Annotated in this window: 67 protein-coding genes and 1 pseudogene (1 of these 68 only partly in view); 55 read left to right on the forward strand and 13 right to left on the reverse strand. The window is 71.0% G+C overall.

Features of this window, described 5'->3' with window-relative positions; all coding sequences use genetic code 11:
- The 10 genes and pseudogenes from E4P42_RS00005 to E4P42_RS00050 all read left to right on the forward strand — a co-directional run.
- Window positions 1–338 (forward strand): annotated as a pseudogene (locus E4P42_RS00005) (ROK family protein); the annotation flags it as partial.
- A gap of 21 nt (window positions 339–359) precedes the next feature.
- Entirely contained in the window at window positions 360–1,679 is a 1,320-nt protein-coding gene (mshA, locus tag E4P42_RS00010) for a D-inositol-3-phosphate glycosyltransferase (protein ID WP_135122308.1), read from the forward strand.
- Window positions 1,676–2,245: a YbjN domain-containing protein gene (locus tag E4P42_RS00015; RefSeq protein ID WP_135122309.1), complete on the forward strand. Its 570-nt coding sequence runs from the start codon at window positions 1,676–1,678 to the stop codon at window positions 2,243–2,245. The genes mshA and E4P42_RS00015 overlap by 4 nt, the downstream gene beginning before the upstream one ends.
- Window positions 2,246–2,270: 25 nt before the next feature.
- Window positions 2,271–3,017 (forward strand): phosphoglyceromutase, encoded by a 747-nt coding sequence (locus E4P42_RS00020; RefSeq protein ID WP_135122310.1) that lies wholly within the window; start codon window positions 2,271–2,273, stop codon window positions 3,015–3,017.
- A gap of 117 nt (window positions 3,018–3,134) precedes the next feature.
- Window positions 3,135–4,334 (forward strand): cell wall metabolism sensor histidine kinase WalK, encoded by a 1,200-nt coding sequence (locus tag E4P42_RS00025; protein WP_135122311.1) that lies wholly within the window; start codon window positions 3,135–3,137, stop codon window positions 4,332–4,334.
- Window positions 4,331–5,017, forward strand: a complete 687-nt coding sequence (gene regX / locus E4P42_RS00030) for a two-component sensory transduction protein RegX (protein WP_135122312.1) — start codon at window positions 4,331–4,333, stop codon at window positions 5,015–5,017. The genes E4P42_RS00025 and regX overlap by 4 nt, the downstream gene beginning before the upstream one ends.
- Window positions 5,018–5,171: 154 nt before the next feature.
- On the forward strand, window positions 5,172–6,413 hold the full coding sequence (locus tag E4P42_RS00035) for a class I SAM-dependent methyltransferase (RefSeq protein WP_135122313.1): 1,242 nt from the start codon (window positions 5,172–5,174) through the stop codon (window positions 6,411–6,413).
- On the forward strand, window positions 6,410–7,213 hold the full coding sequence (locus tag E4P42_RS00040) for a glucose-1-phosphate cytidylyltransferase (RefSeq protein WP_135122314.1): 804 nt from the start codon (window positions 6,410–6,412) through the stop codon (window positions 7,211–7,213). The genes E4P42_RS00035 and E4P42_RS00040 overlap by 4 nt, the downstream gene beginning before the upstream one ends.
- On the forward strand, window positions 7,174–7,863 hold the full coding sequence (locus E4P42_RS00045; RefSeq protein ID WP_371286967.1) for a PIG-L deacetylase family protein: 690 nt from the start codon (window positions 7,174–7,176) through the stop codon (window positions 7,861–7,863). The genes E4P42_RS00040 and E4P42_RS00045 overlap by 40 nt, the downstream gene beginning before the upstream one ends.
- On the forward strand, window positions 7,860–8,906 hold the full coding sequence (locus E4P42_RS00050) for an NAD(P)-dependent oxidoreductase (protein WP_135122315.1): 1,047 nt from the start codon (window positions 7,860–7,862) through the stop codon (window positions 8,904–8,906). Before E4P42_RS00045 ends, E4P42_RS00050 begins: the two co-directional genes overlap by 4 nt.
- On the opposite strand, the gene E4P42_RS00055 is transcribed toward E4P42_RS00050, so the two are convergent.
- Complete coding sequence (locus tag E4P42_RS00055; RefSeq protein WP_135122316.1) at window positions 8,890–9,444, reverse strand: dTDP-4-dehydrorhamnose 3,5-epimerase family protein; 555 nt, start codon at window positions 9,442–9,444, stop codon at window positions 8,890–8,892. The genes E4P42_RS00050 and E4P42_RS00055 overlap by 17 nt on opposite strands.
- 14 nt (window positions 9,445–9,458) lie before the next feature.
- Here E4P42_RS00055 and E4P42_RS00060 point away from each other — a divergent pair, with 14 nt between their 5' ends.
- Window positions 9,459–10,571 carry a methyltransferase domain-containing protein gene (locus E4P42_RS00060; protein ID WP_135122317.1) on the forward strand — a complete coding sequence of 371 codons (1,113 nt, stop codon included), beginning with the start codon at window positions 9,459–9,461 and terminating at the stop codon, window positions 10,569–10,571.
- A gap of 6 nt (window positions 10,572–10,577) precedes the next feature.
- Complete coding sequence (locus tag E4P42_RS00065; protein ID WP_135122318.1) at window positions 10,578–11,918, forward strand: glutamate-1-semialdehyde 2,1-aminomutase; 1,341 nt, start codon at window positions 10,578–10,580, stop codon at window positions 11,916–11,918.
- A 7-nt stretch (window positions 11,919–11,925) separates the two neighbouring features.
- Here the strand turns inward: E4P42_RS00065 and E4P42_RS00070 are convergent, their stop codons facing one another.
- On the reverse strand, window positions 11,926–12,213 hold the full coding sequence (locus E4P42_RS00070; protein WP_135122576.1) for a YciI family protein: 288 nt from the start codon (window positions 12,211–12,213) through the stop codon (window positions 11,926–11,928).
- Between the two features lie 20 nt (window positions 12,214–12,233).
- Window positions 12,234–13,043, reverse strand: coding sequence for a hypothetical protein (locus E4P42_RS00075; protein ID WP_135122319.1), 810 nt, complete (start codon window positions 13,041–13,043; stop codon window positions 12,234–12,236).
- 97 nt (window positions 13,044–13,140) lie between these two features.
- Between E4P42_RS00075 and E4P42_RS00080 the strand changes: the two genes are divergently transcribed.
- The 9 genes from E4P42_RS00080 to E4P42_RS00120 all read left to right on the forward strand — a co-directional run bounded on the left by E4P42_RS00080 (window position 13,141) and on the right by E4P42_RS00120 (window position 20,769).
- Complete coding sequence (locus E4P42_RS00080) at window positions 13,141–14,169, forward strand: Ppx/GppA phosphatase family protein (protein ID WP_135122320.1); 1,029 nt, start codon at window positions 13,141–13,143, stop codon at window positions 14,167–14,169.
- Window positions 14,166–15,272, forward strand: a complete 1,107-nt coding sequence (locus E4P42_RS00085) for a hypothetical protein (RefSeq protein WP_135122321.1) — start codon at window positions 14,166–14,168, stop codon at window positions 15,270–15,272. The genes E4P42_RS00080 and E4P42_RS00085 overlap by 4 nt, the downstream gene beginning before the upstream one ends.
- Before the next feature lie 7 nt (window positions 15,273–15,279).
- Complete coding sequence (locus E4P42_RS00090) at window positions 15,280–16,125, forward strand: sugar phosphate isomerase/epimerase (RefSeq protein WP_135122322.1); 846 nt, start codon at window positions 15,280–15,282, stop codon at window positions 16,123–16,125.
- A gap of 27 nt (window positions 16,126–16,152) precedes the next feature.
- Entirely contained in the window at window positions 16,153–16,983 is an 831-nt protein-coding gene (locus E4P42_RS00095; RefSeq protein WP_135122323.1) for a thioesterase family protein, read from the forward strand.
- Window positions 16,984–17,038: 55 nt separating this feature from the next.
- Entirely contained in the window at window positions 17,039–17,911 is an 873-nt protein-coding gene (proC, locus tag E4P42_RS00100; protein ID WP_135122324.1) for a pyrroline-5-carboxylate reductase, read from the forward strand.
- Window positions 17,912–18,049: 138 nt separating this feature from the next.
- A complete protein-coding gene (locus E4P42_RS00105; RefSeq protein ID WP_135122325.1) occupies window positions 18,050–18,307 on the forward strand; it encodes a helix-turn-helix domain-containing protein in 258 nt (85 codons plus the stop codon).
- A 139-nt stretch (window positions 18,308–18,446) separates the two neighbouring features.
- Complete coding sequence (locus tag E4P42_RS00110) at window positions 18,447–18,548, forward strand: 30S ribosomal protein bS22 (RefSeq protein WP_003402602.1); 102 nt, start codon at window positions 18,447–18,449, stop codon at window positions 18,546–18,548.
- Between the two features lie 48 nt (window positions 18,549–18,596).
- The gene (locus E4P42_RS00115) at window positions 18,597–19,670 is read left to right on the forward strand and encodes an SDR family oxidoreductase (protein ID WP_167759292.1); all 1,074 of its coding nucleotides are present in this window, start codon (window positions 18,597–18,599) and stop codon (window positions 19,668–19,670) included.
- A gap of 31 nt (window positions 19,671–19,701) precedes the next feature.
- On the forward strand, window positions 19,702–20,769 hold the full coding sequence (locus E4P42_RS00120; protein ID WP_135122326.1) for a lysophospholipid acyltransferase family protein: 1,068 nt from the start codon (window positions 19,702–19,704) through the stop codon (window positions 20,767–20,769).
- Window positions 20,770–20,784: 15 nt separating this feature from the next.
- Here E4P42_RS00120 and E4P42_RS00125 read toward each other — a convergent pair whose 3' ends face one another.
- Complete coding sequence (locus tag E4P42_RS00125) at window positions 20,785–21,312, reverse strand: MaoC family dehydratase N-terminal domain-containing protein (protein ID WP_135122327.1); 528 nt, start codon at window positions 21,310–21,312, stop codon at window positions 20,785–20,787.
- Between the two features lie 58 nt (window positions 21,313–21,370).
- Window positions 21,371–22,261 carry an HAD family phosphatase gene (locus E4P42_RS00130; protein WP_135122328.1) on the reverse strand — a complete coding sequence of 297 codons (891 nt, stop codon included), beginning with the start codon at window positions 22,259–22,261 and terminating at the stop codon, window positions 21,371–21,373.
- A 38-nt stretch (window positions 22,262–22,299) separates the two neighbouring features.
- On the opposite strand from E4P42_RS00130, the gene E4P42_RS00135 reads away from it, so the two are divergent.
- From E4P42_RS00135 to E4P42_RS00235, 21 genes are all read left to right on the forward strand, one after another.
- Window positions 22,300–22,581, forward strand: coding sequence for a glutaredoxin family protein (locus E4P42_RS00135; protein ID WP_135122329.1), 282 nt, complete (start codon window positions 22,300–22,302; stop codon window positions 22,579–22,581).
- Window positions 22,582–22,668: 87 nt separating this feature from the next.
- Complete coding sequence (locus E4P42_RS00140) at window positions 22,669–24,039, forward strand: glutamyl-tRNA reductase (RefSeq protein WP_135122330.1); 1,371 nt, start codon at window positions 22,669–22,671, stop codon at window positions 24,037–24,039.
- An 18-nt stretch (window positions 24,040–24,057) separates the two neighbouring features.
- Window positions 24,058–24,981 (forward strand): hydroxymethylbilane synthase, encoded by a 924-nt coding sequence (gene hemC / locus E4P42_RS00145; protein ID WP_209305667.1) that lies wholly within the window; start codon window positions 24,058–24,060, stop codon window positions 24,979–24,981.
- A 25-nt stretch (window positions 24,982–25,006) separates the two neighbouring features.
- The gene (locus E4P42_RS00150; protein ID WP_135122332.1) at window positions 25,007–26,665 is read left to right on the forward strand and encodes a bifunctional uroporphyrinogen-III C-methyltransferase/uroporphyrinogen-III synthase; all 1,659 of its coding nucleotides are present in this window, start codon (window positions 25,007–25,009) and stop codon (window positions 26,663–26,665) included.
- Between the two features lie 58 nt (window positions 26,666–26,723).
- Entirely contained in the window at window positions 26,724–27,656 is a 933-nt protein-coding gene (gene hemB, locus E4P42_RS00155) for a porphobilinogen synthase (protein ID WP_245233839.1), read from the forward strand.
- Complete coding sequence (locus E4P42_RS00160) at window positions 27,653–28,084, forward strand: hypothetical protein (RefSeq protein ID WP_135122578.1); 432 nt, start codon at window positions 27,653–27,655, stop codon at window positions 28,082–28,084. Before hemB ends, E4P42_RS00160 begins: the two co-directional genes overlap by 4 nt.
- A gap of 21 nt (window positions 28,085–28,105) precedes the next feature.
- Entirely contained in the window at window positions 28,106–28,555 is a 450-nt protein-coding gene (locus E4P42_RS00165) for a hypothetical protein (protein ID WP_135122334.1), read from the forward strand.
- Window positions 28,552–29,028, forward strand: a complete 477-nt coding sequence (locus tag E4P42_RS00170) for a DUF3093 domain-containing protein (protein WP_135122335.1) — start codon at window positions 28,552–28,554, stop codon at window positions 29,026–29,028. The genes E4P42_RS00165 and E4P42_RS00170 overlap by 4 nt, the downstream gene beginning before the upstream one ends.
- Complete coding sequence (locus E4P42_RS00175; RefSeq protein WP_135122336.1) at window positions 29,025–29,261, forward strand: hypothetical protein; 237 nt, start codon at window positions 29,025–29,027, stop codon at window positions 29,259–29,261. The genes E4P42_RS00170 and E4P42_RS00175 overlap by 4 nt, the downstream gene beginning before the upstream one ends.
- Window positions 29,254–29,997, forward strand: coding sequence for an aminoglycoside 3'-phosphotransferase (locus E4P42_RS00180; RefSeq protein ID WP_135122337.1), 744 nt, complete (start codon window positions 29,254–29,256; stop codon window positions 29,995–29,997). Before E4P42_RS00175 ends, E4P42_RS00180 begins: the two co-directional genes overlap by 8 nt.
- Window positions 29,998–30,050: 53 nt before the next feature.
- Window positions 30,051–30,914 (forward strand): oxygenase MpaB family protein, encoded by an 864-nt coding sequence (locus E4P42_RS00185; RefSeq protein ID WP_135122338.1) that lies wholly within the window; start codon window positions 30,051–30,053, stop codon window positions 30,912–30,914.
- Window positions 30,901–31,494, forward strand: coding sequence for a TetR/AcrR family transcriptional regulator (locus tag E4P42_RS00190; protein ID WP_135122339.1), 594 nt, complete (start codon window positions 30,901–30,903; stop codon window positions 31,492–31,494). The genes E4P42_RS00185 and E4P42_RS00190 overlap by 14 nt, the downstream gene beginning before the upstream one ends.
- A gap of 47 nt (window positions 31,495–31,541) precedes the next feature.
- Window positions 31,542–31,859 carry a hypothetical protein gene (locus tag E4P42_RS00195; RefSeq protein WP_245233819.1) on the forward strand — a complete coding sequence of 106 codons (318 nt, stop codon included), beginning with the start codon at window positions 31,542–31,544 and terminating at the stop codon, window positions 31,857–31,859.
- Window positions 31,860–32,048: 189 nt separating this feature from the next.
- Complete coding sequence (locus E4P42_RS00200) at window positions 32,049–32,501, forward strand: pyridoxamine 5'-phosphate oxidase family protein (protein WP_135122579.1); 453 nt, start codon at window positions 32,049–32,051, stop codon at window positions 32,499–32,501.
- A gap of 148 nt (window positions 32,502–32,649) precedes the next feature.
- On the forward strand, window positions 32,650–33,966 hold the full coding sequence (hemL, locus tag E4P42_RS00205) for a glutamate-1-semialdehyde 2,1-aminomutase (protein ID WP_135122340.1): 1,317 nt from the start codon (window positions 32,650–32,652) through the stop codon (window positions 33,964–33,966).
- Window positions 33,963–34,598 (forward strand): histidine phosphatase family protein, encoded by a 636-nt coding sequence (locus E4P42_RS00210; RefSeq protein ID WP_135122341.1) that lies wholly within the window; start codon window positions 33,963–33,965, stop codon window positions 34,596–34,598. The genes hemL and E4P42_RS00210 overlap by 4 nt, the downstream gene beginning before the upstream one ends.
- 5 nt (window positions 34,599–34,603) lie before the next feature.
- Window positions 34,604–35,242 carry a TlpA disulfide reductase family protein gene (locus E4P42_RS00215; RefSeq protein ID WP_371286968.1) on the forward strand — a complete coding sequence of 213 codons (639 nt, stop codon included), beginning with the start codon at window positions 34,604–34,606 and terminating at the stop codon, window positions 35,240–35,242.
- On the forward strand, window positions 35,242–36,015 hold the full coding sequence (locus E4P42_RS00220; RefSeq protein ID WP_135122342.1) for a cytochrome c biogenesis CcdA family protein: 774 nt from the start codon (window positions 35,242–35,244) through the stop codon (window positions 36,013–36,015). Before E4P42_RS00215 ends, E4P42_RS00220 begins: the two co-directional genes overlap by 1 nt.
- Complete coding sequence (locus E4P42_RS00225) at window positions 36,015–37,631, forward strand: cytochrome c biogenesis protein ResB (protein ID WP_135122343.1); 1,617 nt, start codon at window positions 36,015–36,017, stop codon at window positions 37,629–37,631. Before E4P42_RS00220 ends, E4P42_RS00225 begins: the two co-directional genes overlap by 1 nt.
- A 22-nt stretch (window positions 37,632–37,653) precedes the next feature.
- The gene (gene ccsB / locus E4P42_RS00230) at window positions 37,654–38,625 is read left to right on the forward strand and encodes a c-type cytochrome biogenesis protein CcsB (protein ID WP_135122344.1); all 972 of its coding nucleotides are present in this window, start codon (window positions 37,654–37,656) and stop codon (window positions 38,623–38,625) included.
- Window positions 38,625–39,776, forward strand: a complete 1,152-nt coding sequence (locus E4P42_RS00235; protein WP_135122345.1) for a MinD/ParA family protein — start codon at window positions 38,625–38,627, stop codon at window positions 39,774–39,776. Before ccsB ends, E4P42_RS00235 begins: the two co-directional genes overlap by 1 nt.
- A 26-nt stretch (window positions 39,777–39,802) precedes the next feature.
- Here E4P42_RS00235 and E4P42_RS27640 read toward each other — a convergent pair whose 3' ends face one another.
- Window positions 39,803–39,964 (reverse strand): hypothetical protein, encoded by a 162-nt coding sequence (locus E4P42_RS27640; protein ID WP_371286966.1) that lies wholly within the window; start codon window positions 39,962–39,964, stop codon window positions 39,803–39,805.
- 48 nt (window positions 39,965–40,012) lie between these two features.
- On the opposite strand from E4P42_RS27640, the gene E4P42_RS00240 reads away from it, so the two are divergent.
- The 3 genes from E4P42_RS00240 (at window position 40,013) to E4P42_RS00250 (ending at window position 41,856) form a co-directional block, all read left to right on the forward strand.
- On the forward strand, window positions 40,013–40,333 hold the full coding sequence (locus E4P42_RS00240; protein ID WP_135122346.1) for a DUF4229 domain-containing protein: 321 nt from the start codon (window positions 40,013–40,015) through the stop codon (window positions 40,331–40,333).
- Entirely contained in the window at window positions 40,330–41,367 is a 1,038-nt protein-coding gene (locus E4P42_RS00245) for an aminotransferase class V-fold PLP-dependent enzyme (protein ID WP_135122347.1), read from the forward strand. The genes E4P42_RS00240 and E4P42_RS00245 overlap by 4 nt, the downstream gene beginning before the upstream one ends.
- A gap of 108 nt (window positions 41,368–41,475) precedes the next feature.
- Window positions 41,476–41,856 carry a response regulator gene (locus E4P42_RS00250; RefSeq protein WP_135122581.1) on the forward strand — a complete coding sequence of 127 codons (381 nt, stop codon included), beginning with the start codon at window positions 41,476–41,478 and terminating at the stop codon, window positions 41,854–41,856.
- Here the strand turns inward: E4P42_RS00250 and E4P42_RS00255 are convergent.
- A complete protein-coding gene (locus E4P42_RS00255) occupies window positions 41,834–42,487 on the reverse strand; it encodes a response regulator transcription factor (RefSeq protein ID WP_135122348.1) in 654 nt (217 codons plus the stop codon). The two genes, E4P42_RS00250 and E4P42_RS00255, sit on opposite strands and share 23 nt — an antisense overlap.
- A 44-nt stretch (window positions 42,488–42,531) precedes the next feature.
- Between E4P42_RS00255 and E4P42_RS00260 the strand changes: the two genes are divergently transcribed.
- The 3 genes from E4P42_RS00260 to E4P42_RS00270 are packed head-to-tail and all read left to right on the forward strand — an operon-like array spanning window position 42,532 to window position 43,691.
- Window positions 42,532–42,873 carry an ester cyclase gene (locus E4P42_RS00260; RefSeq protein WP_135122349.1) on the forward strand — a complete coding sequence of 114 codons (342 nt, stop codon included), beginning with the start codon at window positions 42,532–42,534 and terminating at the stop codon, window positions 42,871–42,873.
- 58 nt (window positions 42,874–42,931) lie between these two features.
- Window positions 42,932–43,150 (forward strand): helix-turn-helix domain-containing protein, encoded by a 219-nt coding sequence (locus E4P42_RS00265; RefSeq protein WP_209305668.1) that lies wholly within the window; start codon window positions 42,932–42,934, stop codon window positions 43,148–43,150.
- A 1-nt stretch (window position 43,151) separates the two neighbouring features.
- The gene (locus E4P42_RS00270; RefSeq protein ID WP_135122351.1) at window positions 43,152–43,691 is read left to right on the forward strand and encodes a Clp protease N-terminal domain-containing protein; all 540 of its coding nucleotides are present in this window, start codon (window positions 43,152–43,154) and stop codon (window positions 43,689–43,691) included.
- Between the two features lie 22 nt (window positions 43,692–43,713).
- Here the strand turns inward: E4P42_RS00270 and E4P42_RS00275 are convergent, their stop codons facing one another.
- The gene (locus tag E4P42_RS00275) at window positions 43,714–44,583 is read right to left on the reverse strand and encodes a 1,4-dihydroxy-2-naphthoate polyprenyltransferase (protein ID WP_135122352.1); all 870 of its coding nucleotides are present in this window, start codon (window positions 44,581–44,583) and stop codon (window positions 43,714–43,716) included.
- 80 nt (window positions 44,584–44,663) lie between these two features.
- Here E4P42_RS00275 and E4P42_RS00280 point away from each other — a divergent pair, with 80 nt between their 5' ends.
- Genes E4P42_RS00280 through E4P42_RS00295 form a run of 4 tightly spaced genes read left to right on the forward strand, consistent with a single transcriptional unit; the run spans window position 44,664 to window position 48,438 of the window.
- Entirely contained in the window at window positions 44,664–45,440 is a 777-nt protein-coding gene (locus tag E4P42_RS00280) for an S-methyl-5'-thioadenosine phosphorylase (RefSeq protein ID WP_135122353.1), read from the forward strand.
- Window positions 45,437–46,468, forward strand: a complete 1,032-nt coding sequence (locus E4P42_RS00285) for an NAD(P)-dependent oxidoreductase (RefSeq protein WP_135122354.1) — start codon at window positions 45,437–45,439, stop codon at window positions 46,466–46,468. The genes E4P42_RS00280 and E4P42_RS00285 overlap by 4 nt, the downstream gene beginning before the upstream one ends.
- Before the next feature lies 1 nt (window position 46,469).
- Window positions 46,470–47,294 (forward strand): alpha/beta hydrolase, encoded by an 825-nt coding sequence (locus tag E4P42_RS00290; RefSeq protein ID WP_135122355.1) that lies wholly within the window; start codon window positions 46,470–46,472, stop codon window positions 47,292–47,294.
- A gap of 28 nt (window positions 47,295–47,322) precedes the next feature.
- A complete protein-coding gene (locus E4P42_RS00295) occupies window positions 47,323–48,438 on the forward strand; it encodes a nitronate monooxygenase family protein (protein ID WP_135122356.1) in 1,116 nt (371 codons plus the stop codon).
- Window positions 48,439–48,508: 70 nt separating this feature from the next.
- Here E4P42_RS00295 and E4P42_RS00300 read toward each other — a convergent pair whose 3' ends face one another.
- A complete protein-coding gene (locus tag E4P42_RS00300; protein WP_135122357.1) occupies window positions 48,509–49,537 on the reverse strand; it encodes a cell wall metabolism sensor histidine kinase WalK in 1,029 nt (342 codons plus the stop codon).
- Window positions 49,524–50,240 carry a response regulator transcription factor gene (locus E4P42_RS00305; protein WP_135122358.1) on the reverse strand — a complete coding sequence of 239 codons (717 nt, stop codon included), beginning with the start codon at window positions 50,238–50,240 and terminating at the stop codon, window positions 49,524–49,526. Before E4P42_RS00305 ends, E4P42_RS00300 begins: the two co-directional genes overlap by 14 nt.
- A gap of 102 nt (window positions 50,241–50,342) precedes the next feature.
- Here E4P42_RS00305 and E4P42_RS00310 point away from each other — a divergent pair, with 102 nt between their 5' ends.
- The 3 genes from E4P42_RS00310 to E4P42_RS00320 are packed head-to-tail and all read left to right on the forward strand — an operon-like array spanning window position 50,343 to window position 52,297.
- Window positions 50,343–50,999 carry a glycosyltransferase family 2 protein gene (locus tag E4P42_RS00310; RefSeq protein WP_135122359.1) on the forward strand — a complete coding sequence of 219 codons (657 nt, stop codon included), beginning with the start codon at window positions 50,343–50,345 and terminating at the stop codon, window positions 50,997–50,999.
- On the forward strand, window positions 50,996–51,667 hold the full coding sequence (locus E4P42_RS00315; protein ID WP_135122360.1) for a DUF2064 domain-containing protein: 672 nt from the start codon (window positions 50,996–50,998) through the stop codon (window positions 51,665–51,667). Before E4P42_RS00310 ends, E4P42_RS00315 begins: the two co-directional genes overlap by 4 nt.
- Window positions 51,668–52,297 (forward strand): methyltransferase domain-containing protein, encoded by a 630-nt coding sequence (locus E4P42_RS00320; RefSeq protein WP_135122361.1) that lies wholly within the window; start codon window positions 51,668–51,670, stop codon window positions 52,295–52,297.
- Here the strand turns inward: E4P42_RS00320 and E4P42_RS00325 are convergent.
- From E4P42_RS00325 to E4P42_RS00335, 3 genes are all read right to left on the reverse strand, one after another.
- A complete protein-coding gene (locus E4P42_RS00325) occupies window positions 52,278–52,766 on the reverse strand; it encodes a hypothetical protein (protein ID WP_135122362.1) in 489 nt (162 codons plus the stop codon). The genes E4P42_RS00320 and E4P42_RS00325 overlap by 20 nt on opposite strands.
- Window position 52,767: 1 nt before the next feature.
- The gene (locus E4P42_RS00330) at window positions 52,768–54,030 is read right to left on the reverse strand and encodes a molybdopterin-dependent oxidoreductase (RefSeq protein ID WP_135122363.1); all 1,263 of its coding nucleotides are present in this window, start codon (window positions 54,028–54,030) and stop codon (window positions 52,768–52,770) included.
- A 73-nt stretch (window positions 54,031–54,103) separates the two neighbouring features.
- On the reverse strand, window positions 54,104–54,345 hold the final stretch of the coding sequence (locus E4P42_RS00335; RefSeq protein ID WP_135122364.1) for an SDR family oxidoreductase. The gene runs 544 nt beyond the window's last position; only the last 242 of its 786 coding nucleotides appear in the window; its start codon lies off the right edge, out of view; its stop codon occupies window positions 54,104–54,106.

Genomic DNA, 54,345 nt, shown 5'->3' on the forward strand with positions numbered 1-54,345 from the left:
CCCAGCACCAGCGTGAAGCGCGGGCCCCGCGCCACGGCGACCCGCGCGCGCGGGCGCTGCTCGACGAACGGGCCCGCGTGCTCGGCGAGACCGTTGCGCTGCTGCGCGACATCCTCAACCCCGACGATCTCGTGCTCGGCGGACAGGCCTTCACCGGCTACCCGGAGGCCATGCCGACCGTGGCGTCGGCGTTCGCGGGCCGCTCGGTCCTGCCGCCGCGCGACCTGCGGCTGACGTCGTTCGGCAACCGGGTGCAGGAGGCCGGCGCCGGGGTGGTGTCGCTGGCCGCCCTCTACGCCGACCCGATCGGGGCCATGCGGCGCGCGCTGCGCCCATGACGGAGGTGTAGACATGAGTGTGTGCGCCCAGCAACGGACCCGCTCGGTCGGCCGCCTCAGCGCGTAGCCGTGTTGTCGGTGCACACGTCACCGCTGGCCCAGCCCGGCACCGGCGACGCCGGCGGGATGAACGTCTACGTGCTGCAGAGTGCGCTGCACCTGGCGCGCCGCGGCGTCGAGGTGGAGATCTTCACCCGCGCCACCTCGTCGGCCGATCCGCCGGTGGTGCGGGTGGCGCCGGGCGTGCTGGTGCGCAACGTCGTCGCCGGGCCGTTCGAGGGCCTCGACAAGTACGACCTGCCCACCCAGCTGTGCGCGTTCACCGCGGGTGTGCTGCGCGCCGAGGCCACCCACGAAGCCGGCTACTACGACATCGTGCACAGCCACTACTGGCTGTCCGGCCAGGTCGGCTGGCTGGCCCGCGACCGCTGGGCGGTGCCGCTGGTGCACACCGCCCACACGCTGGCGGCGGTCAAGAACGCCGCGCTGGCCGAGGGTGACGCACCCGAACCGCCGCTGCGCGCCGTCGGCGAACAGCAGGTGGTCGACGAGGCCGACCGGTTGATCGTCAACACCGAACACGAGGCCCAGCAGCTGGTGTCGCTGCACCACGCCGACCGGTCCCGCATCGACGTCGTGCACCCCGGTGTCGACCTCGAGACCTTCACCCCCGGCGACCGCGCCGCGGCGAGGGCCGCCCTCGGGCTCGATCCGCACGAAACCGTGGTCGCGTTCGTCGGCCGCATCCAACCCCTCAAGGCGCCCGACATCCTGCTGCGCGCGGCGGCCAAATTGCCCGGCGTGCGGGTCGTGGTGGCCGGCGGTCCGTCGGGGAGCGGGCTGGCCGCCCCCGACACCCTGGTGGCGCTGGCCGACGACCTGGGCATCGCGGACCGGGTGACGTTCCTGCCGCCGCAGTCCCGCGAGAACCTGGTCACCGTGTACCGGGCCGCCGACGTGGTCGCGGTGCCGAGCTACTCCGAATCGTTCGGCCTGGTGGCGGTCGAGGCGCAGGCGTGCGGCACCCCGGTGGTGGCCGCGGCCGTCGGCGGACTGCCGGTGGCGGTGCGCGACGGGGTGACCGGCGCGCTGGTCGACGGTCACGACGTGGGGGACTGGGCGCACACGCTCGACGCGGTGCTCGCGCGCGACCCGGGGCCGATGCGCCGGGCCGCCGTCGAGCACGCGGCGGGGTTCTCCTGGGACCACACCGTGGACGCGCTGCTGGCCAGTTACGGCACCGCGATCGGTGACTACCGCACCCGGCATCCGCGTCGCGACGCCCCCACCGGTCGCCGCGCCGGGCGGCGGTTCTCGCGACGACGGGGGGTGCGGGCATGACCGGTCAGCGGTCCGATGAGACCGTGCAGCAGACCATTCTCGACACGATCACCGAACACGGCCTCGAGTACGCGATGCACGAGGGCGCGCACGGCGGCCTACCCGGCATCGTGGTCGCGCTGCCCGGGGAACGGCGCCTGAAGACCAACACGATCCTGTCGATCGGTGAACACTCCGTGCGCATCGAGGCGTTCGTGTGCCGCCAGCCCGACGAGAACCACGAAGGCGTCTACCGGTTCCTGCTCAAACGCAACCGCCGCCTGTACGGGATGGCCTACACACTCGACAACGTCGGCGACATCTACCTGGTCGGCCGCATGGCGCTGCACTCGGTGACCCCCGACGAGGTCGACCGGATCCTCGGGCAGGTGCTCGAGGCGGTCGACGCCGACTTCAACACGCTGCTCGAACTCGGCTTCAAATCGTCGATCCAGAAGGAATGGGAGTGGCGGGTCTCGCGCGGCGAGTCGCTCAAGAACCTGCGCGCGTTCCGGCATCTGATCGACGAGGACGGCGACGACGGCGACGGTCCGTCCCGGGCGCGCCGCAACGGCTCAACCCCCTGACCGGGTCCGTGAGAGGATTCTGGGCATGGGAGATTCCACGCTGATCCTGCTCCGTCACGGCGAGAGTGAATGGAACGCGCTCAACCTGTTCACCGGGTGGGTCGACGTCGACCTGACCGACAAGGGGCGCGCCGAGGCGGCCCGCGCCGGTGAGCTGATGGCCGAGCTGGACCGGCTGCCCGACGTGCTCTACACCTCGCTACTGCGCCGGGCCATCACCACCGCGAACATCGCGCTGGACAAGGCCGACCGGCACTGGATCCCCGTGCACCGCGACTGGCGGCTCAACGAACGCCACTACGGGGCGCTGCAGGGCCTGAACAAGGCCGAGACCAAGGAGAAGTACGGCGAGGAACAGTTCATGGCGTGGCGCCGCAGCTACGACACCCCGCCGCCGGAGATCGAGAAGGGCAGCGAGTTCAGTCAGGACAGCGATCCCCGCTACGCCGACATCGACGGCGGACCGCTGACCGAATGCCTCGCCGACGTGGTCGCCCGCTTCGTGCCGTACTTCGAGCAGACCATCGTGCCCGACCTGCGCGCAGGTAAGACGGTGCTGATCGCCGCCCACGGGAACTCACTGCGCGCGCTGGTGAAGTACCTCGACGGTATGTCCGACGAGGACGTGGTCGGGCTGAACATCCCGACCGGCATCCCGCTGCGCTACGACCTGGACTCCGATCTGAAGCCCACCGTGGTCGGCGGCACCTATCTCGACCCCGAGGCCGCCGCCGCCGGTGCGGCCGCGGTGGCCTCGCAGGGCGCGAAGTAGCGCCTGAGGCAAACGCCCGGTGAACTGCGGCAGAACTCCTGCATTTCGATCTGTGACTTGTCTCGTTTTGGCCGCACGCTGCTGGGATGACGTTCACCGGGTGCGTACGATTTTCGCGTGAGTGTGGTTTCCGCGCTGCTGATGACAGCAGTCGTGGCCCTACTCGCGCTGGCGGTCGGCGTGGGGGTGGGCGTGCTCGTCACGCCCCGGGTGATCAAGCGCAGGCAGCGCCGGGCCACCGAGACGGCCGGCATCACCGTGTCGCAGATGCTGTCTTACGTCCTGAACGCCTCGCCGGTCGGGATCGTGGTCGTCGACAACTTCCGTGACGTGGTCTACAGCAACCCACGCGCGGTGGAACTCGGCCTGGTCAAGGAGCGTCAGCTCGACGAACGGGCCTGGGAGGCCGCGCAGCGCACGCTGGTCGACGGCGAGGACTACGACGTCGACCTGTCGCCGCGCAAGGTCGCAAGGCCCGGCCGGTCGGGGCTGTCGGTGCGCGGCACCGTGCGGCGGCTGACCGCCGAGGATCACCGCTTCGCGGTCGTGTACGCCGACGACCAGTCCGAGTACGCGCGGATGGAGGCCACCCGCCGCGACTTCGTGGCCAACGTCAGCCACGAGCTCAAGACCCCGGTCGGTGCGATGGGCGTGCTGGCCGAAGCGCTGCTGGCCTCGGCGGACGACGCCGAGACGGTCGTGCACTTCGCCGAGAAGATGGTCGCCGAGAACCACCGGCTCGCCAACATGGTCGGGGAACTGATCGAGCTGTCGCGGCTGCAGGGCGCCGAACGGCTGCCCGACCTCGGCGCCGTCGACGTCGACACCGTGGTGTCCGAGGCGTTGTCGCGGCACAAGGTGGCCGCCGACAACGCCGACATCGCGATCACCACCGACGCCCCGACGGGCTTCCAGGTCCTCGGCGACCAGCCCCTGCTGGTGACCGCGGTGGCGAACCTGATCTCCAATGCGATCGCCTACTCCCCGAAGGGCACCCCGGTGTCGGTGAGCCGGCGGCGCCGCGGCGACCACATCGAGATCTCGGTGACCGACCGCGGAATCGGCATCGAGAAGGCCGATCAGGAACGCGTCTTCGAGCGGTTCTTCCGCGTCGACAAGGCCCGCTCGCGCGCCACCGGCGGCACCGGCCTCGGCCTGGCGATCGTCAAGCACGTCGCCGCCAATCACAACGGAGCCATCCGGCTGTGGAGTCAGCCGGGCACCGGGTCGACCTTCACCCTGTCGATTCCGGCCTACCCCTGCCACCGGAACCCCCGGCAGGAACCCAGCGACCGAGAGGACTGGCAAGAACGATGACCAGCGTGCTGATCGTGGAGGACGAGGAGTCCTTGGCCGATCCCCTGGCCTTCCTGCTGCGCAAGGAGGGCTTCGAGGCCACCGTGGTGGCCGACGGCCCCTCGGCGCTGGCCGAATTCGACCGCTCCGGCGCCGACATCGTGCTGTTGGATCTGATGCTGCCCGGAATGAGTGGCACGGACGTGTGCAAGCAACTGCGCGCCCGCTCCAGCGTGCCGGTGATCATGGTCACCGCCCGCGACAGCGAGATCGACAAGGTGGTCGGCCTGGAACTCGGCGCCGACGACTACGTCACCAAGCCCTACTCGGCGCGCGAACTCATCGCCCGGATCCGGGCGGTGCTGCGTCGCGGGTCGGACACCGACGACGCCGGCATCGACGACGGCGTCTTGGAGGCCGGCCCGGTCCGGATGGACGTCGAGCGGCACGTGGTGAGCGTCAACGGTGAATCGATCACGTTGCCGCTCAAGGAGTTCGACCTCCTCGAGTACCTGATGCGCAACAGCGGCCGGGTGCTCACCCGCGGGCAGCTCATCGACCGCGTGTGGGGTGCGGACTACGTCGGCGACACCAAGACGCTCGACGTCCACGTCAAGCGACTGCGCTCCAAGATCGAATCCGATCCGGCCAACCCGGTGCACCTGGTCACCGTGCGCGGTCTGGGTTACAAGCTCGAGGGCTGACCGCCGGAGGGGCCACCTGCCCCGTCACGCTGGAACGTGTCGTCGATCGGCAATTTCAGCAACTATCGCGTGGTTAGCTCGATGCTGTTATGCTCCCCCCGGGCCGTTCGGTTGAGGCCCGTCCGAAAACCTCGGGGGAAGCGAGAGCCCATCCGTGCTGTGCCGCCTGTGTGCCTCTGATCGTCTGATCAGCGTCCTGGATCTCGGCGCGACGCCGCCGTGCGAGAACTTCCTCGCCGAGTCGTCGCTCGACGCGCCGGAAGTCACGTACCCGCTTCACCTGCGGCTATGTGCGGACTGCCTGCTGCTGCAGATCCCCGCGCTGATCACGCCGGAGGACACCTTCACCGAGTACGCGTACTTCTCGTCGTACTCCGACTCCTGGGTCGACCACGCCCGTCGCTTCGTCACCAACAGCGTCGAGCGCCTGTCGCTGGACGAAAAGTCGTTTGTCATCGAAGTCGCCAGCAACGACGGGTACCTACTGCAGCACGTGCTCGATGCCGGCGTCCGGTGCCTGGGCATCGAGCCGTCGGTGAACGTCGGTGCCGCGGCCGTCGCGCGCGGCGTGCCGACGACGACCGCGTTCCTGGACACCGCGACCGCCACCGCGGTACGCGAAGAGCACGGGGCGGCCGACCTCGTGGTGGCCAACAACGTCTACGCGCACATCCCCGACCTGCTCGGGTTCACCGCGGCCCTGCGCACGCTGATGGCCGACGACGGCTGGCTGTCGATCGAGGTGCACCACGCGCTGCACCTGGTGGAATCCGCCCAGTTCGACACGATCTACCACGAGCACTTCCAGTACTACACGGTGCTGTCGGCCATCAGGGCGCTGGCCACGGCCGGGCTGACCGTCGTCGACGTCGAGACCATCCCCACCCACGGCGGCTCGATTCGGCTGTGGGCGCGTCCGGCCGGGGTCATGGAGCCGGGCCCGCGGGTGGCCGACGTGCTGGCCGCCGAGGAGCGCGCCGGCCTGCACGACGTCACCGGCTACGTGACGCTGCGGCCGCGCGTCGAACAGTTCCGCCACGACCTGCTGCGCTACCTGCTCGACTGCCGCGCCGCGAGGAAGCGGGTGGTCGGCTACGGCGCGCCCGGTAAGGGCAACACGCTTCTCAACTACTGCGGCATCCGCGCGGACCTGCTCGAGTACACCGTCGACCGCAACCCGTACAAGCACGGCCGGTTCACCCCCGGCACCCGCATCCCGATCCACCCGGTCGAGCGGCTCGACAAGGACCGCCCCGACGTCATCGTGGTGCTGCCGTGGAACCTCGCGGTGGAGATCACCGAACAACTCGCCCACACCGCCGAATGGGGAGCGGAGCTGGTCATCCCGCTGCCCGCCCTGCAGATCCTCGAACCAGGAAAGGTCGTCACCCCATGAAGGTCGTGCTGTTCTGCGGCGGATACGGCATGCGCATGCGCAACGCCGCCGACGACACCATCCCCAAGCCGATGCAGATGATCGGGCCGCGGCCGCTGATCTGGCACGTCATGCGTTACTACGCCCACTTCGGCCACAAGGACTTCATCCTGTGCCTGGGCTACGGCGCCAACCACATCAAAGACTTCTTCCTGACCTATCAGGAGTCGGTGTCCAACGACTTCGTGATCCGCGACGGCCAGGTCGAGCTGTTGCACTCCGACATCAGCGACTGGTCGATCACCTTCGTCGACACCGGGCCCGAATCGCCGATCGGCGAGCGCCTGCGTCGCGTCCGGCACTTCCTCGACGACGAGGAGTACTTCCTGGCCAACTACGCCGACGTGCTCACCGACGCCCCGCTGGACACGATCATCGACGAGGTGAAGGCCTCCGGGGCGGGCGCCTCGATGCTGATCGTGCCGCCGCAGTCGTCGTTCCACTGCGTCGACATCACCGACGGCGGGGAGATCACCGGCATCACGCCGGTGGCGCGGCTGCCGATCTGGGAGAACGGCGGCTACTTCGTGCTGAAGTCAGCCGAGGTGCTCGACCTGCTGACCGAGAACTGCGATCTCGTCGAGGATGTGTGCGGGGCGCTCGCCGCCGAAGGAAAGCTCTACGGGCACAAGCATCTCGGCTTCTGGAAACCCGCCGACACCTTCAAGGAACGCGCCGACCTGGAATCCGGGTATCAGCGCGGAGACCGCCCGTGGATGCTCTGGGAGCACGCCAAGGAACCGGTCGCCGCGACATCGTGATCGGGTTCGACGCGGGCCGCATCCGTGAGATCGCGGTCCTGGGAGCGCATTGCGACGACATCGCGATCGGGATGGGCGGCACGCTGCTCACCCTGACCCGGGCGAACCCGGGGCTGCGGGTGCACGCGCTGGTGCTGAGCGGATCCGGTACCGACCGGGAGGCCGAGGAGCGCGCCGCGCTGGCCGCGTTCTGCCCGGGCGCCGACCTCGCGGTCACCGTGTACGACTTCCCCGACGGCCGGCTGCCCGCCCGCTGGGAGCGGGTCAAACACGCGCTGGCCGGCTTCCGCGCGTCCTGCGAACCGGATCTGGTGTTCTGCACCCAGCGCGACGACGCCCATCAGGACCACCGCACGCTGGCCGAACTGGTGCCCACCGAGTTCCGCGGCCACCTGATCCTGGGCTACGAGATCCTCAAGTGGGAGACCGACACCCCCCGCGTCAACGCGTTCCAGCCGCTGGACACCGCCACCGCGGAGGAGAAGGTGCGGCTGCTGCACAAGCACTATCCCTCGCAGGTCGCGCGGGACTGGTTCGACGAGATGTCCTTCCTGGGACTGTCCCGGCTGCGCGGTGTGCAGTGCCGGGCCCGCCACGCCGAGGCGTTCGTGGTGGACAAACTCGTCATCGACTTCGGAAGGACGGCATGACGACCGCCACGACACAACGGGTTCTGGTCACCGGCCACCAGGGCTACCTCGGCACCGTGATGGTGCCGGTCCTGCGCGCGGCGGGCCACGACGTCGTCGGCCTGGACAACGGCTACTTCCGCGACTGCGTGCTGGGCGACGCCCCGACCGACCCGCCAGGCCTCGACACCGACCTGCGCGACGTCACGGTCGAGCAGTTGCGCGGCTTCGACGCGGTGATCCACCTGGCCGCGCTGTCCAACGATCCGCTCGGAGCGCTGGAACCGCAGATCACCTACGACATCAACCACTGGGCGTCGGTGCGGCTGGCCCGGCTGGCCAAAGAGGCGGGCGTGCACCGGTTCCTGTACGCCTCGACGTGTTCGGTGTACGGCTCGGCCGGTGACGGGCTGGTGGCGGAGGACGCGCCGCTGCGCCCACTGACGCCGTACGCGATCAGCAAGGTCCGGGTGGAGGACGACGTCGCCGCGCTGGCCGACGACGACTTCACGCCGGTATTCCTGCGCAACGCCACTGCGTTCGGGTTCTCGCCCCGGTTGCGCGCCGACATCGTGCTCAACAACCTGGTCGGCCACGCCGTGCTGACCGGGGTGGTGCGGGTGCTCTCGGACGGGACACCGTGGCGGCCGCTGGTGCACGCGCTCGACATCGCCGACGCGTTCCTGCGCTGCCTGTCCGCGCGAAAAGACGTGATCGCCTGCCGCGCCTACAACGTCGGCGGCGAGGTCAACAACGTCACCGTCGCGCAGATCGCCGAGGAGGTGGTGGCCGCGGTCCCCGGCTCGTCGCTGCTGATCACCGGGGAGACCGGCGCTGACCCGCGGTCCTACCGGGTCGACTTCCGGCGGGCGCGCGCGGAACTGGGTTTCGAGGTGGCCTGGACGATCGCCGACGGGGCCGCCGAACTGTTCACCGCCTACACCGCACACCCGTTGCAGCGCAGCGATTTCGAGAAGACCTTCACCCGGTTGGCGCGGCTGCAGGAGCTGCGCGAGCGCGGCGCCGTCGACGACACCATGCGACGTGTCAGTGCAGCTGTGTGACCAGGTCGGCCCAGCTGCCCGCGGCGGCGTCGCGCGCGGAGACCACGCCCACCGGCAGCGGCCACGCGATCGCCAGATAGGGGTCGGCGTGGTGCACCGCGAGGTCCTCGGCGGGGTCGTGCGGGCGGTTGATGCGGTAGCACACGTCGGCGGTCCCGGTCAGCGCCTGGAAGCCGTGCAGGAAGCCGGGTGGTACGTACAGGTGCCGGAACTCGTTGTCGTCGAGCAGGAACGACTCCTGCATGCCGAACGTGGGGGACGATGGGCGGGCGTCGACCAGGACGTCGTGCACGGCGCCGTGCGCGCAACGCACCAGCTTGGCCTCGCCGCGGCCGCCGCGACCGTGCATCCCGCGGATCACGCCGCGCGACGACCGCGACTGCGAATCCTGCACGAAGCCGGCCGCCGTACCCGGCGCGCCCGACCAGTCGTCGAACACGTCGGCGTCGAACGTCCGGGTGAACAGTCCGCGAGCGTCGTGGTGGGGCTGCGGCACCAGCACCGCGACGCCGGACAGCCGGGCAGGTTCGATGCGCACAGGGCCATGCTGCCATGACCGGGAGTCGCTGCCGCGGCTGTGGCGAACGCACGCTGCGCCGTGTTCTCGACCTGGGGACCGTGCCCGCCGCCGACCACTTCCCGCCCGCGGACACCCCGGTCGGTGGCGACGAGGCGGCGCATCCACTGGCCATGGATCTGTGCCTGCTGTGCGGGCTCGCCCAGCTGGCCGACGACGACACGGTCACCGACGAGCCGCGCGGGGTGGAACCGCAGGCACTGCGCGATCAGGCGGCCCAGGCCGTCGCGCGGGTCGCGGCGGCCGGGTTGCTGACCGGGGCGACGGTCCGCGAGTTCGGCAGCCCGCACGGCGGCACCTGGGTGCCGCTGCTCACCGAGCGGGGCTTCACCCCGACCGACGGCCCGGCCGACGTCGTCCTCGACAGCTTCGGCATCATGCACGACCCCGATCAGCGCGCGGCGTTCGCGCAGCGGGCCACGGCGACCGCACCCGGCGGTGTGCTGCTGCTGCAGTACCACTCGCTGTCGGCGATCGTCGGGCAGGGACAGTGGAACGCGTTGCGCCACGGCCACTTCGCCTATTACTCGATGCCCGCGCTGATCGGTCTGCTGGCCGGCGCGGGGATGCGCGCGCTGACCGCGTGGACGTTCGACCTGTACGGCGGCACGGTGCTGGTGGCCGCCGTGCACGCCGCGAGCGGCGCAACCGAATCGGACGCGGTGGTGCAGCGCCTGTTGTCCGCGGACGCCGCATTGACGAATCCGGACACCGTCGGCGCCCTGCAACTGCGCGCCGACCGGCATGCGTTCGCGCTGCGCGAATGGCTCGAAGACCAGATGCTGGCCGGACGGCGGGTGTACGCCTACGGGGCGGCGTCGCGAGCGGTGGCGCTGTTCGCGCGCGCCGGGCTCAGCCGCGAGCACCTGGGCGCGGTGGCCGACGCGTCGGAGGCCAAGCACGGCAGGCGGATGCCGGGCACCGACATCCCGATCATCTCCCCGCAGGAGCTGGTCGGCGAGGATCCCGACGCCGTGGTGCTCACGCTGCCCGACCTGCTGCCCGAGGTGACCGCACAGCTGCCGGAGCTGGCCGGCCGATGGGTCAGCGATGACCGCTTCGCCGAGCCGCGGCCCGAGAGGAGTTGACGCACGATGTCATTCGACCGTTCAGCGGCCCTGCAGGACCGGCTGCACCAGCTGGTGCCCGGCGGTGCGCACACCTACGCCCGCGGTTCGGACCAGTATCCCGAGCACATGACACCGGTGCTGACGCGCGGCGCGGGCTGCCGCGTCTGGGACGCCGACGGCAACTCCTACGTCGAGTACGGCATGGGGCTGCGGTCGGTGACGCTGGGACACGGTTACCGGCCGGTGGTCGACGCGGTGTGCCGCACCATCGCCGACGGCGTGAACTTCAGCAGGCCCACAGTGCTCGAGGTGTCGGCTGCCGAGGCGTTCCTCGACCTGGTGCCCGGTGCCGACATGGTGAAATTCGCCAAGAACGGCTCCGACGCCACCACGGCGGCGGTCCGGTTGGCCCGTGCGGTCACCGGCCGGGTCAAGGTCGCGGTGTGCGGGCAGCCGTTCTTCTCCACCGACGACTGGTTCATCGGCACCACACCGATGAACACCGGCATCCCCACCGCCCATGTCGAGTCCACCGTGCGGTTCGGCTACAACGACCTCGAATCGGTGGCCGCGGCGCTGGCGGCCGGGGACGTCGCCTGCGTGATCCTCGAGGCGGCGACCGCCACCGCCGAACCGCAGCCCGGCTTCCTCGAAGGTGTGCGCGCGCTGTGCGACCGGCACGGCACGCTGCTGGTGTTCGACGAGATGATCACCGGGTTCCGCTGGGCGACGGGCGGTGCCCAGGCGGTGTACGGCGTCCGGCCGGACCTGTCGTGCTGGGGTAAGGCGATGGCCAACGGGTTCCCGCTCTCGGCGCTGGCCGGCCGGCGCGAGTACATGGAGCTGGGCGGTCTGCGCACCGAGGGCGACCGGGTGTTCCTGCTGTCCACCACGCACGGGCCCGAAACCGCCTCGCTCGCCGCCTATCTCGCGGTGGTCGAGGCGTACCGCACCGAGGATCCGGTGGGCCGGATGGAGGAGGCCGGCCGGCGGCTCGCCGCCGGGGTGAGCGCCGCGGCCGCAGAGTTCGGCCTCGCCGACCACCTGCAGGTGATCGGCCGCCCGTCGTGCCTGGTGTTCATCACCCGCGACGCCGGCGGTGCGCCGTCGCAGGCCTACCGCACGCTGTTCCTGCAGGAGCTGTTGCGCCGCGGCGTGCTCGGCCAGTCGTTCGTCACCTCCGCCGCGCACGGCGCCGCCGACATCGACCACACGGTCGCCGCGGTGCGCGGCGCACTGCCGGTGTACCGCCGGGCGATCGACGCCGGCTCCGTCGACGGGCTGCTCGAGGGCCGCCCGGTGGCGCCGGCGCTGCGCCGCACCGCCGCGCCGCGGTTCATCGCGCCGGTGGGCGCCGACGCCTGACGCGGCGCTAACCCGTTGTGCCGCCGAGAATCTCGAACACCTCGAACGTGTTCACCCCGGCCAGCACCGACGGGTCGCGGCGGCCGATCTCGAGCACCTCGGCCCGGTCGGCGGCGCGCAGCACACCCAGGCCCCACACGCCCTCCGGGTCGGCGACCGGACCGTAGACCACCACCTGGCCGCGCTCGAGCAGGTCGCGCCAGTAGTCCTGGTGCCCGGCCATCGCCTGCTGCTCGTCCGGGGTCATGGTCTGCGCGAAATCGGCCCGCGGCGGGACGAGCTTGAACAGGAACAGCGCTCGGGCGTCCGGCGCGGTCACTGCGCGGCCCGCGTCGCCGGATGCACCGCGATCAGCCCGAGGCCGCTGCGCCGCTTGCACATCGCCGCGAGCTCGGCGTAGGCCTTCTCGCCGAGCAGCTCGGTCAGCTCAGGGCCGTACGACTCGTAGACCGGCCGCGCGCCGACGTGCGCGGCCGGGTCGCCGGTGCAGTACCAGTGCAGGTCGGCGCCGCCCTCACCCCACCCGCGGCGGTCGTACTCGGTGATCCAGGTCTTGAGGATCTCGGTGCCGTCGGGCCGCGTCACCCACTCCTGGCTGCGGCGGATCGGCAGCTGCCAGCACACGTCCGGCTTCATCGTGAGCGGTTCGACGCCGATCTTGAGCGCCTTGCTGTGCAGTGCGCAGCCGATGCCCGCCTTGAAACCGGGCCGGTTGAGGAAGATGCACGCGCCCTTGTACTTGCGCGTCCGCAGGTTCGGCTTGTCGTCGTACTCGTCCATCTCCAGGTAGCCCTTCTTGCCCAGGCCCTTGTCGCGGAACTGCCAGTCGTCGTCGGTGAGCTGGCTGACCGCGTCGTCGAGGCGGGCGCGATCGTCGTCGTCGGACAGGAACGCCCCGTGCGAACAGCAACCGTCATCGGGCCTGCCCTCGACCGTGCCCTGACAGGCCGGCGTGCCGAACACGCACGTCCACCGCGACAGCAACCAGGTCATGTCCGCGGCGATCAGGTGCTCGGGATTGTCGGGGTCGAAGAACTCGACCCACTCCCGGGCGAAGTCCGGTTCGACCTCCCCGGGATGGTCGGGGTCGCGCTTGACGCCAGCGCGGAACGCCGTCTCAGTCACGGGAATCCACGCTACTCCGCGACGCACCCACCCCGCGGCTGATGGCGAAGGGGTGTCGGCGCGCGGCTGAGCAGGGGGGACGGGCTAGGTTGGAGGTGTGCGACTGGGTGTGCTCGACGTGGGCAGCAATACCGTCCACCTGCTGGTGGTCGATGCGCGGCGTGGCGGTCACCCGACCCCGATGAGTTCGACGAAGGCCTCGCTGCGGCTGGCCGAGGCGATCGACGACTCCGGCAAGCTGACCCGCAAGGGCGCCGACCGGTTGATCGACACCGTCGACGAATTCGCCAAGATCGCCGCGAGTTCGGGCTGCGCGGAGATGATGGCGTTCGCCACATCGGCGGTCCGCGACGCCACGAACTCCGAGGATGTGCTGGCCCGGGTGCTCGCCGAGACCGGCGTGCGGCTGCGGGTGCTCAGCGGTGTCAACGAATCCCGGCTGACGTTCCTGGCGGTCCGCCGCTGGTACGGCTGGAGTGCGGGCCGCATCATCAACATCGACATCGGCGGCGGCTCCCTGGAACTGTCCAGCGGCGTCGACGAGGAACCCGACGTCGCGCTGTCGCTCCCGCTGGGGGCGGGCCGGCTCACCCGCGAGTGGCTGCCCGACGACCCGCCGGGCCGGCGCCGGGTGGCGATGCTGCGCGACTGGCTGGCCACCGAACTGTCCGAGGCCAGCGCCGAGGTCCTCGACGCGGGCAGCCCGGACCTCACGGTCGCGACGTCGAAGACCTTCCGCAGCCTGGCCCGGCTGACCGGCGCGGCGCCGTCGGGTGCCGGACCGCGGGTGAAGCGGACCCTGACGGCCACCGGGTTGCGGCAGCTCATCGCGTTCATCTCTAGGATGACCGCGGCCGACCGAGCGGAATTGGAAGGGGTGAGTGCCGATCGCGCGCCGCAGATCGTGGCCGGGGCCCTGGTGGCCGAGGCCAGTATGCGGGCGCTCGGAATCGAGTCCGTGGACATCTGTCCGTGGGCGTTGCGGGAGGGATTGATTCTGCGCAAACTCGACAGTGAGGCCGACGGGAGTCCGTTCGTCGGCGGCGCGGACGATCTCACCGCGATGCAGACGCCCACGCGAGATGCTGGACGAGAGGTTCTCCGGCCGAAAGGCAGCACACGATGACAGAACCAGACAACAGCTCCAGCAACACCCGGCCCATCTCGGTGGCCGAGTTGCTCGCCAAGAACGGCACCATCGGCGCGCCGCCCGTCGGCGGCAGGCGCCGCAGGCGGCGCGGTAACAGCGACGCCGTGACCGTCGCCGAACTCACCGGTGAGATCCCCATCGTCACCGACCGCCCGCGCGACGCCCATGCCGACGACGAGACGGGCCGCATCCCGGTCAACGGTTCGGCCCCGACGGCGACCGCCGAGCCCGCCGCGGCCCCCGAGCCAGAGCACACCGACGCCCCCGACGAGGCCGTCGACACCGCCGAGGCGCCCGACACCGCCGACGCGGTGGCCGAGCCGCCCGCCGACAGCGCTGACACCGCCGAGGCGCCGGAGTCCGCCGAGGCCGAGCTCGCCGACGAGGCCGACCGCGCCGACGCCGCCGAGGCCGACTACGCCGCCCACCTCGAGGCGCGCGCGTCGGACCCCGAGCCGCTGGACTTCACGCCGGCCCCGCGCCGGCCGCGGGCACCGAAGGACGACGACGGTGACCGCGGCGCCGAGGAGATGAGCCCCGATCCGCTCCTCGACGACTCGGCCGACGAACTCGACGAGCCCGCGACGCTGGAGCGCTCCGACACCGACGACGACGAGCTGCCGTCCTATCTGCGCTCGACCGCCGGACCGCTGTTCGGCGGGCAGACCGTCGCCGACGACCTCGCCCGCCGCGGTGACACCACGGCCGACGACCTCGACACCGCCGATGCCGACGACCTCGACCGAGACCTCGACCCGGCCCTGGATGCGGATGCCGAGCGGGAGGACCGCGCGTCCGCCGCGGCCGACGGCCGCGGGTCGGCGTTCCTGCGCGGCGCGTGGATCGTCGGCCAGTGCGTGATCGCGGTCGCGTTCGGCGCGGGTCTGTTCATCGCCTTCGACCAGCTGTGGAAGTGGAACAACATCGTCGCGCTGGTGCTGTCGGTGTTGGTCATCCTCGGCCTGGTGGTCGGGGTGCGGGTGGTGCGCAAGACCGAGGACATCGGCAGCACGCTGATCGCCGTGGCCGTCGGGGCACTGGTCACCCTCGGGCCGCTGGCGCTGTTGCAGTCGGGCTAGCCGCCCGGTGCGCCCCGCCATCAAGGTCGGTCTGTCGACGGCCTCGGTCTATCCGCTGAGGACCGAGGCCGCTTTCGAGTACGCCGCCCGCCTCGGCTACGACGGGGTCGAGCTGATGGTGTGGGCCGAGGCGGTCAGCCAGGACGTCGATGCGGTGGCCAAGCTGTCCGAGCGCTACGGGGTGCCGGTGCTGTCCGTGCACGCGCCGTGCCTGCTGATCTCGCAGCGGGTCTGGGGTGCCAACCCGATCACCAAACTCGACCGCAGCGTCCGGGCGGCCGAACAGCTGGGCGCGCAGACCGTCGTCGTGCACCCGCCGTTCCGGTGGCAGCGGCGCTACGCCGAGGGCTTCACCGAACAGGTCGCCGAACTCGAGGCCGGCAGCGACGTGCTGGTCGCGGTCGAGAACATGTTCCCGTTCCGCGCGGACCGGTTCTTCGGCGCCGGGCAGACCTCGATCGAGCGGATGCGCAAACGCGGGGGCCGGCCCGGGCCGGGCATCTCGGCGTTCGCGCCGTCGTATGACCCGCTGGACGGCAACCACGCGCACTACACGCTGGATCTGTCCCATACCGCGACCGCGGGCACCGATGCGCTCGACATGGCGCGGCGGATGGGAGACGGCCTGGTGCACCTGCACCTGTGCGACGGCAGCGGCGCGTCGGCCGACGAGCACCTGGTGCCGGGCCGCGGCACCCAGCCGACCGTCGAGGTGTGCGAGATGCTGGCTGCGAGCGACTTCGCCGGCCATGTGATCCTCGAGGTGACCACGTCGGGCGCCCGCACGGCCGGCGAACGCGAGGCGCTGCTGCGCGAGTCGCTGCAGTTCGCCCGCGCGCACCTGCTGCGCTGAGACGCGCCGAGGACACGAAGGAGTCCCATGTCCGGATCGATCCTGTTCACCGACGCGATGGCGCTCGAAGCCCGCGGTGACGGCGTCTACGCCGGGGTGCTCAACGAGCACTGGACCATCGGGCCGAAAGTGCACGGCGGGGCGATGCTCGCGCTGTGCGCGAACGCGGCCCGCACCGAACACGGCGGCTCGGGAGATCCGCACAGCGGTGTCGAGCCCATCGCGATCTCGGGCAACTTCCTGTGGGCGCCGGACCCGGGACCCATGGAGGTCGTCACCACGGTGCGCAAACGGGGCCGCCGGGTCAGCCTGATCGACGTGGAGCTCAACCAGGGCGACCGGACAGCCGTGCGGGTCGCGGTGACGCTCGCCGAACCCGAGCACGAGGCGCCGCCGCTGCTGTCGGCCAACCCCGTGGTGCCGCTGATGACGCCGGAGCCGCCGCCGGGGCTGGAGCCGATCGGGCCGGGGCATCACATGGCCGACATCGTCCACCTCGCCCACGGGTGTGACATTCGTCCCTCGCTGACCACGATGCGGCCGCGCTCCGACGGCGGTCCACCGGTGATCGAGTACTGGGTGCGGCCCCGCGGCGCCGCGCCGGACGTCCTCTTCGCCCTCCTGTGCGGCGATGTGTCGGCTCCGGTGACGTTCGGGGTGAACCGGTTCGGCTGGGCGCCCACCGTGCAGCTGACGGCCTATCTGCGGGCCCGTCCGGCCGACGGCTGGCTGCGGGTCATCTGCACCACCACCCAGATCGGCCAGCAGTGGTTCGACGAGGACCACGTCGTCGTCGACTGCGAGGGCCGCATCGTCGTGCAGAGCCGCCAGCTGGCGATGGTGCCCCCGGCCGGGTGAGCCCGGCGCCGCGCCGGATGAGTCGGCCCGGGCCGGACGTGCCATGCTTTGGCCCATGGCCAGAATCGCGATCATCGGTGGCGGAAGTATGGGTGAGGCACTGCTGTCCGGGCTGCTCCGGGCAGGCAGGCAGGTCAAGGATCTGGTGGTCGCCGAGAAGCACCCGGAGCGCGCGAAATTCCTCGCCGACAAGCACTCCGTGCTGGTCACCTCGGTGGTGGAGGCCACCGACAACGCCGACTTCGTCATCGTCGCGGTGAAGCCCGCCGACGTCGAGCACGTCATCGACGACATCGCCGAGGCCGCCGCCAACGCCGAGACCGACACCGCCGAACAGGTCTTCGTCACCGTCGCGGCCGGCGTCACCACCGCCTACTACGAGAACAAGCTGCCCGCGGGTGCTCCGGTGGTGCGCGCGATGCCCAACGCCCCCGTGGTGGTGGGCGGCGGCGTCAGCGCACTGGCCCCGGGCCGGTTCGCGACGCCCGAGCACCTCAAGCAGGTCTCGGCGATCTTCGACGCGGTCGGCGGGGTGCTGACGGTGCCGGAGAACCAGCTCGACGCCGTCACCGCGGTCTCGGGGTCCGGGCCGGCGTACTTCTTCCTGATGGTCGAGGCGTTGGTCGACGCGGCCGTCGCCAACGGGCTGTCCCGGTCGGTGGCCACCGATCTGGTGGTGCAGACGATGGCCGGCTCCGCGGCGATGTTGCTGGAGCGGCTCGACGAGGCCCAGCCGGCCGGCGATGCGGCGATGGGCACCGCAATGGACACCACCGCCGCACAGTTGCGCGCTACGGTTACCTCACCGGCCGGCACCACCGCGGCTGGTCTGCGCGAACTCGAGCGGGGTGGTCTGCGGGCGGCGGTGGCCAACGCCGTCGAGGCCGCGAAAAGCCGCTCTGAGCAGCTCGGAATTACATCCGAGTAGTTCGCCGATTTCGGACTGATTAGCCCACACCCGTCGCAGTAACCCCACCTGCCACGCTATTCTCCTCGTGTATGCACGGGTCGGTGCCAGCGGTGGGGAAGCCGCTGGGACTGCCCGGGCCTGATGGATTGGGTTGCGATGACGTCTATGAACGGGCCATCGGCACGTGATTCGGCTGGCGGTAAGCGGGACAGTGGCGCTTCCGACGGCCAACAGCCTCGAGCTCAATTCCTCACGGTCGCCGAAGTGGCGAGCCTGATGAGGGTCAGCAAGATGACGGTCTACCGACTGGTGCACAACGGCGAACTGCCCGCCGTGCGGGTGGGCCGCTCGTTCCGGGTGCACGCCAAAGCCGTTCACGACATGCTGGAGAGCTCGTACTTCGACGCCGGCTGAGACGGCGTCACCGGATGGACGTTTTCGCTTCACGTTCCTGCCTTGGGTAAGGTGTCCGGGTTAGACGTCACACCCGGGAACCGGGTACGGCTCGAGTCCCACCCGGGACGGACACAGGGAAACGTAGGTAGCGGAGTTCATGGGTTCAGTCATCAAGAAGCGGCGTAAGCGCATGTCGAAGAAGAAGCACCGCAAACTGCTTCGTCGGACGCGGGTGCAGCGCAGAAAACTCGGTAAGTAACCCCCAGCTGCTCGGCGGGTGGCTGACAGCCGCGAGCATTAGGCTGACGTGGTGGACTCGAGCGCCTCTGGTGACGCCGTCCAGCATCCGAAGGTGGTGCTGGTCACCGGTGCGTGCCGGTTCCTCGGCGGGTACCTGACCGCCCGGCTGGCGCAGAACCCGTCGATCGAGCAGGTGATCGCGGTCGACGCGGTCGCGCCGAGCAAGGATCTGCTGCGCCGGATGGGACGGGCGGAGTTCGTCCGCGCCGACATCCGGAATCCGTTCATCGCGAAGGTGATTCGCAACGGCGGTGTCGACACCGTGGTGCACGCCGCCGCGGCGTCGTACGCGCCGCGGGCCGGCGGCCGGGCGACGTTGAAGGAGATCAACGTCATGGGGGCCATCCAGCTGTTCGCCGCGTGCCAGAAGGCGCCATCGGTGCGCCGGGTGGTGCTCAAGTCGACGTCGGAGGTGTACGGGTCCAGCCCGCACGATCCGGTGATGTTCACCGAGGACTCCGACGCCCGCAGGCCACCGGGGGAGGGCTTCGCCCGCGACAGCATCGACATCGAGGGTTACGCCCGCGGTCTCGGTCGGCGCAGGCCCGACATCGCGGTCACCATCCTGCGGCTGGCCAACATGATCGGCCCGGCGATGGACACCGCGCTGTCGCGCTACCTGGCCGGGCCGGTGGTCCCCACGGTGCTGGGACGCGATCCGCGGCTGCAGCTGCTGCACGAACAGGACGCGCTGGGGGCGCTGGAGCGGGCGACCGTCGCCGGCAAGGCGGGCACGTTTAACATCGGCGGTGCGGGGATCATCTTGATGAGTCAGGCGATCCGGCGCTCCGGGCGGATCGCGCTGCCGGTGCCGCGATCGGCGCTCTCGGCGGTGGATTCGCTGCGGCGCGCCACCCGGTACACAGAGCTCGACCGCGAGCAGCTGAACTACCTGAGCTACGGCCGGGTGATGGACACGGCGCGGATGCGTGACGTGCTCGGTTATAGCCCAAAGTGGTCCACTACGGAGGCTTTTGACGATTACGTGCGCGGTCGTGGACTGACGCCGATCGTTGATCCAGGATGGGTACGCTCGCTGGAGGGTCGCGCGGTCGCGGCTGCCCAGCGGTGGGGACGTTAGAGACAACTGACGATCGGTGGGGTGAGAGTTCGTGTCGGGTGAGTCCAAAGCCAAAGTGATTCCGCTGCATGGGAATTCGGGGCGTAACGCCGCAGCGCGGCGGGCGGCCCAACGCTCGGACAGCGCGCGGCGGCACCCGTCCCTGCTGTCGGATCCCGGCGGCCGCGCCTCCGCCGAGCAGATCGCCGCGGTGGTGCGCGAGATCGACCAGCGCCGCGGCGGCCCGGCCGGTGCGCCGCCGGTCGAGGAGACGCCCACCGAACTCGCCAGGCGCATCGCCGCCGTGGCCGAATTCGTCCGCGCGCGGATGTCGGGCGACTACACCGTCGACGAGTTCGGCTTCGACCCGCACCTCAACAACGCGGTGTTCCTCCCGATGCTGCGGGTGCTGTTCAATTCCTGGTTCCGGGTCGAGGTCAGCGGTATTGAAAACCTCCCCGCCGAGGGGGCGGCGCTGGTGGTGGCCAACCACGCCGGCGTGCTGCCGTTCGACGGGCTGATGACATCGGTGGCGGTCAAGGACAAGCATCCGGCGCACCGCGACCTGCGGCTGCTGGCCGCCGACCTGGTGTTCGACATGCCGATGGTCGGGCAGGCCGCCCGCAAGGCCGGCCACACCATGGCCTGCACCTCCGATGCGCACCGGCTGCTGGCCGCCGGCGAGCTCACCGCGGTGTTCCCGGAGGGCTACAAGGGGCTGGGCAAGCCGTTCAAGGACCGCTACAAGCTGCAGCGGTTCGGCCGGGGCGGGTTCGTCTCCGCGGCCCTGCGCAGCAAGGCCCCGATCGTGCCGTGCTCGATCGTCGGGTCGGAGGAGATCTATCCGATGCTGGCCGACGTCAAGCTCGTCGCGCGGTTGCTCGGGCTGCCGTACTTCCCGGTGACGCCGCTGTTCCCGCTGGCCGGCCCACTGGGGGTGGTGCCGCTGCCGTCGAAGTGGCACATCCAGTTCGGGGCGCCGATCCCCACCGAGGAGTACGACGAGACCGCGGCCGACGACCCGATGGTGACGTTCGAACTCACCGACCAGGTGCGCGAGACCATCCAGCAGACGCTCTACCAGTTGCTGGCCGGCCGGCGGAACATGTTCTTCGGCTGACGCCGGACCGCCGCGCTACTTCTGTCCGGCGACCATCCGCGCGATCGCCTCGTCGCGGCGCGCCTTGATGGTGGCGCTGATCTCGTCGGCCTCGTTCTCGTGCGCGGCCTCGCCGATCACGGTCACGACGCTGGTCAGCACGGGTTCGCCGTGCTCGTCGCTGACCTCGCCGCGGATCTCGGTGACGACGGTGCCGTGCGCCTCGATCACCGAGTCCAGGTAGGAGTCGAAGAACAGCTTGTCCCCGGCCAGGACCGGGCGGTGAAACGTGATCTTCTGGTCGCGGTGCAGGACCCGCTCCATGTTGATCGGCACATCGAACTGATTGAAGATCTCCATCTGCACCTTGCGGCCGGCGACGGCCAGGAACGTCAGCGACGCGATCAGCACGTCGTGGCCGGACTCCTTCGCGCCTTCCTCGGTGTGGTGGGCGGGATGGTCGTCCTTGACGGCCCGCGCGAACTCGCGGATCTTCTCCCGGTCGACCTGGAAGTAGTCGGGATACCGGTAGTGGGTCCCGATGATGTCTTCGGCGATGGCCATGACTGCGCTCACTCCCCGCGTCGGCGTGCTTGGCGGCGCGAGCCTATCAGCGCGCCGCTCAGCGCCCGTCCTGCCGGCGCGACACCACCGCCGCCAACGCCCCGCCCAGCGCGCCCAGCGCCACCGCGGACGGCACCCCGATACGGGCCGCCTTGCGCGCGGTGCGGAAGTCGCGGATCTCCCACCCGCGTTCCCGGGCGACGCTGCGCAGCGCGGCGTCGGGGTTGATCGCCACCGCCGTCCCGACCAGCGACAGCATCGGCACGTCGTTGAAGCTGTCCGAATAGGCGGTGCAGCGGCGCAGGTTCAACCCCTCGCGGATGGCCAGCGACCGCACCGCGTGCGCCTTGCCGGTGCCGTGCAGGATGTCGCCGACCAGCCGGCCGGTGAAAATGCCGTCCACGGATTCGGCGACGGTGCCCAGCGCCCCGGTCAGACCCATCCGGCGGGCGATCGTGTTCGCCAGCTCGAACGGGGTGGCCGTCACCAGCCACACCTGCTGGCCGGCGTCGAGGTGCATCTGGGCCAGCGCGCGGGTGCCCGGCCAGATCTTGTCGGCGATGATCTCGTCGTAGATCTCCTCGCCGAGCGCCGCCAGATCCGCCGTCGAGCGGCCCTCGATGAACGACAGCGCCTTGGTCCGGCCTGCCGCCACGTCGTCGCTGTTCTCCCGGCCGGTGAGCTGGAACTTCGCCTGGGCGTACACGAAACCCAGCACGTCGCCATAGGTGAAGTACTTACGGGCGGCCAGCCCGCGGGCGAAGTGCACCAGCGAGGAGCCGTGCACCAGCGTGTTGTCCACGTCGAAGAACGCGGCGGCGGTCAGGTCGGGCGGCGGCGCCTGCGGGGCAGGCGTGGGCTCCTGCTCCAGCTCGGTGACGGCGACCTCGGCGCTGGCATCGCCGGCGACCTGCTGCCGCTCGGCGTGCGTACCCCCGGTTTCGGACACGGCCTAACCCTAAGACACCCACCCGCCATAATGGCGGCGTGGATCACGACGGGCCGGGGCGGGCGACGGGACGTTCGGTCGAGTTGCTGACGCGGGCCGGGTGCAGCCTGTGCGACCGCGCGGCCCAGCAGCTGGCCGCACTGGCCGGCGACTGGGGCTTCACGCTGGCGGTCACCGACGTCGACGCCGCGGCCGCCGCCGGGCACAGCGCGCTGCGCGTCGAATACGGTGACCGGCTGCCGGTGGTGCTGCTCGACGGCGCCGAGCACAGCTACTGGGAGGTCGACGAGCCGCGGCTGGTGGCCGACCTGGCGCGATGACCGGCCACGACCGTGACCAATCTGACCAAGTGAAATTTGGTCGCCACGCTCGTGAACGATTACCGTGGATGACGTGGTGATGAAGCCATGAGCGTGCTTTTGTTCGGGGTTTCGCACCGCAGCGCCCCGGTGTCGGTGCTCGAGCAGTTGAGCACCGACGAGTCCGACCAGGCCAAGATCGTCGACCGCGTGCTGCAGTCCTCCCTGGTGACCGAGGCCATGGTGCTGTCCACGTGCAACCGGGTCGAGGTCTACGCGGTCGTCGAGGCCTTCCACGGCGGCCTGTCCGTAATCGGTCAGGTGCTCGCCGAACACTGCGGCATGTCGCTGAACGATCTGACGAAGTACGCCTACGTGCGCTACGCCGAGGCGGCCGTCGAGCATCTGTTCGCCGTCGCCAGCGGTCTGGATTCCGCCGTCATCGGCGAACAGCAGGTGCTCGGCCAGGTGCGCCGCGCGTACGCGTCGGCCGAAGCCAACCGCACCGTCGGTCGCACCCTGCACGAACTGTCGCAGCGGGCGCTGTCGGTCGGCAAACGGGTGCACTCGGAGACCGACATCGACGCCGCGGGCGCCTCGGTGGTCTCGGTGGCGCTCGGCATCGCCGAGAACCGACTGGGGTCGCTGGCCGGCCGGTCGGCCGTCGTCATCGGCGCCGGGTCGATGGGCGCACTGTCGGCCAAGCATCTGCTGCGCGCGGGCGTCGAGCGGGTGCACGTGGTGAACCGGTCGCTGCCCCGTGCCCGCCGGCTCGCCGCGAACCTCACCGAACAGGGCGTCAGCGCCTTCGCCCACACCCTCGACGACATCGCCCACGCCCTGGCCGACGCCGATGTGGTGATCTCCTCCACCGGCGCGGTGCGTCCGGTGGTCACGCTGGCCGACGCGCACCGCGGGCTGGCCGGTCGCCCCGAACACCGCGAGCTGGTGATCTGCGATCTGGGCATGCCGCGCGACGTCGACCCGGCGATCACCGGACTGCCCGGCGTCCACGTCATCGACATGGACCGCATCCTGCGTGAGCCCTCGGCGCGCGCCGCGGCCACCGACGCCGACGCCGCCCGCGGCATCGTCGCCGCCGAGGTTGCCGAGTACCTGGCCGGCCAGCGGATGGCCGAGGTCACCCCGACCGTCACCGCGCTGCGGCAGCGGGCCGCCGACGTGGTCGAGGCGGAGTTGCTGCGCCTGGACAACCGGTTGCCCGGCCTGGAGGCCGCGCACCGCGACGAGGTCGCCAAGACGGTGCGCCGCGTCGTCGACAAACTCCTGCACGCCCCCACGGTGCGGGTCAAACAGCTGGCCGGCGCGCCGGGCGGGGACACCTACGCCGAGGCGCTGCGCGAACTGTTCGAACTCGACCAGCACGCGGTCGACGCCGTCGCCGGAGGCGGCGAATTGGGCACCGTCGCGGGCGGCGAACTGCCGCTCGCCGTCCCAGAACTCGACAAGTCCGAGTAACGCTTGACCACATCACCGATCCGGATCGGCACCCGGGGCAGCCTGCTGGCGACCACTCAGGCCGGCACGATCCGGGACGCCCTGATCGCCCGCGGCCACGCCGCGGAACTCGTCATCATCTCCACCGAGGGTGACCGCAACCAGGGCCCGATCGCCGACATCGGCATCGGCGTGTTCACCGCGGCGATCCGCGAAGCGCTCGTCGACGGCCGCGCCGACGTGGCCGTGCACTCGTACAAGGATTTGCCCACCGCGCCGGACCCGCGATTCGCCATCGCGGCCATCCCACCGCGCGAGGACCCGCGTGACGCCCTGGTGGCGCGCGACGGTCTGGTGCTCGGCGAATTGCCGGCCGGCTCGGTCGTCGGCACGTCGAGCCCGCGGCGGGCGGCACAGCTTAGAGCACTGGGTCTCGGTTTGGAAATCCGCCCCCTAAGAGGCAACCTAGATACCAGGTTGAACAGGGTCGGCAGCGGTGAACTCGACGCCATCGTGGTCGCCCGGGCGGGCCTGGCCCGCATCGGACGACTCGCTGATGTCACCGAGGCTCTCGAGCCGGTGCAGATGTTGCCAGCGCCGGCTCAGGGCGCCCTCGCGGTGGAATGCCGCGCAGGCGACACCGAGCTGGTCGCGCTCCTGGCGGCGTTGGACGACGCCGACACGCGCGCGGCCGTCACCGCTGAACGGGTCCTGCTCGCCGAACTGGAGGCGGGTTGCTCCGCACCGGTGGGCGCGATCGCCGAGGTGGTCGAGTCTATCGATGAGGACGGCCGCGTCTTCGAAGAGGTGTCGTTACGCGCCTGCGTGGCGGCACTGGACGGATCCGACGTGATCCGTGCGTCCGGCGTCGGAACTCCCGAGCGGGCCGCAGACCTGGGGGTCTCGGTGGCCGCGGAGTTGTTCGAGCTGGGGGCACGCGAACTCATCGCGGATCACCACTGAGCTGTAGAGCGGAAGTGAGCGACAGATGACTCGGCAGGAGAGCGGGCGCGGACGCAAGTTGAAGCCCGGCCGCATCACCTTCGTCGGATCCGGGCCGGGCGACCCCGGCCTGCTGACCACGCGGGCGCACAGCGTGCTCGCCAACGCCGCGCTGGTCTTCACCGACCCGGACGTGCCGGAGGCCGTGCTGTCGCTGGTGGGGGCGCACCTGCCGCCGCCGTCGGGACCCGAGCCGGCCGCACCGTCCGACGGGGACGATCAGGCGGCACCGACCATCCCGGGCGGCCCGGACATCCGGCCCGCGCTGGGTGACCCCGCCGAGGTGGCCAAGACGCTGGTCGCCGAGGCCAAGCACGGTGTCGACGTGGTCCGGCTGGTGGCCGGTGACCCGCTGTCGGTCGACGCGGTCATCACCGAGGTCAACGCGCTGGCCAAGGCGCACGCCAACTTCGAGATCGTGCCGGGGCTGCCGGACACCACCGCCGTGCCGACCTACGCCGGCCTGCCGCTGGGGTCCACCCACACCGTCGCCGACGTGCGCGGTGACGTCGACTGGGCCGCGATCGCCGCGGCGCCCGGCCCGCTGATCCTGCACGCCACCGCCTCGCATCTGCCCGATGCGGCCCGCACGCTGATCGAGTACGGCATCGACGAGTCCACCCCTGCGGTCGTGACCGCCAGCGGCACCACCTGCCAGCAGCGGTCGGTGGAGTCGACGCTGTCCGGCCTGATCGACAAGGCCGTGCTGACCGCGCCGGATCCGACCGGTGCGCCGGCGTCGCCGCTGACCGGTCCGCTGGTGGTGACCGTCGGCAAGACCGTCACCAACCGCGCCAAGCTGAACTGGTGGGAGAGCCGCGCCCTGTACGGCTGGACCGTGCTGGTGCCGCGCACCAAGGACCAGGCCGGGGAGATGAGCGACAAGCTCGTCGGCCACGGCGCGCTGCCCATCGAGGTGCCCACGATCGCCGTCGAACCGCCGCGCAGCCCCGCGCAGATGGAGCGCGCGGTCAAGGGTCTGGTGGACGGCCGCTTCCAGTGGGTGGTGTTCACCTCCACCAACGCGGTGCGCGCGGTGTGGGAGAAGTTCAACGAGTTCGGTCTCGACGCCCGCGCGTTCTCCGGCGTCAAGATCGCCTGCGTGGGTCAGGCCACGGCCGAAAAGGTCCGCGCCTTCGGGATCAACCCGGAGCTGGTGCCGACCGGCGAGCAGAGCTCGCTCGGCCTGCTCGACGAGTTCCCGCCGTACGACGACATCTTCGACCCGGTCAACCGGGTGCTGCTGCCGCGCGCCGACATCGCCACCGAGACGCTGGCCGAGGGCCTGCGCGAACGCGGCTGGGAGATCGAGGACGTCACCGCCTACCGGACGGTGCGTGCGGCACCGCCGCCGGCCGCCACCCGCGAGATGATCAAGACCGGCGGTTTCGACGCGGTCTGCTTCACCTCGAGCTCGACGGTGCGCAACCTGGTCGGTATCGCCGGTAAGCCGCACGCCCGCACGATCGTCGCCTGCATCGGGCCCAAGACGGCCGAGACGGCCGCCGAGTTCGGGCTGCGCGTCGACGTGCAGCCCGAGGTGGCCGCGGTCGGTCCGCTGGTCGAGGCGCTCGCCGAGCACGCGGCGCGGCTGCGCGCCGAGGGCGCCCTGCCGCCGCCGCGGAAGAAGAGCCGCCGCCGCTAGAGTCGCGGTCGTGTCTTTTCCGCGTCATCGACCCCGACGTCTGCGCTCCACCCCGGCCATGCGCCGCCTGGTGGCGCAGACGACGGTCGAACCCCGGCACCTCGTCCTGCCGATGTTCGTCGCCGACGGCATCGACGCCCCGCGCGAGATCGCGTCGATGCCCGGCGTGTTCCAGCACACCCGCGACTCGCTGCGCCGCGCCGCCGCCGATGCGGTCGCCGCGGGCGTCGGCGGGCTGATGCTGTTCGGGGTGCCGCGCGCCGAGGACAAGGATCCGACCGGTGCGGTCGGCGTCGCCGAGGACGGGGTGCTCAACGTGGCGCTGCGCGACCTGGCCGCCGATCTGGGCGATGCCACCGTGCTGATGGCCGACACGTGCCTCGACGAGTTCACCGACCACGGCCACTGCGGCATCGTCGACGAGCGCGGCCGCGTCGACAACGACCTGACCAACCGGCGCTACGTGGAATTCGCGGTGGCTCAGGCGAAGTCGGGGGCGCAGGTGGTCGGGCCGAGCGGGATGATGGACGGCCAGGTGGCCGCCATCCGCGACGGTCTGGACGAGGCCGGGTTCACCGACACCGCGATCCTGGCCTACGCCGCCAAGTTCGCCTCCGGCTTCTACGGACCGTTCCGCGACGCCGTGGCGTCCAGCCTGGAGGGCGACCGGCGCACCTACCAGCAGGAGCCCGGCAACGCGCGCGAGGCGCTGCACGAGGTGGCGCTGGACCTCGACGAGGGCGCCGACATGGTGATGGTGAAACCGGCGATGGGATACCTGGACGTGGTGGCTGCGGCCGCCGACATCTCCCCGGTACCGGTAGCGGCCTACCAGGTCTCCGGGGAGTACTCGATGATCAGCGCCGCCGCCGAGAAGGGCTGGATCGACGGGCCGACCGTCGCGCTGGAGGCCATCACCGGGATCCGGCGGGCCGGCGCGGACATCGTGCTCACGTACTGGGCGGCGGACGTGGCCGGATGGCTCGCATGACCGACCCCGCCACCCGCACCCCCGACTCACCGGTCCGGCCGCCCGATGTGGAGACCGGGTTCTGGTTGTGGACCGGGGCGCTGCCGCTGCTGGTGATCGGCTACCTGATCGACAACCTGATGGCGCCCGTGCAGACCGCGTCGCTGGTCCTCAAGGGCATGGCGGTGATCTTCGTCGTCGTGGTCGCGGCCATCGTGCTGACGTTCTTGATCCTGATGCGGCAGGGCTACCGCTGGACCCGCACGGTGCTCACCGCGGGCGGTTTCGGGTCGGTCGCCTACACCGTCACAAATCTGTTCACCGTCGAGCGCGAGTCGGCGGTGGCGGCCTTCGGGTACGCGGTCACCGCGATCGTCGGGACGGTGTTGATCGCGGGTGGCATCTTCCTGCTGCACCGCAAAGACGCCAACGCGTTCTTCACCCGGTGAGGACGCTAGGCTGACCCGACCATGACCGCTTCGCCCACTCCGTCGCGGCCGCGCGTCGTCGAGATCGCGTTCTGGGTTCTGATCACCGGCGCCGTGTTGCTCATCGTCGGCGGCCTGATCGCCGCCACCGTGAGTTTCGAGACTGCCCGGTCGGCCATCGACCCGGCCGAGGTGTCCAACGAACAGCTGAGCAACTACCTGACCGTCTACCGCGGGATGGGCATCGGCGCGGTGCTGGCCGGGGGCGGGCTGGCGTTCACCGCCGGGCGGTCCCGTCGCGGCGACGCGAAATTCCGGCGCGCGACGGTGGGGCTGTCCCTGGCCATCGCGGTGGTGCTGCTGCTCTTGGTCGCCGGCGCCGGCGTCGGTCAACCGGTGACGCTGCTGTCGCTGCTCCCGATCGCGATCGGCACGGTGCTGCTGACCCGGCCCGCCGCCGCGGCGTATTTCGGTCGGGACGGCGGCCGGTGACGGCGGCCGGCCGGCCGGCCGAGCGACTCTTCTACGAACAGGGCGCCAGTTGGCTGTGGCTTCTGGCCGGCCCGGCCGCGGGCGGGGCGATGGCGCTGATCCAGCTGTCGGCCGGGTACGGCCTGCAGCCGCTGGTGCCGACGCTGTTCGTGGTGCTGGTGTCGGGATTTCTGGCCGTGCAGGTCAAGGCCGCACGCATCCACACCTCCGTCGAACTGACCCGCGAAACGCTGCGCCAGGGCGCCGAGGTGACCCGGGTGGACGAGATCGTGTCGGTCTACCCGCCGGCGACGCGCGAGGAGACGCAGAAATGGCAGTCGGCCAGGGCGCTCGGCGAACTGACCGGCATCCCGCGCGGCCGCACCGGCATCGGGCTCAAACTGTCCGGCGGCCGCACCGCCCAGGCCTGGGCCCGACGCCACGGCGAACTGCGCGAACACCTGGTGCGGCTGCTCGAGGACCGCGCCGCGTGACCGGCCGCCGCCGCGCGATCGCCGAACTCGTGGTGGCCGCGGCCGCCGCGGTCGGCTGCGTGCTGAGCTGGCTGGCCGCGCGGCGCACGGTCGTCGCGCCGTCGATCGCGCCGGGGGAGCCCGAGACCTCGGTGCTGGTGTTGTCGGCGCCGCTGCTCGTGCTCGCGCTGCTGCTGGCCACCGCGGCCGGTGTGCTCGCCGTCCTCGGCGTCGCGCGGCTGCGGCGTGGCTGACTGGCATCCGGTCACGTCCGGGGAGTCCGGTGCGCGCGTCTACCGCAGTGCGGACGCCACCGTGTTCCGCAAAGTCGTCGAGATCGATCGGGCGGCGGCGCTTGCCGACGAACGCGACCGCATTCGGTGGGCGTGCGCGCACGGCGTGCCCGGCCCCGTCGTCCTCGACTGGCGCACCGACTCCACGACCGCGGAACTGGTCACCAGCGCCGTGGCGGGCGTGCCGGCGGACCGCCTCACCCGACAGGCATTCGCGGACGCGTGGCCGGCGATCGTCGACGCCGTGCGGGACCTGCACGCGCTGCCCGTGACCGACTGTCCGCACCGGCGCGACGTGGCCACGATGCTGACCACGGCACGTGACGTCGTCGCCCGCGATGCGGTCGATCCCGACTTCCTGCCCGATGAGGACCGCGGTGTCCCCCCGGCGGCCCTGCTGGCCCGCGTCGAGGCGCAGGCCGCGCTACGGCGACGGCAGGAGGAGGGCGATCTCGTCGTCTGCCACGGCGATCTGTGCCTGCCGAACATCGTGGTCGATGGCACGGCGATCGGCTTCGTCGACCTCGGCCGGCTCGGCGGCGCGGATCGGCACGCCGACCTGTCTCTGCTCCTCGAGAGCACCGCCCAGACCTTTCCGGGATTCGAGAGCCATGAGGCGCTCGTCGACCGGTACCCGTGGCCTGTCGACGACGACCGGCTGCGCTTCTACCTGTGGCTCGACCCGCTGACGTGGTGACGCTGGTCACATCCCTGTTGGTACAAAGTTCGAAATTTGTCACACTGTTGCACATGACCGAACTCGCGGAGGACAACACCGAGGTCGACGCGCTGCCGCTGGGCCCGCAATCGCTGGTCTGGCGGTACTTCGGCGACAACCGCATGTACCTGATCGGCCCGCGGCCGGCAGTGCTGCAGAACATGCTCGCCGAACTCGGGCAGGGCGTCCTGGACCACTCGGTGTTCTTCTCCGACACGGCGGCGCGGGTGAAGCGGTCGCTGCCCCCGATCTTCATGACCGTCTACGGCTCCGACGACGCGAACGAGGGGCTCAACGTCCGCGACTTCCACACCGACATCAAGGGCACGATGCCGGACGGCGCCCGTTACCACGCGCTGGATCCGGAGACCTACTTCTGGGCGCACGCGACGTTCGTCGAGCAGGTGCTGTACTTCGCCGACACCTTCGTCAAACGGCTCACCCGCGCCGAGAAGGAGCAGATCTACCTCGAGTCCAAGACCTGGTACCGCCGCTACGGGGTGAGTGACCGTCCGATGCCCGCCACCTATGCCGACTTCGAGCGCTACTGGGAGCGGATGCTCGACGAGATCGTCGTCGCGCACCCCACCGCCAAGTACGGCGTCGGCTACGTGACCAAGGGCTTCCCGTGTCCGAAGGGCGTGCACCCCACGGTGTGGCGCATCGTGTCGGTGGCGTTCAACCCGCTCGCGGCGTTCCTCACCACCGGTGGTCTGCCGCCGCAGGCCCGGCGCCTGCTCGGTCTGCCCTGGAGCGACCGCCAGGAGCGGCGCTATCAGCAGTTCGCGGCGCTGTGGCGGTCGCGGCCGGTGAACTGGCTGTGGGATCGGTTGCCGATGAGCGTGCGCTACAACACGTACGCGCAGCGGGGGTACGCGCACAGTGCCGGCGTCTGACCGGGCGCTGCAGGCGATCCTCGACGCGGCCGTCGTCGAGTTCGAACGGCACGGCTTCCGCAAGGTGGCACTCGACGACGTCGCCCGGCGCGCCGGCGTCAGCCGCACCACCATCTACCGGCGCTTCGCCAACCGCGACGATCTGGTGGCCGCGGTGGTGGAACGGGAGAACGCGGCGCTGTTCGACGAGATCGCCCGGGAACTGAGACAGGCGGGGCCGCAAGCCAACTACTACGTCGAGGCGTTCACCGTGGCGATCTTGAAGTTCCGTGGGCACCGGGTGCTCAACGGGATGCTGGCCGAGGATCCCGGGTTCGTGCTGGCGCTGGCCCATCAGCACTGGGGCGCGGCGATCGTGCGGATGGCCGACGCGTTGCGCGTCATCTTTCCGGCGGGGTTCGCCGAGCGGATCGGCCCGCAGGCGGTCAACGACCTCGCCGAGACGATCCTGCGCTACGCCGCGAACGTGTTGTTGCTGCCGAGCGTCGAGCCGCTGCAGACCCCCGACGACCTTCGCGCCTTCGCCCGCAGGCACTTCCTGCCCAGCCTGCCCGCCGCGCTGAGAGCCGTGTCGGCGTAACCCCGCTTCTGTTTCGTGGCTCACAGTTTCGGGGAACCCCCGACGACATGAGCAGCGACGAAGAGACCCGGGCCGAGAAGAACGCCTCGCAGCCCGTGGCGGACGACCCCGACGTCAAGATGACGGAGAAACCCGAAGTCACCGACGAGCATCGCGAGATCGCCAAGGAGATGCGCAAGGAGTACGAGGAGGACCGGCCGACGATCGTCATGCCCGGCACCGGCGGAACCGTGGCGGGTACCGCGGTCAACGAGTGGGTCGACGACGACGGCAACCCGAAATTCGGCCAGGACGGCGACGGGGGCGCCGACGCCGATACGTCGGAGAAGCCCGAGACCGCCCAGGCGGGCTCCGAGTCGAACTGAGCTCCTCCGCCCGACCGCGCGGCGCGAGACTGAAGCTGCGCAGGAAATGTGTGAGCGCGGACCTGCGCGAGTTCAGTCCGGCGCGATACGCCGCGGACACGCTGCGCTTCCGCCGCCGGAGCCGGCACGGTCGCACCTAATGTGAGCGCCGTGAGCACTCTCGGATCCGTCGCGCCCGCCTTCGTCGAGATGGCCCACCGGATCGTGTGGGCCTCGGTGGCCACCGTCGACGCCAACGCCCGTCCGCGCACCCGCATCCTGCATCCCATCTGGGAGTGGGACGGCACCGATCTGTTCGGGTGGATCGCCACCGTGCCGTCGCCGGTGAAGCGGGCCCACCTCGAGGTGCATCCCGACGTGTCGGTGAGCTACTGGGCCCCCAGCCACGACACCTGCAGCGCGGAGTGCCTGGTGGAGTGGTACAGCGACGACGAGACCCGCACGGCGGTGTGGAACAGGTTCGCGCAGGCCCCCGAACCGGTCGGCTACGACCCGTACGTGATCCCGCAGTGGAGCGGCGGCCCGACCAGTGACCAGTTCGCCGCGCTGCGGCTCACGCCCTACCGGTTGCGGCTGATGCCGGGCACGGTGATGACCGCGGGCACGGGGCAGGTGCTCACCTGGCAGGGCCGCCTGCCGTAGCGCGACCGCGAGACTGAACTCCTGCAGGAGAAGTGCGAGAGCGAACCTGCACAGGTTCACTCGGCGCGTCGGCGCGTCCCGCCGCCGCGAGCACCGGCCACTACACCCTGTAGTTGACGCGTTGAGCGAGGCTGGGACACTGGTGGCCATGGGTGCTGACCACACCGCGACCGAGACGTCGGCGCGGCTGTTCGACGATGCGTGCGCGGTGATCCCCGGCGGCGTGAACTCGCCGGTGCGCGCGTTCAACGCGGTCGGCGGCACACCGCGCTTCATCACCTCGGCGAAGGGCTACTGGCTGACCGACGCCGACGGCAACCGCTACGTCGACCTGGTCTCCTCGTGGGGGCCGATGATCCTCGGCCACGCCCACCCCGCCGTCGTCGAAGCCGTGCAGCGCGTCGCGGTCGACGGCCTGTCGTTCGGGGCGCCGACGCCCACCGAGACGGACCTGGCCCGCGAGATCGTCGAGCGGGTCGCGCCGGTCGAACGGCTGCGCATGGTCAACTCCGGCACCGAGGCCACGATGAGCGCGATCCGGCTGGCCCGCGGCTACACCGGCCGCGCCAAGATCGTGAAGTTCTCCGGCTGCTACCACGGCCACAGCGACGCGCTGCTGGCCGACGCCGGGTCGGGCGTCGCGACGCTGGGCCTGCCGTCGTCGCCCGGCGTCACCGGGGCGGCCGCGGCCGACACGCTCGTGCTGCCGTACAACAACGTCGCCGCGGTCGAGGAGGTCTTCGCCCAGTTCGGCGACCAGATCGCCGCGGTCATCACCGAGGCCAGCCCCGGCAACATGGGTGCGGTACCGCCCGAAGCCGGCTACAACGCCGCGCTGCGCCGCATCACCGCTGACCACGGGGCGCTGCTGATCCTCGACGAGGTGATGACCGGGTTCCGCGTCAGCCGCTCCGGCTGGTACGGCCTCGACCCGGTCGACGGCGACCTGTTCACGTTCGGCAAGGTGATGAGCGGCGGGCTGCCCGCGGCGGCATTCGGCGGCCGTGCCGAGGTCATGGAGCGGCTCGCGCCGCTGGGCCCGGTGTATCAGGCCGGCACGCTCTCGGGGAACCCGGTCGCGATGGCCGCCGGGCTGGCCACGCTGCGCACCGCCGACGACGCGGTGTACGCCGCGCTCGACGCCAACGCCGACCGGTTGGCCGGCCTGCTGACCGATGCGCTGACCGATGCCGGCGTCACCCACCGCGTCCAGCGCGGCGGCAACATGCTGTCGGTGTTCTTCAGCGCCGAACCGGTCACCGACTTCGCCTCTGCGCGGGCCAGCGAGACGTGGCGGTTCGCGCCGTTCTTCCACGCTCTCCTCGACGCCGGGGTGTATCCACCGCCCAGCGCCTTCGAGGCGTGGTTCGTCTCGGCAGCGTTGGACGACGAGGCGTTCGACCGGATCGCGGCCGCGCTGCCCGCCGCCGCCCGGGCCGCCGCGGAAGCGAGTAAGCCGGCATGACCGAGACGGGCCCCCAGGCCGGGACGGCCGAGAAGACCATCGTGCACGTGATGCGCCACGGCGAGGTGCACAACCCCGACGGCATCCTCTACGGCCGGCTGCCGGACTACCACCTGTCCGAACGCGGCCGCGGCCAGGCCGAGGCCGTCGCCGAGTGGCTGGCCGACCGCGACATCACCTATGTCGTGGCGTCACCGCTCGAGCGGGCGCAGGAGACGGCCACCCCGATCGCCGCGCGGCACGGCCTGCCGGTCGACATCGACGACGAGCTGATCGAATCGCTCAACGTGTTCCAGGGCAAGCGGGTCTCGCCGGGGGACGGCGCCCTGCGCAACCCGCTGAACTGGCGCCACCTGCGCAACCCGCGCACCCCGTCGTGGGGTGAGCCCTACACCGACATCGCCGGGCGGATGACCGCGGCGCTGTACCGGGCGCGCGCCCGGGCCGCCGGCCACGAGGCCGTCTGCGTCAGCCATCAGCTGCCGGTCGAGACGCTGCGGCGCGCGGTGATCGGGATGCCGCTGCACCACTTCCCGACCAAGCGGCTGTGCAACCTGGCGTCGGTCACCTCGTTCTACTTCCACGACGACACCTACGTCGGCTGGGGTTACGCGGAGCTGTCCGGAGGGTGAGTCGGCTGGTGGTGCCGGGCCTGACGGCCCTCGGGCGAGCGCTCATCGCGGGCCTCGCGGGCGTCCTCGTGCTCGCGGGGTGCGCCACCGGTGACGACGCGGTGGCCCAGGGCGGCTCGTTCGAGTTCGTGGCGCCCGGCGGCCAGACCGACATCTTCTACGACCCGCCCGCCGACCGCGGTCGTCCCGGTCCGTTGTCGGGGCCCGCACTGCTCGACCCGGACCAGACGCTGTCGCTCGACGACTTCGCCGGTCAGGTCGTCGTGATCAACGTGTGGGGCCAGTGGTGTGCGCCGTGCCGCACCGAGATCACCGAACTGCAGCAGGTCTACGACGCGACCCGCGACCAGGGTGTGGCGTTCCTCGGCATCGATGTCCGTGACAGCAACCGCGACGCCGCCGTGGACTTCATCCGTGACCGCAGGATCACGTTCCCGTCGATCTACGACCCGGCGATGCGGACCATGATCGCGTTCGGCGGGAAGTACCCGACCACCGTGATCCCGTCGACGGTCGTGCTCGACCGTCAGCACCGTGTCGCGGCGGTGTTCCTGCGGGAACTGCTCGCCGAGGATCTGCAGCCGGTGGTGGAACGGCTGGCGGCCGAACCTGGCCCCGGCGCGGCCGAACCGGAGCGGCAGTAGTGACCGGATTCGCCGAGATCGCGGCCGCCGGGCCGGTGCTGCTGGCGCTGGCCGTATGTGTGCTGGCCGGCCTGGTGTCGTTCGCGTCGCCGTGCGTGGTGCCGCTGGTGCCCGGCTACCTGTCCTATCTCGCCGCGGTGGTCGGGGTCGACGAGACCCGGCCCGGCGCAGTGGCGCTGCGCACCGCACGGTTGCGCGTGGCGGGCGCGGCCGCGCTGTTCGTGGCCGGGTTCACCGCGGTGTTCCTGCTGGGCACCGTGGCGGTGCTGGGCATGACCACCACCTTGATCACCAATCAACTTCTGCTGCAACGCATCGGCGGGGTGGTGACGATCGTGATGGGCCTGGTGTTCATCGGGTTCGTCCCGGCGCTGCAGCGGCAGGCCCGGTTCACGCCGCGGCAGCTGTCCACGCTGGGCGGCGCACCGCTGCTGGGGGCGGTCTTCGCGCTCGGCTGGACGCCGTGCCTGGGCCCGACGCTGACCGGCGTCATCACGGTCGCCTCCGCGACCGACGGGGCCAGCGTCGCGCGCGGCGTGACGCTGGTGATCGCCTACTGCCTCGGCCTGGGCATCCCGTTCGTGCTGCTGGCCTTCGGATCGGCGCGCGCGGTGCAGGGTATGGGCTGGCTGCGCCGCCACACCCGCACCATCCAGGTCTTCGGCGGCGTGCTGCTGCTCATCGTCGGCGCGGCGTTGGTGACGGGATTGTGGAACGACTTCGTGTCCTGGGTGCGCGATGCCTTCGTCAGCGACGTGAGGCTGCCGATCTGATGCGGCGTCTGCTCGCCTATGGGCGCAACACCTGGCGGACGCTGACGTCGATGGGCACGGCGCTGGTGCTGCTGTTCCTGCTGGCGCTGGCCGCGATCCCCGGCGCCCTGCTCCCGCAGCGCAGCCTCAACGAGTCCAAGGTCGCCGAGTACATCGCCGAGCACGCCATCATCGGTCCGTGGCTGGACCGGGTGCAGGCCTTCGACGTGTTCTCCAGCTTCTGGTTCACCTCGATCTACGTGCTGCTGTTCGTCTCGCTGGTGGGCTGCCTGACGCCGCGGATGATCGAACACGTCCGCAGCCTGCGCGCCGTGCCGGTGGCGGCGCCGCGCAACCTCGGGCGCCTGCCCAAGCATCACCGCGCGGAGGTGCCGGGCGAGCCGCAACAGGTGGCGGATTCGGTGACCGCGCAGCTGCGCGGGTGGCGCAAGGTGACCCGCCGCATTGACGGTGACGCGGTCGGAGCCGCTCCGGCGGCGACATCAGGCATCGAGGTCTCCGCCGAGAAGGGCTACCTGCGGGAGTTCGGCAACATCGTCTTCCACTTCTCGCTGCTGGGCCTGCTCGTCGCGATCGCGGCGGGCAAGATGTTCGGCTACGAGGGCAACGTGATCGTCGTCGCCGACGGCGGCCCCGGGTTCTGCTCGGCCTCGCCGGCGGCGTTCGACTCGTTCCGCGCGGGCAACACCGTCGACGGCACGTCGCTGACGCCGATCTGTCTGCAGGTCAACGATTTCGAGGCCGATTACCTCGACAACGGGCAGGCGACGTCGTTCTCCGCCGACATCGAGTACCAGGCCGGTGCGGACCTGACCAGCAACACCTGGCAGTCCTACGAGCTGCGGGTCAACGAACCGCTGCGCGTCGGCGGCGACCGGGTGTACCTGCAGGGGCACGGCTACGCACCGACGTTCACCGTGACCTTCCCCGACGGCCAGACCCGCACCCAGACCTTGCAGTGGCGGCCCGACGACCCGCTGACGCTGCTGTCCTCGGGGGTGATGCGGTTCGACCCGCCGGCCGGCACGTTCCCCGACGCCGACGAGCGCCGCAAGAACCAGATCGCGATCCAGGGCCTGTTCGCGCCGACCCAGCAGCTCGACGGCACGCTGCTGTCGTCGGGGTTCCCGGCGCTGCGCGATCCGGCGGTGGCGATCGACATCTACAAGGGCGACACCGGGCTGGACTCGGGCCGCCCGCAGAACATCTTCGCGCTCGACGAACGGCTGATCGGCCAGGGCCGGCTGAACCGGGTGGAGCGGGTCAACCTGTCCGCCGGTGAGGAGACCCGGTTGGACGACGGCACCGTGGTCCGCTTCGACGGCGCGGTGCCGTTCATCAACGTCCAGGTGTCGCACGATCCGGCGCAGATCTGGGTGCTGATCTTCGCGATGACGATGATGGGCGGACTGATCGTGTCGCTGATCGTGCGCCGGCGCCGGGTCTGGGTGCGGATATCCCCGGCCGCGCCCGGTACCGTTGGCGTCGAACTGGGCGGGCTGGCGCGCACGGACAACTCCGGGTGGGGCGACGAGTTCGAGCGGTTGACGGGGCGGCTGCTGGACGCGCACCCCGACGCGACCGTCGGCGCCGTGTCAGGAGAGAAGGTCCGATGATGGTTTCCGAGGATGTGCGTCAGTGAGTACAGAGATCGATCTGGGTCTGGCCCGCTACTCCGACTGGGCGTTCACCTCGTCGGTGCTCGTGCTGCTGGCGGCGCTGCTGCTGTTCGCCGTGGAGCTCGCCTACAACCGCAGCCGCCGCGTCGAGCGCCGTGAATTGGTCGGCGCGTCTGTCGGCGTGGACAGCGCGACCCCCGGCGTGGTCGTCGACGCGCCGAAGCGTCCGTTCGACGAACGGATCGGCTCGGCCGGGCTGTCGCTGACCTACGTCGGCATCGGTCTGCTGTTCGCCTGCATCGTGCTGCGCGGGTTGTCCACGTCGCGGGTGCCGTGGGGCAACATGTACGAGTTCATCAACCTGACCTGCCTGTGCGGTCTGGTCGCCGCCGCGGTGGTGCTGCGCCGTCCGCAGTACCGGTCGCTGTGGGTGTTCGTGCTGGTGCCGGTGCTGATCCTGCTCACCGTGTCCGGGAAGTGGCTGTACTCCCACGCCGCACCGGTGATGCCGGCGCTGCAGTCCTACTGGCTGCCCATCCACGTGTCGGTGGTCAGCCTCGGGTCCGGGGTGTTCCTGGTCGCCGGCGTGGCCAGCATCCTGTTCCTGGTCAAGATGTCGAAATTCGGCCTGCCCGGGCGTGACGGCGCGTTCGCGCGGATCGTCGACCGGCTGCCCGATGCGCAGACCCTCGACCGCATCGCCTACCGCACCACGATCTTCGCGTTCCCGGTGTTCGGGTTCGGCGTGATCTTCGGCGCGATCTGGGCCGAGGAGGCGTGGGGCCGGTACTGGGGTTGGGACCCCAAGGAGACGGTGTCGTTCATCGCCTGGGTGATCTACGCCGCCTACCTGCACGCCCGGTCCACGGCCGGCTGGCGCGACCGCAAGGCGGCGTGGATCAACATCGCCGGCTTCGTCGCGATGGTGTTCAACCTGTTCTTCATCAACCTGGTCACCGTCGGCCTGCACTCCTACGCCGGGGTCGGTTGATGGCAGACCAGGCGGGTGGCTTCCGCGCACAGCAGCGCTTCAGCGACCCGTCCGCGGCCGAACGCGCCGCGCCCCCGGAGTGGGCCGCGCCCACACCGCCCGACGGCATGCCCGTCGTCGACGCCCCGACCGTCGCAGCCACCCCGGTCCCGCCGGCGCACCAACCGCCGTCGCAGCCCGTGCCCGTGCAGCAGCCGCCCTCACAGCCGCTTCCGGTGCCACCCACCCCGTACCTGGACCTGTCCACGGTCGCACTGCTCGGGCAGCGCAAACGGGCACCGTCGCGCGGGTGGCGCAGGTGGCTGTATTTGTCGACGTTCACGCTGGTCAACGTCGGCGAGAGCCCGAAGGCGACGCGCCGCGACGCGCTGTCGGCCCGGGTGGCCCAGCCGCTGACCGGCTGCTACCGCATCGCGGTGCTCTCGCTCAAGGGTGGCGTCGGAAAGACCACGATCACGGCCACGCTGGGCGCGACGTTCGCCTCCATCCGCGGGGATCGGGTGGTCGCCGTCGACGCCAACCCCGACCGCGGCACGCTCAGCCAGAAGGTGCCGCTGGAGACCACCGCCACGGTGCGTCACCTGCTGCGTGACGCGGAGGGCATCGAGCGCTACAGCGACGTGCGGTCCTACACCTCGCAGGGCCCGAGCCGGCTCGAGGTGCTCGCCTCGGAGAGCGACCCGGCGGTCTCGGACGCCTTCAGCTCCGACGACTATGCGCGCACGCTGGCCGTGCTCGAGCGGTTCTACAGCCTCGTGCTCACCGACTGCGGCACCGGCCTGATCCACTCGGCGATGTCGGCGGTGCTGGCCAAGGCCGACGTCCTCATCGTGATCAGCTCGGGTTCGGTCGACGGGGCGCGGAGCGCGTCGGCCACCCTGGATTGGCTGGACGCGCACGGCCATCAGGATCTGGTGGCGGGTGCGGTCGCCGTGGTGAACGCGGTGCGTCCGCGGTCGGGCAAGGTCGACCTGCAGAAGGTGGAGGACCACTTCTCCCGACGGTGCCGCGCGGTGCGGGTGGTGCCGTTCGACCCGCACCTCGAAGAGGGCGCGGAGATCGACCTGGACCGGCTGAAGCCGGCGACGCGGGAAGCGCTGCTCGAATTGGCGGCCGTCGTGGCAGACGGATTCGGCGCCGCCGCGCGCTGAGCGCGCGACCGGTCACCGCGGGTGCTCTACCGCGGGTTGTTGTCGTCCTGACCGAGACGCCGCAGAAAATCCGGGTCGTCGTCGGGTCCGATGACACGTCTCGGCGGACGGGCCGCGCTGGCCCGCATGAGCCGAAAGCCGATGTACACCAGACCGGCCAAGACGAGTATCAGGAGTAAATACGCCACACAAACCTCCTGCCGTCGAATATACGCGCCGTCGGTAGGCTCGGGAGCGTGTCAGAAGGTCGACCAGGAACCCGTCTCGTCGCCGATGTGGTGATCTACGTCGCGGCCCGTCTGCTGTTGGTGGCGGCGCTCACGGCGGTCATCCTGGGCGTCGGTCACCTGCTCGGGCTGCGGGAGTTCCCGCTCGTGATCGCCGTGTTGTTCGCAATCGTGATCGGGTTCCCGCTGGGCATATGGGTACTCGCTCCGCTGCGCCTGCGGGCGACCGCGAGCATCGCCGCGTTCGACGAACGCCGGCGCCGCGACAAGGAGCAGCTGCAGGCCCGGCTGCGCGGTGAGGAGCCGCCGTCGGGAGACCGCGGGGTATGACGGCGAGGCAGGCGTTCGGTGCCGAATTTGCCGGTGCCGCAGGGTTTCTCAACTCACCCACCTACGGGTTGCCGCCGCGGTTCATGATGGCCGCGCTGCACGACTGCCTGGCCGCCTGGGAGGCCGGGACCATGGACGCGAAGTCGTTCGACGAGCCGGTCGCGGCCGGGCGCGCCGGGTACGCGGCGCTGACCGGTGTGCCGGCCGCGTCGGTGGGGATGGCGGGCAGCGCGTCGGCGGCGCTCGGGCTGGTGGCGGCCGCCATCCCCGACGGCAGCCGCGGCGCCACGCTGGCAGGCGAATTCACCAGTACCACCTTCCCGTTCGCCGCCCAGGCCGCCCGCGGGGTGACGCTCGCCGAGCTGCCCGCCGACGAATTGGTCGCGACCGCGAGCGATTACGACTTCGTGACGGTCAGCCTGGTGCAGTCGGCCAACGGTGCCGCGCTGGATGCCGAGGCGCTGCGGCGCAGCGTGGCAGGCACCGACACGGTGACGATCATCGACGTCACCCAGGCGGCGGGCTGGCTGGCGCTGGACCTGGCGTGGGTGGACGTGACCGTGGCGGCGGTCTACAAGTGGCTGCTCGCCCCGCGCGGTACCGCGTTCTTCTCGGTCGGTGCGCGGATCGCCGAGCGGATGGTCCCGCACGCGGCGAACTGGTACGCCGGTGAGCGGCCGTGGGAGTCGATCTACGGGTTGCCGTTGCGGCTGGCCGCCGACGCACGCCGGTTCGACACCTCGCCGGCGTGGTTCAGCGCGCTGGGAGCGGGGCTGACGCTGCCGTGGTTGGCCTCGCTGGACCGCACGGCGGTGGAGGCCCACACCGTCGGGCTCGCCGATACGCTGCGCACCGAACTGCAGCTGCCGCCGAACCGGTCGGCGATCGTGTCGCTGCCGTCGGGAGACGTGACCGAGCGGTTGCAGCGCGCCGGGATCCGGGCGTCGGTGCGCGCGGGTGCGGTGCGCGTCGGCTTCCACCTCTACAACACCGAGGACGACCTCGACCGGCTGCTGACCGCGCTGCGCGCGTGAGCCCCGCCCGAATGCGGGTATGCCGCTCGCAGAGTTCCGGTTAGCGGTAATGCGTCACCACCGCGCCGGGTGGGAAGGTGGTCGGATGACGTTCTGGGAGTGCGGGCTGTGCGCTGTCTGATCGTCGATGACAGCGCCGACTTCCGCGACGCCGCAGGCGCGATGCTGGGCCGGGCGGGATTCGATGTGGTCGCCGTCGCCGCGACCGGCGCCGACGCGGTGCGGCTGGCCCGCGAACTGGAGCCGGATCTGGCACTGGTCGACATCGACCTGGGCGGGGAGAGCGGGTTCGACGTCGCCGAGGCGCTCGTCGCGGCGGATCTGCCGACCATCCCGGCGGTGATCCTGATCTCCACCTACGCCGAGCAGGATCTGGCGGAGATGATCGCGGTGAGCCCGGCGGTGGGATTCGTGTCGAAGTTCGCGCTGTCGGGAACGGCGATCCGCGACCTGCTGGACGGGCGGGTCAGCGAGCTTCGAGATAGGTGATCACCGCGCGCACCCTGCGGTGATCGTCGCCGGTCTCCGGCAGGTTCAGCTTGGTCAGGATGCTGCGGACGTGCTTTTCGACGGTGCCCTCGGTGACCCACAGCCGTCGCGCGATCCCCGCGTTGGAGCGGCCCTCGGCCATCAGCATCAGCACCTCCTGCTCGCGGGCGCTGAGCACGGCCAGCGGATCGTCGCGGCGGCGCGCCGACACCAGTTCCTGCACCAGCGCCGGGTCGACGACCGAGGCGCCCCGGGCGATGCGCTGCAGCGTGTCGATGAAGTCGGTGACATCGGTGACACGGGTCTTGAGCAGGTAGCCGATGGCCCGTCCGCTGGCGAGCAGCTCGGTGGCGTGGTCCACCTCGACATGCGCCGACAGCACGAGGATGCCCGTGTCGGGGAACTCGGTGCGGATCACCCGGGCGGCGTCGAGGCCCTCGGTGCTGTGCGACGGCGGCATCCGGATGTCGACGATGACCAGTTCGGGTTTGGTGTCGCGGACCAGGCCGAGCAGTTCGTCGGCGTCGGCGGCCCGGCCGACGACCTCGAAGTCGGACCGCTCGAGCAGGCTGGCCAGTCCCTCGCGCAGCAGCACGTCGTCGTCGGCCACCACCACGCTCAGCGCACACATGCCGCGCAGCTTATCGGGGGTGCGAGTCGGGTAGCCCACTGAACATGACCCCCAAGGAGCTCTACGAGCAGTGGATCACCCGGCTGTGGGCGGGTGAACCCGTCGCCGCCGAACTGGTCACCGAGGACTTCGTCGGCCACTGGCCGGATCGTGACGTCCACGGACCGGCCGAGTTGCAGGACATCATCGCCCAGACGCACGCCATGTTCACCGGCCTGGCGTTCCAGGTCGAGCTCGGGCCGCTGATCGACGGCGATCTGGTGGCCGGCCGGTGGATCGGCAGCGGTCAGTCCGGCGAGGGGCCGGTGCGGTTCACCGGCAACGACATCCTGCGCGTCGTGGACGGCAGATTCGCCGAGTACTGGACGGGCACCTCGGCCGGCTGACCCGGAACTGTCAAGCTCCCTTGACGGCCACGCGGTGTCAAGTTACCTTGACAACGTGATCGACGTCGAGGCACTCACCGAGGCGGCGAATGCCGCCCAGAGCCAGGACCCCGCTGTCGGGCTCCGTGCGATGAAGGCGCTGCGCCGCACGGTCGAGGCGCTGGAAGCCATGCACGTCCACAACGCCCGCAGACACGGCTGGAGTTGGCAGGCCATCGCCGACGCGCTCGGGGTCACCCGCCAAGCCGTGCATCAGAAGCACAACCGGAGGAGATGAGATGTTCGAGCGCTTCAGCCGCCAGGCCCGGATCGCCGTCGTGGTGGCGCAGGAAGAGGCCCGCGAACTCCACGCCGACGAGATTCGGCCCGAACATCTGCTGCTCGGCGTGTTGAGCAGCGCCGGGGACGACCTCGCCGCGGTCCTGGGTCGTCACGGCCTGACCGCTGCCTCCATCCGGACGCAGTTGACCCGCGGCTTCGACGATGACGCCGCGGCCCTGCAGTCGATCGGCATCGATCTGCACGCCGTGCGCGACACCGCCGACGAATCCTTCGGCGCCGGAGCCTTCGACCGGGCGCTGCGGGGCGCGGGGCGACGTCGGCGCCGCCACATCCCCTTCGTCAAACCGGCCAAGAAGGCGCTGGAGCTGGCACTGCGCGAGGCGGTGGCACATCACGACCGCGTCATCGATGCCGAGCACCTGCTGCTGGGCATCCTGCGGGGCGGCGACGAGGTGACGCTCGAGGTGATCGGCGCTCACGTCAGCCCGCAGCGTCTGCGCGCCGACGTCGCGGCCCTGCTCGCCAGGGCGGCGTGACGGCTCGGCCGAACGCGAGCGCTCAGCCCAACGAGAGAGCCAGCGCCACGGCCACCGCCCACGCCAGCATCGCCAGCCCGGTGTCGCGCAGCACGGGGATCAGCTCCCGCCCGCCCGCGCCGCTGCGCACCGGCCGCGCCGCGCGCACCGCGAGCGGCAGGGCCAGCAGCCCGGCCGCACACCACGGCGTGGCGAGCATCAGCACCAGCGCCAGCACGAACGCCGCCGCGATCAGCACCTGGTACAGCAACCGGGTCCGGGCATCGCCGAGGCGCACCGCGAGCGTGATCTTGCCCGCGACGCGGTCGGTGGGGATGTCGCGCAGGTTGTTGGCCACCAGCACCGCCGAGGACAGCGCCCCCATCGCGACCGCGGTCGCCAGGCCGACCCAGTCGACGCGCAGCGCCTGGGTGTACTGGGTGCCCAGCACGGCGACCAGCCCGAAGAACACGAACACCGCGATCTCCCCGAAGCCGAGGTAGCCGTAGGGCTTCGACCCTCCGGTGTACAGCCATGCCCCGGCGATGCACACGGCGCCGACCGCGATCAGCCACGGCGCGCTGACCACGGCGAGCGCCAGCCCGGCCAGCGCGCCGACGGCCAGGCTGGCGACCGCCGCGGTCAGCACCGCCCGCGGGGACGCCAGCTTCGAGCCGACCAGCCGCAGGGGTCCGGCCCGCACGTCGTCGGTGCCGCGGATGCCGTCGGAGTAGTCGTTGGCGTAGTTCACCCCGACGATCAGCGCCAGCGCGACGACCAGCGCGAGCAGTGCCTTCCACCACACCGCGCCGTCCAGCCAGGCGGCGGCGCCGGTGCCGGCGATCACCGGGGCGACGGCGTTGGGCAACGTGCGGGGGCGGGCGCCCTCGACCCACTGGGCGAAACTGGCCACGCCGGCAAGTCTGTCACGCACGCCCCGGCGTCACCGCACCGTCACCGGGGGTGTGGGTATGCATGGTCGACAATGGACGGATGCTCGGAGTCATCGGCGGCAGCGGCTTCTACACATTCTTCGGATCCGACGCGCGCAGCGTCAGCCTCGACACCCCCTACGGCGCTCCCAGCGCGCCGATCACGGTGGGCACGGTCGGCGCGCACGAGGTGGCGTTCCTTCCGCGCCACGGCGCCAAGCACGAATTCTCGCCGCACACCGTGCCGTACCGGGCCAACATGTGGGCGTTGCGGGCGCTCGGGGTGCGACGGATCTTCGGGCCGTGTGCGGTGGGCAGCCTCAGCCCGGAGTTGGGGCCGGGCTCCATGGTGGTGCCCGATCAGCTCGTCGACCGCACCTCCGGGCGCGCGGACACCTACTTCGACTCCGGCGGCATCCACGTCGACTTCGCCGATCCGTACTGCCCGTCGCTGCGGGCGGCGGCCACCGGGCTGCCCGGGGTGGTCGACGGCGGGGCGATGGTGGTGATCCAGGGTCCGCGCTTCTCCACCCGGGCAGAGAGCCGCTGGTTCGCCGGTCAGGGTTTCACGCTGGTCAACATGACCGGGTACCCCGAGGCGGTGCTGGCCCGCGAACTCGAGATGTGTTACGCCGCAATCGCACTGGTGACCGACCTGGACGCAGGCATCGAGACCGGCTCGGGGGTGCGGGCCGTCGACGTCTTCGCCGAGTTCCAGAAGAACCTGGTGCCGTTCAAGAAGCTCGTGCACGAGGCCATCGATCAAGTCGCCGTCGAGCGCACCTGTACGGACTGCCTACCGCACGACGGTGTGACGTTGCCGATCGAGCTGCCGTGAGGGTGCTGCTCACCGGCGCCGCCGGTTTCATCGGCTCCCGGGTGCGTGCCGCACTCGAGGCGGCGGGCCACGACGTCGTCGCGGTCGACCTGATGTTGCCCGGCGCGCACGGCGCCGGCGCGCAGCTCCCGCCGGACACCGCGCGCGTCGACGTGCGTGACGCCGCGGCGCTGGCTCCGCTGCTCGACGGCGTCGACGTGGTGTGCCACCAGGCCGCGGTGGTCGGGGCCGGGGTCAACGCGGCCGACGCGCCGTCCTACGGCAGCCACAACGACTACGGCACCACGGTGCTGCTCGCCGAGATGTTCGCCGCCGGCTGTCAGAAGCTGGTGCTGGCGTCGTCGATGGTGGTCTACGGCCAGGGCCGGTTCGACTGTCCGCAGCACGGGCGGGTCGAGCCGCTGCCACGCAGCCGCGCCGACCTGGATGCGGGCGTGTTCGAGCACCGCTGCCCCGTCTGCGGGGAGCAGGTGCAGTGGCGGTTGGTCGACGAGGACGAACCGCTGCGTCCCCGAAGCCTCTACGCCGCAAGCAAAGTCGCACAGGAGCACTACGCGCTGGCGTGGGCGGAGGCGACCGGCGGGTCGGTGGTGGCGCTGCGCTATCACAACGTGTACGGCCCGCACATGCCCCGCGACACTCCCTACAGCGGCGTGGCGGCGATCTTCCGATCCGAGCTGGAGAACGGCGACGTCCCACGGGTGTTCGAGGACGGCGGCCAGATGCGCGACTTCGTGCACGTCGACGACGTGGCGGCGGCGAACCTGGCGGCCACGCAGTCCGAGCTGGAGGGCTTCGCTGCGTTCAATGTCTGCTCGGGGCGGCCGATCTCGATCATCGAGGTCGCCACCGAGCTGTGCGAGACCCGCGGCGCGGCGGCGCCGGTGGTCACCGGTCAGTACCGCAGCGGCGATGTCCGCCACATCGTCGCGTCGCCGGCGCTGGCCGCCGAGAAGCTGGGCTTCCGTGCAGCGGTCGATCCGCGGGACGGCTTGCGGGAGTTCGCGTTCGCCCCGCTGCGGGCCTGACATGCGGGCCCGGGTGCGGCTGGCCGTTATCGTCGTGCTCGTGGTCTCTGGTGTGTTGGGCCTGCTGTGGACGCAGCAGCGCCGGCTGGTGTACTTCCCGTCGCGCGGGCCGGTCCCGTCGGTCGCCGCGGTGGCGCCCGGCGCTCAGGACGTGGTGGTGCGCACCGCCGACGGGCTGGAGCTGGGTGCCTGGTTCTTTCCCGCGACGCCCGGCCCGGCCGTGCTGATCTGCAACGGCAACGGCGGCGACCGGTCGATGCGCGCCGCCCTGGCGGTGGCGCTGCGGGCCAGAGGATTGTCGGTGCTGCTGTTCGACTACCGCGGCTACGGCGGCAATCCGGGGCGGCCCACCGAGGACGGCCTGGCCGCGGACGCCCGGGCGGCGCGCGACTGGCTGGCCGCCCAGCCGCAGGTGGACCCGTCCCGGATCGCCTATCTCGGTGAGTCGCTCGGGGCGGCGGTCGCGGTCGGCCTGGCCACCGAGCAGCCCCCGGCGGCGCTGATCCTGCGGTCGCCGTTCACCTCACTGGCCGACGCGGGGGCCGTGCACTATCCGTGGCTGCCGGTGCGCCGGCTGCTCATCGACCGCTATCCCTCACTCGAGCGGATCGGTGCGCTGCGGTCGCCGCTGCTGGTGATCGCCGGCGACCGCGACGACATCGTGCCCGCCGAGTTGAGTCGCCGCCTGTACGACGCGGCACCGCAACCGAAGACCTGGGTGACGGTGCCGGGTGCCGGCCACAACGATCCCGCGCTGCTCGACGGGCCGGTGCTGCTCACCGCGATCGACCGATTCCTCACCACCACGGCGGTCCTGGGCCGGTGACCGCCCGGGGAGCGCGATACTGACGGGCGTGACCTCCGCCCTGTGTGACCGCTTCGGAATCGACTTCCCGCTCTTCGCCTTCAGCCACTGCCGTGACGTGGTGGCCGCGGTGACCAACGCCGGCGGGTTCGGCGTGCTCGGCGCGACGGCCTACACCCCCGAACAGCTCGACCGCGAGCTGAGCTGGATCGACCAGCACGTCGGCGGCAAGCCGTACGGCGCCGACATCATCGTGCCGGCGAAGTTCGAGGGCAAGGGCGAGAACCTGTCCCGCGCACAGCTCGTCGACCGGATTCCGGCCGAGTACCGCGACTTCGTCACCCGGTTGCTCGCCGACCACGACATCGAACTGGACGCGACGCCGCGGCTCGGCGGGTCCGGGCTGTCCGGCGACACCGGACGCGAACTGCTCGACGTCGCGATGAGCCACCCGATCAAGCTGATCGCCAACGCGCTCGGCGTGCCACCGGATTACATGATCGAGGCGGGCCGCGAACGCGGCGTGCCGGTGGCCGCGCTGGTCGGGGCGCGCGAGCACGCGGTCAAACAGGTGCGGGCTGGGGTGGACCTGATTGTCGCGCAGGGCACCGAGGCGGGCGGGCACTGCGGCGACGTGACCACGCTGGTGCTGGTGCCCGAAGTGATCGACGCGATCGAGGGCGCGGTGCCGGTGCTGGCCGCCGGCGGCATCGTGACCGGACGGCAGATGGCCGCGGCGGTCGCGATGGGCGCCGACGGCGCGTGGACGGGGTCGGTGTGGCTGACCACCGAGGAGGCCGAGACCGCACCGCACACCGTGCGCAAGATGCTGGCCGCCACGTCGCGCGACACCGTCCGCTCGGCGGGCCGTACGGGTAAACCCGCCCGGCAGCTGGTGTCGGACTGGACCGAGGCGTGGGCGCCGCGCGGCGACCGGCCGCCGCTGCCCCTGCCGCTGCAGAACATGCTGGCCGAACCGCTGCTGCGCCGCGTCGACGTGCTGGCCGCACAGGGCCATCCGGGTGCGCAGGCGCTCGCCACCTACTTCGTCGGGCAGGGCGTCGGGTTGATGACCAAGGTCAAACCGGCGCGGGAGGTGGTGCGCGAGTTCATCGAGGACTATCTCGCGGCCACTGAACGGCTGAGCAACTCGCTGCCGGGCTGACCGCCGAGCGGACGGTTGATGTACGCGTCGCCCGAGTAGCGGTGTCCACAACCGTGCAGTCGGCGCGCAGTCAGTCCTCGGCGGCCAGCGGCAGCCGCACCTCGAAGCGGGCGCCGCTGTCGAGGTTGTGCGCCGACAGCGTGCCGCGGTGGGCCTGAACCAGCCCGGCGGCGATCGCCAGCCCGAGCCCCGATCCGCTCGGCAGCGACGAATCCGACCGCGGCACGCGGTCATTGGAGCCGCGGTAGGCGACATCGAACACCCGCGGCAGGTCGGCTTCGTCGATGCCGACGCCGGTGTCGTCGACGCGCGCCCATGCGCTGTTCTCGTCGGAGCCCAGCGCCAGCTCGACGCGGCCGCCCTCGGGGGTGTGGGCGATCGCGTTGGCCACCAGGTTGGACAGCACCCGCACCAGCGCGCGGTCGCTGCCCAGCACGCGGACCGGTTTGTCGGGCAGCATCGCCCGCAGCTGCACGCCGGCGCGTTCGGCGGCGATGCGGTGGGCGGCCAGCACGTCGTCGACCACCTCGTCGAGCGCCACCCGGTCGAACGCGGGTTGGACGGCACCGGCGTTGATCTTGCTCATCTCGAACAGGTCGTCGACCATCTCGGAGAGCCGGATCGACTCCTGTTCGATGTGTTTGGCGTGCGCGCGGATCTCGCCGTCGGACACCAGACCGTCGGCGATGGCCTCCGACACCGCGCGGATCCCGGCCAGCGGGGTGCGCAGGTCGTGGCTGACGAACGCCACCAGCCGGCGGCGCGACAACTCGGCCGCCCGTTCGGAGTCGCGGATCTCCTGTTCCCACACGGTGCGGCGGGCCTGGTAGCGGCCCAGCATCACCGCACCGGGGATCGTGACGACGGCGACGATCAGCAGCACCACCGCGATCTGCTCGAAGATCTCGGTGATCATGAAGCCGCTGGCGCCCAGCACACCGGTGAAGGTGGCCAGCGTCGGGATCAGCACCAGCACGACCATGCTCGCGGCCAGCGACCAGGATCGGGCCAACCGGATGATCAGGGCGCCCACCAGCACGACGGGGATCGAGCAGGCCAGCGCCCAGCCGCCGATCTCCCAGAGGTCAGTCGCCCTCACGCGCTGTCTGGCTTTCCCGCGGGCGCGTGTCGCCGTCGCTCCACATGTATCCCCGTCCCCACACCGTCTGCACGTGGTGCTGGTCGCCGAGCTTGGAACGCAGCCGTTTGACGTGCACGGTGACGGTGGACAGGTCGCCGAAGTCCCAGCGCCACACCTGCTTGAGCAACTCCTCACGGGTGAAGACCGTGTCGGCGTGGGTGATGAAGAACAACAGGAGGTCGAATTCGCGGTTGGTCAGGCTGACCGGTTGACCGTTCACGGTGACCGACCGTGCGGCGGTCGACACGATGAGGTCACCGACCTGCAGGTCGACGGGGACGACGCCGACCGGAGCGGGGGAGCGGCGCAGCACCGAGCGCACCCGCAGGGCGAGTTCACGGGGGCTGAACGGTTTGGTGAGGTAGTCGTCGGCGCCGGCCTCCAGACCGGCGATCCGGTCGTCCTCCTCGCCGAGCGCGGTCAGCAGGATCACCGGGACCGTGTGGTCTCCGCGCTGACGCAGGGTCCGGCACAGCGTCAACCCGTCGGGTCCGGGCATCATCACATCGAGAACCGCGACGTCGATGCGTTCGGTGCCCAGCAGGCGCAGCGCCTCGGTGCCGTTGTGGGCGATCGAGACGTCGAGGCCGTCGCGCTCGAGGTAGCGGCGCACGACATCGCGGACGACGGTGTCGTCGTCGGCTATCAGCACACGCGTCACACTTACGAGGTTAGCCGCGCATGCGCCCGACCTGCGCCTACGTCACCGATTCGTCACCCTTGGCGAGGTTGCGGGTGGACGGGTCTGGCTAGCCTCGACTCCATGTCCGACTCGGCCGTGACGGTGGTGCTGCCGTGCCTCGACGAGGCGATTTCGCTGCCGGGGGTGCTCGCCGCGATGCCGCACGGCTACCGGCCGCTGGTGGTGGACAACAACAGCACCGACGGCACCGCCGAGGTGGCCCGCAGGCACGGTGCGGACGTCGTGCACGAATCGCGGCCCGGATACGGCTCGGCCGTGCACGCGGGTGTCGTCGCCGCGACGACACCGGTGGTCGCCGTCCTGGACGCCGACGGGTCGCTGGACCCGCGGGAACTGCCCACGCTGGTGGCCGAACTGGACCGCGGCGCGCACATGGCGGTGGGCCGGCGCAGGGCGGTGCGCGGACTGCGCTGGCCGTGGCATGCCCGGCTGGGCACCGCGGCGGTGTGCTGGCGGCTGCGCCAGCGCCACGGGCTGCCGGTGCACGACATCGCGCCGATGCGGGTGGCCCGCCGCGCGGACCTGCTGGCGCTCGGTGTGGAGGATCGGCGCTCCGGGTACCCCCTCGAATTGCTGGTTCGAGCAGCCGCTGCGGGCTGGCGAGTGGTGGAGCGGGACGTCACGTACGGGCCCCGCACCGGTGGCAGATCCAAGGTCAGCGGCTCGTTGCGCGGCAGCGTCGTCGCGGCGCTCGACTTCTGGCGGGTGATCGAGTGACCGGTTCCCCGGTGACGGCGCTGGTGGTCGCCAAGGCGCCGGTGCCCGGCCAGGCCAAGACGCGACTGGCCGCCACGGTCGGGGACGAATTGGCGGCGGTGATCGCCGCGGCGGCGCTGCTCGACACTCTCGACGCCGTGTTGGCCGCCCCGGTGGGGGCTCGGGTGGTGGCGCTGACCGGGGACCTCACCGAGGCGCGCAGCGGCGCGATCATCCGGGAGAAGCTGTCGCGGTTCACCGTGGTGGAGCAGCGCGGCGGCTCGTTCGCCGAACGCCTGACGTATGCGCACGCGGACACCGCCGCGATGGTGGGCGATCATCCGATCATCCAGATCGGCATGGACACCCCGCAGGTCACCGGCGAGTTGCTCGGCCGGTGCGCCGAGGCGCTGCGGGCGACCGACGCCGTGCTCGGACCGGCCGGCGACGGTGGCTGGTGGCTGCTCGGTGTGCGTTCGGCCGCGCTGGCCGACTGCCTGCGGTACGTGCCGATGTCGCAGTCCGACACCGGTGAGTTGACCGCGAAGGCGCTGCGTGACAACGGAATCGAGGTAACGATGGTCGAGGAGCTGGCCGATGTCGATACGGCGGCCGACGTCGCATCCGTACGGCGATGTTGTCCGCCCGGCGGCCGGTTCGCGTACGCCACCGCGGCGGCGGGCCTGTAGATGCTGGGCAACCTCTACGACCGGGCCCTCGACGGCGAGCAATGCTGGATCCGCAACGACGACGGCGAGGTCAGGACGCTGCCGGTGCGCAGCTGGCTCGGCGGCCGGCACGCCGACCGCCTCTTCGACCGGGCCGTCGTGGCGCTGTGCGAGGGGCCGACGATCGATCTCGGTTGCGGCCCCGGGCGTTTGGTGGTGGATCTGATCAATCGGGGGGTCCCGGCGCTGGGGGTCGACCAGTCGGCGACGGCGGTGGAACTGGCGCGGCGCAACGGCGCCCCGGCGCTGCGCCGCGATGTGTTCGGCGCGCTGCCCGGGGTCGGGCGCTGGCAGACCGCACTGCTGGCCGACGGGAACATCGGGCTGGGCGGCGATCCGCGCCGGGTGCTGCGCCGCGTCACCGAGCTGCTGCGGCCGGGCGGCCGGTGCGTCGCGGAGTTCGACACCGAGACCGAAGGGGTGCAGGCCGGTCTGGTGCGGCTGGAATCGTCGCGCACGGTGGGGCCGTGGTTCCGGTGGGCGTCGGTCGGCGTGGACTGCGCGGCCGCGCTGGCCGAGGAGGCGGGGCTGGCGCTGACCGGCATGCAGCCGGTGGGCCACCGGATTCTGGCTACTCTGGCGGCGCCGTGACGGGACGCCGCGCCGCCGCCAGCCGGATCGCGTAGACCACCGCGCTGACGAAAAACATTGCCCCCGTGAGCATCAGCCACCGGCCGAGGAACGGCTCCTGGGTCTGGCCGGTCGCCGCGACATAGGCCGGTGCCCCCTGCTCGATGATGCCGGGCAGGAACACCAGCAGCGTCAGCACCGAGCCGAGCGCCGGCACCCGCAGGTAGTTGAGCACCGGAACGCGGACCGGGATACGCTGCGTCACCGACAGCGCCCGGTCGGCCAGCGCGTAGAGCGGGAACAACACCAGGTCGTGCAGGATGATCGCGGCGGCGAACCACACCACGATGGACTGCCACCACACCTTCGGATTCCACAGCGCAGGCGGGCCGAGGGTCAGCACGGCGTACCCGCCGAGCGCGAATCCCGCGATCAGCGTCAGCAGATGCAGCGGGTGCGAACCGTAGGCCCGGCCGAATGCGGCGCGCACGTCATCCCGCCTCGAAGTCGATGCCGGCCACCCACTTGGTGTTGTGCACCCCGGGCAGCGCGGGCACGATCACCCGGGCCGGATAGCCGTGGTCGAGTGACAAATCGGCGCCGTTGACCCGCAGGGCCAGCAGCGAATCGGCATGACCCACCTGATTGGCCTGCAGCGTGGCCCGGTTGAACGCGCCGCGCCGCTCCACCGAGAACACGCGGGCCGCGGCCGGGTCGGCGACGCCGGCCAGCGTCGCGAGGTCCCGCAACCGCACCCCCGTCCACGTCTGCGTGGTCGACCACCCCTCCACGCAGGCGATCGGCAGCCGCGCGGTGTGCTGCGGCATGGCTGCCAGCTGTGTCCGGGACAGCACCACCGGCGCCGGGCCGCCGCGCAACGTCAGCCGCCACGCATCGCCGGTGGCCTGCGGGGCGATGCCTGCGGCGCGCGCGGTGCGATTGACCGGGAAGGCGTTCGGCCCTTCGCCGGTGGACCGGCCGCGGGGCAGGAGCAGCGCGGCCTGGCGGGTGATGCCGCCGAGGGTCTGTCCGGCGGTGAGGACGGCCATCAGCAGCGCGCCGCCGCCCACCAGCGCGAGTGCGCCGCGGCGGCTGACGGTCGGGGGCGCGGGGTCCGGCGCGACCAGGCCGTCGGGTTCGTACGGTTGCGGCCGGGTACCGGCGACGTCGGTGCGCAGCACCTCCCGCATCGGCAGCGACCGCAGCCCCGCCCACATCCGGGGCAGTTTGATCGCGACGTGCAGCACGAATCCGGCGATGAACACCCAGGCGCCGAAGTAGTGGGCGGTGTAGAAGCTGAAGCCGAAGATGTAGTCGTACTGAATGTTCAGCACGCCGGTGACGATCTCGAACAGGATGCCGCCGACCAGCATGAGCAACGAAACCCGTTCCAGCAGTTGGGCCGGCGACCGGGCGGGCGGCCAGGCGAACAGCCGCGGGATCACCGACCACAGCTTGGTCAGCACCACCGGGATGAGGATCAGGCCCAGCCCGACGTGCAGGCCCTGGTTCAGCCGGTACAGCCACGACGGGTCGGTCGGCCAGTCGAACGTGGGCACCTTCAGCCAGCCCACGTCGGCGGGAATCGCCTGACCGAACTGAGGGCCGTAGGCGATGTAGGACAGCAGCCCGGTGACCGTGACGATCGGCAGGGTGACCAGCAACACCGAACCGAGGACCGACGTCAGCCAGAGGCCGCGAATCGGGCTGCGCCAGCGCAGAAGACGCCGGGTCCGCGGTGTTTCGTCGGCCATCACCCGATCATCGCCGATCGACGGCCCGCCGGGCGGGAAAGCCGCCGACGGCTACGGCGATGTCACCGAACGGTCAGCGACCGAGTGGTGCGGAGATCAGGCGGCTGCCCATCGCTTTGACATTGTCGGGCAGCACCCGGCTCACGGTGCCCATCAGCTTGGAGGTTACCGAGCCGGCCGCCACCTTGCGGTCGCCGCGCATCAGCGCCTCGAACCCCTGGCGGGCCACCTGCGCGGGATCGTCCTTGGGCAGCTTGCCGACCGGGGCGTTGAGCAGGTTCGCCCGGCGGAAGAAGTCGGTGTCGGTGGGGCCGG

It is taken from the genome of Mycobacterium sp. PS03-16 (genome assembly GCF_004570325.1).
Taxonomy (GTDB): domain Bacteria; phylum Actinomycetota; class Actinomycetes; order Mycobacteriales; family Mycobacteriaceae; genus Mycobacterium.

Coding starts and splice junctions, on each gene's coding strand:
- E4P42_RS00255 (WP_135122348.1), bottom strand. CDS start 42,487: ATGTGTGCGCTGAGCGTGGTGGTGGCCGACGACGACGTGCTGCTGCGC.
- E4P42_RS00160 (WP_135122578.1), top strand. CDS start 27,653: ATGACCGACCCCGCCACCCGCACCCCCGACTCACCGGTCCGGCCGCCC.
- E4P42_RS00195 (WP_245233819.1), top strand. CDS start 31,542: ATGAGCAGCGACGAAGAGACCCGGGCCGAGAAGAACGCCTCGCAGCCC.
- E4P42_RS00320 (WP_135122361.1), top strand. CDS start 51,668: ATGCTGGGCAACCTCTACGACCGGGCCCTCGACGGCGAGCAATGCTGG.
- E4P42_RS00150 (WP_135122332.1), top strand. CDS start 25,007: ATGACTCGGCAGGAGAGCGGGCGCGGACGCAAGTTGAAGCCCGGCCGC.
- E4P42_RS00040 (WP_135122314.1), top strand. CDS start 6,410: ATGAAGGTCGTGCTGTTCTGCGGCGGATACGGCATGCGCATGCGCAAC.
- E4P42_RS00200 (WP_135122579.1), top strand. CDS start 32,049: ATGGCCCACCGGATCGTGTGGGCCTCGGTGGCCACCGTCGACGCCAAC.
- proC (WP_135122324.1), top strand. CDS start 17,039: ATGGCCAGAATCGCGATCATCGGTGGCGGAAGTATGGGTGAGGCACTG.
- E4P42_RS00260 (WP_135122349.1), top strand. CDS start 42,532: ATGACCCCCAAGGAGCTCTACGAGCAGTGGATCACCCGGCTGTGGGCG.
- E4P42_RS00110 (WP_003402602.1), top strand. CDS start 18,447: ATGGGTTCAGTCATCAAGAAGCGGCGTAAGCGCATGTCGAAGAAGAAG.
- E4P42_RS00245 (WP_135122347.1), top strand. CDS start 40,330: ATGACGGCGAGGCAGGCGTTCGGTGCCGAATTTGCCGGTGCCGCAGGG.
- E4P42_RS00085 (WP_135122321.1), top strand. CDS start 14,166: ATGACAGAACCAGACAACAGCTCCAGCAACACCCGGCCCATCTCGGTG.
- E4P42_RS00095 (WP_135122323.1), top strand. CDS start 16,153: ATGTCCGGATCGATCCTGTTCACCGACGCGATGGCGCTCGAAGCCCGC.
- E4P42_RS00270 (WP_135122351.1), top strand. CDS start 43,152: ATGTTCGAGCGCTTCAGCCGCCAGGCCCGGATCGCCGTCGTGGTGGCG.
- E4P42_RS00210 (WP_135122341.1), top strand. CDS start 33,963: ATGACCGAGACGGGCCCCCAGGCCGGGACGGCCGAGAAGACCATCGTG.
- hemL (WP_135122340.1), top strand. CDS start 32,650: ATGGGTGCTGACCACACCGCGACCGAGACGTCGGCGCGGCTGTTCGAC.
- E4P42_RS00125 (WP_135122327.1), bottom strand. CDS start 21,312: ATGGCCATCGCCGAAGACATCATCGGGACCCACTACCGGTATCCCGAC.
- E4P42_RS00060 (WP_135122317.1), top strand. CDS start 9,459: ATGACCGGGAGTCGCTGCCGCGGCTGTGGCGAACGCACGCTGCGCCGT.
- E4P42_RS00105 (WP_135122325.1), top strand. CDS start 18,050: ATGACGTCTATGAACGGGCCATCGGCACGTGATTCGGCTGGCGGTAAG.
- E4P42_RS00235 (WP_135122345.1), top strand. CDS start 38,625: ATGGCAGACCAGGCGGGTGGCTTCCGCGCACAGCAGCGCTTCAGCGAC.
- E4P42_RS00050 (WP_135122315.1), top strand. CDS start 7,860: ATGACGACCGCCACGACACAACGGGTTCTGGTCACCGGCCACCAGGGC.
- E4P42_RS00165 (WP_135122334.1), top strand. CDS start 28,106: ATGACCGCTTCGCCCACTCCGTCGCGGCCGCGCGTCGTCGAGATCGCG.
- E4P42_RS00015 (WP_135122309.1), top strand. CDS start 1,676: ATGACCGGTCAGCGGTCCGATGAGACCGTGCAGCAGACCATTCTCGAC.
- regX (WP_135122312.1), top strand. CDS start 4,331: ATGACCAGCGTGCTGATCGTGGAGGACGAGGAGTCCTTGGCCGATCCC.
- E4P42_RS00140 (WP_135122330.1), top strand. CDS start 22,669: ATGAGCGTGCTTTTGTTCGGGGTTTCGCACCGCAGCGCCCCGGTGTCG.
- E4P42_RS00280 (WP_135122353.1), top strand. CDS start 44,664: ATGCTCGGAGTCATCGGCGGCAGCGGCTTCTACACATTCTTCGGATCC.
- E4P42_RS00225 (WP_135122343.1), top strand. CDS start 36,015: ATGCGGCGTCTGCTCGCCTATGGGCGCAACACCTGGCGGACGCTGACG.
- E4P42_RS00065 (WP_135122318.1), top strand. CDS start 10,578: ATGTCATTCGACCGTTCAGCGGCCCTGCAGGACCGGCTGCACCAGCTG.
- E4P42_RS00310 (WP_135122359.1), top strand. CDS start 50,343: ATGTCCGACTCGGCCGTGACGGTGGTGCTGCCGTGCCTCGACGAGGCG.
- hemB (WP_245233839.1), top strand. CDS start 26,724: ATGCGCCGCCTGGTGGCGCAGACGACGGTCGAACCCCGGCACCTCGTC.
- E4P42_RS00185 (WP_135122338.1), top strand. CDS start 30,051: ATGACCGAACTCGCGGAGGACAACACCGAGGTCGACGCGCTGCCGCTG.
- E4P42_RS00020 (WP_135122310.1), top strand. CDS start 2,271: ATGGGAGATTCCACGCTGATCCTGCTCCGTCACGGCGAGAGTGAATGG.
- E4P42_RS00330 (WP_135122363.1), bottom strand. CDS start 54,030: ATGGCCGACGAAACACCGCGGACCCGGCGTCTTCTGCGCTGGCGCAGC.
- E4P42_RS00290 (WP_135122355.1), top strand. CDS start 46,470: ATGCGGGCCCGGGTGCGGCTGGCCGTTATCGTCGTGCTCGTGGTCTCT.